Origin of the sequence: Calidifontibacillus oryziterrae, from assembly GCF_000331575.1 — a bacterium.
In the GTDB taxonomy this organism is placed as follows: Bacteria; Bacillota; Bacilli; order Bacillales; family Bacillaceae_J; genus Calidifontibacillus_A; species Calidifontibacillus_A oryziterrae.
Genome location: NZ_ANOK01000004.1, coordinates 1 through 57,671, shown reverse-complemented (window position 1 = coordinate 57,671; position 57,671 = coordinate 1). Strand labels below are relative to the sequence as shown.

General features: G+C 35.4%; 47 protein-coding genes, 1 pseudogene and 1 riboswitch (1 of these 49 running past the window's edge). Of the genes and pseudogenes, 10 read left to right on the top strand and 38 right to left on the bottom strand.

The window, feature by feature from the left end; all coding sequences use genetic code 11:
- From D612_RS17790 to D612_RS0103505, 15 genes are all read right to left on the bottom strand, one after another.
- Positions 1-3,915: the start of an Ig-like domain-containing protein gene (locus D612_RS17790; protein WP_017754116.1), read on the bottom strand. The gene continues 5,364 nt to the left of window position 1, outside the view; the window shows 3,915 of its 9,279 coding nt (coding positions 1-3,915); the start codon lies at positions 3,913-3,915; the stop codon falls past the left edge of the window.
- A gap of 398 nt (positions 3,916-4,313) precedes the next feature.
- Positions 4,314-5,819 carry a DNA/RNA helicase domain-containing protein gene (locus D612_RS0103580; RefSeq protein WP_017754115.1) on the bottom strand — a complete coding sequence of 502 codons (1,506 nt, stop codon included), beginning with the start codon at positions 5,817-5,819 and terminating at the stop codon, positions 4,314-4,316.
- A gap of 172 nt (positions 5,820-5,991) precedes the next feature.
- The gene (locus D612_RS0103575) at positions 5,992-6,555 is read right to left on the bottom strand and encodes a hypothetical protein (RefSeq protein WP_017754114.1); all 564 of its coding nucleotides are present in this window, start codon (positions 6,553-6,555) and stop codon (positions 5,992-5,994) included.
- A 33-nt stretch (positions 6,556-6,588) separates the two neighbouring features.
- The gene (locus D612_RS0103570; protein ID WP_017754113.1) at positions 6,589-7,908 is read right to left on the bottom strand and encodes a sensor histidine kinase; all 1,320 of its coding nucleotides are present in this window, start codon (positions 7,906-7,908) and stop codon (positions 6,589-6,591) included.
- On the bottom strand, positions 7,889-8,572 hold the full coding sequence (locus tag D612_RS0103565; protein ID WP_017754112.1) for a response regulator transcription factor: 684 nt from the start codon (positions 8,570-8,572) through the stop codon (positions 7,889-7,891). The genes D612_RS0103570 and D612_RS0103565 overlap by 20 nt, the downstream gene beginning before the upstream one ends.
- Positions 8,573-8,624: 52 nt before the next feature.
- Positions 8,625-9,170, bottom strand: a complete 546-nt coding sequence (locus D612_RS0103560) for a ferric reductase-like transmembrane domain-containing protein (RefSeq protein ID WP_017754111.1) — start codon at positions 9,168-9,170, stop codon at positions 8,625-8,627.
- Between the two features lies 1 nt (position 9,171).
- Positions 9,172-10,128, bottom strand: a complete 957-nt coding sequence (locus tag D612_RS0103555) for an FAD:protein FMN transferase (protein ID WP_034725864.1) — start codon at positions 10,126-10,128, stop codon at positions 9,172-9,174.
- A gap of 244 nt (positions 10,129-10,372) precedes the next feature.
- Positions 10,373-10,687, bottom strand: a complete 315-nt coding sequence (locus D612_RS0103550) for a hypothetical protein (protein WP_017754109.1) — start codon at positions 10,685-10,687, stop codon at positions 10,373-10,375.
- Entirely contained in the window at positions 10,684-11,538 is an 855-nt protein-coding gene (locus D612_RS18605) for a copper amine oxidase N-terminal domain-containing protein (protein ID WP_017754108.1), read from the bottom strand. Before D612_RS18605 ends, D612_RS0103550 begins: the two co-directional genes overlap by 4 nt.
- 1,074 nt (positions 11,539-12,612) lie before the next feature.
- Positions 12,613-14,508 carry a PrkA family serine protein kinase gene (locus tag D612_RS0103535; protein WP_017754107.1) on the bottom strand — a complete coding sequence of 632 codons (1,896 nt, stop codon included), beginning with the start codon at positions 14,506-14,508 and terminating at the stop codon, positions 12,613-12,615.
- A 505-nt stretch (positions 14,509-15,013) separates the two neighbouring features.
- Positions 15,014-15,487: a tRNA (uridine(34)/cytosine(34)/5-carboxymethylaminomethyluridine(34)-2'-O)-methyltransferase TrmL gene (trmL, locus tag D612_RS0103525; RefSeq protein ID WP_017754105.1), complete on the bottom strand. Its 474-nt coding sequence runs from the start codon at positions 15,485-15,487 to the stop codon at positions 15,014-15,016.
- A gap of 143 nt (positions 15,488-15,630) precedes the next feature.
- A complete protein-coding gene (locus D612_RS0103520) occupies positions 15,631-16,554 on the bottom strand; it encodes an amidase domain-containing protein (RefSeq protein WP_017754104.1) in 924 nt (307 codons plus the stop codon).
- Positions 16,555-16,948: 394 nt separating this feature from the next.
- Entirely contained in the window at positions 16,949-17,731 is a 783-nt protein-coding gene (locus tag D612_RS18935; protein ID WP_017754103.1) for a methylated-DNA--[protein]-cysteine S-methyltransferase, read from the bottom strand.
- 192 nt (positions 17,732-17,923) lie between these two features.
- A complete protein-coding gene (gene queG, locus D612_RS0103510) occupies positions 17,924-19,057 on the bottom strand; it encodes a tRNA epoxyqueuosine(34) reductase QueG (RefSeq protein ID WP_017754102.1) in 1,134 nt (377 codons plus the stop codon).
- A gap of 446 nt (positions 19,058-19,503) precedes the next feature.
- Entirely contained in the window at positions 19,504-19,863 is a 360-nt protein-coding gene (locus D612_RS0103505) for a rhodanese-like domain-containing protein (protein WP_017754101.1), read from the bottom strand.
- A 362-nt stretch (positions 19,864-20,225) separates the two neighbouring features.
- A riboswitch (cyclic di-GMP riboswitch) is annotated at positions 20,226-20,311 on the top strand.
- Between the two features lie 211 nt (positions 20,312-20,522).
- Here D612_RS0103505 and D612_RS0103500 point away from each other — a divergent pair.
- Positions 20,523-22,427 (top strand): FapA family protein, encoded by a 1,905-nt coding sequence (locus tag D612_RS0103500; RefSeq protein ID WP_017754100.1) that lies wholly within the window; start codon positions 20,523-20,525, stop codon positions 22,425-22,427.
- A gap of 127 nt (positions 22,428-22,554) precedes the next feature.
- Here D612_RS0103500 and D612_RS17775 read toward each other — a convergent pair whose 3' ends face one another.
- Complete coding sequence (locus D612_RS17775) at positions 22,555-24,231, bottom strand: Na/Pi cotransporter family protein (protein WP_017754099.1); 1,677 nt, start codon at positions 24,229-24,231, stop codon at positions 22,555-22,557.
- Positions 24,232-24,709: 478 nt separating this feature from the next.
- Between D612_RS17775 and D612_RS0103490 the strand changes: the two genes are divergently transcribed.
- Positions 24,710-25,090, top strand: coding sequence for a hypothetical protein (locus tag D612_RS0103490; protein WP_017754098.1), 381 nt, complete (start codon positions 24,710-24,712; stop codon positions 25,088-25,090).
- 81 nt (positions 25,091-25,171) lie between these two features.
- On the top strand, positions 25,172-25,774 hold the full coding sequence (locus D612_RS0103485; protein ID WP_017754097.1) for a polysaccharide deacetylase family protein: 603 nt from the start codon (positions 25,172-25,174) through the stop codon (positions 25,772-25,774).
- A gap of 101 nt (positions 25,775-25,875) precedes the next feature.
- Here D612_RS0103485 and D612_RS0103480 read toward each other — a convergent pair whose 3' ends face one another.
- The 11 genes and pseudogenes from D612_RS0103480 to D612_RS17765 form a co-directional block, all read right to left on the bottom strand.
- Entirely contained in the window at positions 25,876-26,529 is a 654-nt protein-coding gene (locus D612_RS0103480; protein ID WP_083888479.1) for an ABC transporter substrate-binding protein, read from the bottom strand.
- A gap of 4 nt (positions 26,530-26,533) precedes the next feature.
- Positions 26,534-27,019: pseudogene (locus D612_RS19210) on the bottom strand (amino acid ABC transporter permease); the annotation flags it as partial.
- A gap of 295 nt (positions 27,020-27,314) precedes the next feature.
- Positions 27,315-28,040, bottom strand: coding sequence for a Crp/Fnr family transcriptional regulator (locus tag D612_RS0103470; protein ID WP_017754094.1), 726 nt, complete (start codon positions 28,038-28,040; stop codon positions 27,315-27,317).
- Positions 28,041-28,133: 93 nt separating this feature from the next.
- Positions 28,134-30,026, bottom strand: coding sequence for a heavy metal translocating P-type ATPase (locus D612_RS0103465; RefSeq protein ID WP_017754093.1), 1,893 nt, complete (start codon positions 30,024-30,026; stop codon positions 28,134-28,136).
- Complete coding sequence (locus D612_RS0103460; RefSeq protein ID WP_017754092.1) at positions 30,023-30,244, bottom strand: heavy-metal-associated domain-containing protein; 222 nt, start codon at positions 30,242-30,244, stop codon at positions 30,023-30,025. The genes D612_RS0103465 and D612_RS0103460 overlap by 4 nt, the downstream gene beginning before the upstream one ends.
- Before the next feature lie 128 nt (positions 30,245-30,372).
- Complete coding sequence (locus tag D612_RS0103455) at positions 30,373-31,500, bottom strand: hypothetical protein (protein WP_017754091.1); 1,128 nt, start codon at positions 31,498-31,500, stop codon at positions 30,373-30,375.
- A 30-nt stretch (positions 31,501-31,530) separates the two neighbouring features.
- Positions 31,531-32,739 carry an SEC-C metal-binding domain-containing protein gene (locus D612_RS0103450; RefSeq protein ID WP_017754090.1) on the bottom strand — a complete coding sequence of 403 codons (1,209 nt, stop codon included), beginning with the start codon at positions 32,737-32,739 and terminating at the stop codon, positions 31,531-31,533.
- A 199-nt stretch (positions 32,740-32,938) separates the two neighbouring features.
- A complete protein-coding gene (locus D612_RS17770) occupies positions 32,939-33,061 on the bottom strand; it encodes a toxin-antitoxin system, addiction module toxin component MazF (protein WP_233274980.1) in 123 nt (40 codons plus the stop codon).
- Positions 33,062-33,191: 130 nt separating this feature from the next.
- A complete protein-coding gene (locus D612_RS0103440; RefSeq protein ID WP_017754088.1) occupies positions 33,192-34,961 on the bottom strand; it encodes an Ig-like domain-containing protein in 1,770 nt (589 codons plus the stop codon).
- A 69-nt stretch (positions 34,962-35,030) separates the two neighbouring features.
- A complete protein-coding gene (locus tag D612_RS0103435; protein WP_017754087.1) occupies positions 35,031-36,686 on the bottom strand; it encodes an S-layer homology domain-containing protein in 1,656 nt (551 codons plus the stop codon).
- Between the two features lie 266 nt (positions 36,687-36,952).
- Positions 36,953-37,339: a DUF6904 family protein gene (locus tag D612_RS17765; RefSeq protein WP_407637447.1), complete on the bottom strand. Its 387-nt coding sequence runs from the start codon at positions 37,337-37,339 to the stop codon at positions 36,953-36,955.
- A 207-nt stretch (positions 37,340-37,546) separates the two neighbouring features.
- Here D612_RS17765 and D612_RS19620 point away from each other — a divergent pair, with 207 nt between their 5' ends.
- Together D612_RS19620 and D612_RS0103420 are read left to right on the top strand one after the other, a co-directional pair.
- Entirely contained in the window at positions 37,547-37,735 is a 189-nt protein-coding gene (locus D612_RS19620) for a hypothetical protein (RefSeq protein WP_017754085.1), read from the top strand.
- Positions 37,728-38,273, top strand: coding sequence for an MltG/YceG/YrrL family protein (locus D612_RS0103420; protein ID WP_017754084.1), 546 nt, complete (start codon positions 37,728-37,730; stop codon positions 38,271-38,273). Before D612_RS19620 ends, D612_RS0103420 begins: the two co-directional genes overlap by 8 nt.
- Positions 38,274-38,821: 548 nt before the next feature.
- On the opposite strand, the gene pdxR is transcribed toward D612_RS0103420, so the two are convergent.
- On the bottom strand, positions 38,822-40,228 hold the full coding sequence (pdxR, locus tag D612_RS0103410; protein WP_017754082.1) for a MocR-like pyridoxine biosynthesis transcription factor PdxR: 1,407 nt from the start codon (positions 40,226-40,228) through the stop codon (positions 38,822-38,824).
- A 138-nt stretch (positions 40,229-40,366) separates the two neighbouring features.
- Between pdxR and D612_RS0103405 the strand changes: the two genes are divergently transcribed.
- Both D612_RS0103405 and D612_RS0103400 read left to right on the top strand, forming a co-directional pair.
- Entirely contained in the window at positions 40,367-40,777 is a 411-nt protein-coding gene (locus D612_RS0103405; RefSeq protein WP_017754081.1) for a DUF2000 domain-containing protein, read from the top strand.
- 21 nt (positions 40,778-40,798) lie between these two features.
- Positions 40,799-42,106 (top strand): APC family permease, encoded by a 1,308-nt coding sequence (locus tag D612_RS0103400; RefSeq protein ID WP_017754080.1) that lies wholly within the window; start codon positions 40,799-40,801, stop codon positions 42,104-42,106.
- Positions 42,107-42,195: 89 nt separating this feature from the next.
- Here D612_RS0103400 and D612_RS0103395 read toward each other — a convergent pair whose 3' ends face one another.
- Positions 42,196-42,546, bottom strand: coding sequence for a hypothetical protein (locus D612_RS0103395; RefSeq protein ID WP_017754079.1), 351 nt, complete (start codon positions 42,544-42,546; stop codon positions 42,196-42,198).
- Positions 42,547-43,080: 534 nt separating this feature from the next.
- Here D612_RS0103395 and D612_RS19360 point away from each other — a divergent pair.
- A complete protein-coding gene (locus tag D612_RS19360; protein ID WP_017754078.1) occupies positions 43,081-43,233 on the top strand; it encodes a hypothetical protein in 153 nt (50 codons plus the stop codon).
- Positions 43,234-43,249: 16 nt separating this feature from the next.
- Here the strand turns inward: D612_RS19360 and D612_RS0103385 are convergent, their stop codons facing one another.
- Positions 43,250-44,035 carry an adenine nucleotide alpha hydrolase family protein gene (locus D612_RS0103385; RefSeq protein WP_017754077.1) on the bottom strand — a complete coding sequence of 262 codons (786 nt, stop codon included), beginning with the start codon at positions 44,033-44,035 and terminating at the stop codon, positions 43,250-43,252.
- A 135-nt stretch (positions 44,036-44,170) separates the two neighbouring features.
- Between D612_RS0103385 and D612_RS0103380 the strand changes: the two genes are divergently transcribed.
- Positions 44,171-44,539 carry a helix-turn-helix domain-containing protein gene (locus D612_RS0103380; RefSeq protein WP_017754076.1) on the top strand — a complete coding sequence of 123 codons (369 nt, stop codon included), beginning with the start codon at positions 44,171-44,173 and terminating at the stop codon, positions 44,537-44,539.
- Between the two features lie 168 nt (positions 44,540-44,707).
- Here D612_RS0103380 and D612_RS19910 read toward each other — a convergent pair whose 3' ends face one another.
- The 8 genes from D612_RS19910 to D612_RS0103340 form a co-directional block, all read right to left on the bottom strand.
- A complete protein-coding gene (locus tag D612_RS19910; protein WP_017754075.1) occupies positions 44,708-46,231 on the bottom strand; it encodes a hypothetical protein in 1,524 nt (507 codons plus the stop codon).
- 13 nt (positions 46,232-46,244) lie between these two features.
- Positions 46,245-49,730, bottom strand: coding sequence for a hypothetical protein (locus D612_RS0103370; protein WP_017754074.1), 3,486 nt, complete (start codon positions 49,728-49,730; stop codon positions 46,245-46,247).
- Entirely contained in the window at positions 49,720-50,619 is a 900-nt protein-coding gene (locus D612_RS0103365) for a DUF4007 family protein (protein WP_017754073.1), read from the bottom strand. The genes D612_RS0103370 and D612_RS0103365 overlap by 11 nt, the downstream gene beginning before the upstream one ends.
- 195 nt (positions 50,620-50,814) lie before the next feature.
- Entirely contained in the window at positions 50,815-51,336 is a 522-nt protein-coding gene (locus D612_RS0103360) for a hypothetical protein (protein ID WP_017754072.1), read from the bottom strand.
- A 1-nt stretch (position 51,337) separates the two neighbouring features.
- Complete coding sequence (locus tag D612_RS0103355; protein ID WP_017754071.1) at positions 51,338-53,365, bottom strand: AAA family ATPase; 2,028 nt, start codon at positions 53,363-53,365, stop codon at positions 51,338-51,340.
- On the bottom strand, positions 53,340-53,507 hold the full coding sequence (locus tag D612_RS19355) for a hypothetical protein (protein ID WP_017754070.1): 168 nt from the start codon (positions 53,505-53,507) through the stop codon (positions 53,340-53,342). The genes D612_RS0103355 and D612_RS19355 overlap by 26 nt, the downstream gene beginning before the upstream one ends.
- On the bottom strand, positions 53,504-55,705 hold the full coding sequence (locus tag D612_RS0103345; protein WP_017754069.1) for a DEAD/DEAH box helicase family protein: 2,202 nt from the start codon (positions 55,703-55,705) through the stop codon (positions 53,504-53,506). Before D612_RS0103345 ends, D612_RS19355 begins: the two co-directional genes overlap by 4 nt.
- Before the next feature lie 135 nt (positions 55,706-55,840).
- Positions 55,841-56,071 (bottom strand): hypothetical protein, encoded by a 231-nt coding sequence (locus D612_RS0103340; protein WP_017754068.1) that lies wholly within the window; start codon positions 56,069-56,071, stop codon positions 55,841-55,843.
- Between the two features lie 755 nt (positions 56,072-56,826).
- Here D612_RS0103340 and D612_RS0103335 point away from each other — a divergent pair.
- Positions 56,827-57,570 (top strand): hypothetical protein, encoded by a 744-nt coding sequence (locus D612_RS0103335; protein WP_017754067.1) that lies wholly within the window; start codon positions 56,827-56,829, stop codon positions 57,568-57,570.
- The last annotated feature ends 101 nt before the right edge of the window (positions 57,571-57,671 follow it).

The following is a 57,671-nucleotide window of genomic DNA, read 5'->3' as shown; positions in this document are numbered from 1 at the left end:
TCGCTCAAGTTTGACAACATGATCGCTCAATGGATTTGAATCGATATCTCGGATGATGACATCAATTACAATTTCGCTTTTTCCATCTGCCTGACCAATTGCATCCAAGGGGGTAACGGTGCTTTTTTCTACATTTGTTGTTCCCCGTTTATCCGTTACATTCACTTTAAAGGATACTGTTTCACCATTGAAAGTAGCTGACACCTCTTGGTTTTGTGCTTCCTGCTTACCAAAGATCACCCAGCCTGACGTAGTTTTTGTTACTTCTAATGCAGGTGAAGCTGTGGAATAAGTTGCACTCGCTGTTACATCAACTTTTTGCCCATCAATGAATTCAGCTTGTAAGATGCCCTGCTCCAAAGATAATGGGATCGTATTTCCAACTTGAACAATCGGTGGTTCTTCTGCAATTACTTGTAATTTATCTAAAAAATGAACGAGCAATGGATAAGTAGTATCCTCTGTCATAGCCCAATGCTCATAGAATTCGCTCCATTTTCCATAAGTCTCTCGCTTTTTCATTTCACTTTCTGTTTTCATTTCAACATCGGCTATTGTGCCACTATTTTCCATAATAGTACCCATCGATCCTGAATTAATACCACTTATGGAATATAGTGAGATTGAATTGGATATCGTTGCACTCGCTTCGTTTTTATAGGCAATACCAGCTCTTACGGGTCCTAAATTCAATCGGTCTCCAACAACAAAGGTTTGATTCACAATCGAAGGTTTTGCTGAATCAGTTGGACTTGCATTCACACCAACAATTCCACCTGAATATAGAGCATCTATATTAGCTAGAACTCCACAATTTTCGATAGTACCTCCCTGGTTCATACCTGCAATTCCACCGGCAATGCCCACGTTTGTTATTTGGTTAATTGACACTTTCGAAAAACCATTTGAAATAGAACCAGCATTATAGCCCACAATTCCACCTAGGTACCTAAAGCCTTTGACTTTACCTGCAATATAAACGAATTGGATTGTGCCACCATTGTTCGAGCCAACTAATGCCCCAATATTTTCCAGGCCATTCACATTGACATTTTCAAGACGGATATTTTTAATCAAAGCACCTAGTCCGATCGAAGCAAAGAGGCCCTGATTATTTTTTTCTCCACCATTTATCGTTAAATCGGAAATCACATGCCCATTACCATTCAAACTGCCTGTAAAATCTTCAATAGGTACCCACTCAATTCCGGCTAAAGAAATATCGTTTCCTAATTGATAATGTTTGGCTTTATTTGCAGGATTTGTAAATGCAGCTTTAAATTGTTCTGCTGTTGTTAACATAATTGGATTGTCGATAGATTCTCCAGGTGGTACTTCATGTAAGCCAAATTCCACTTCGGCTTTTTGCTCTAGCTCAACTCCATCTGTTACATCCAATATCCTATAAGCAAATGAGTCTACTGTTGTACTTGTAATTATAAATTGAGCCACACCATTTTCATTTGTGATGCTTACTAGATTGTTATGTTCCGGTTTACCATCCGTCCGCTCCAGCTTCACTTCATGGTTTGGCAATAGTTTCGAATTGTTGTCACGGATGGTCACGTTTAATGTAATTTTTGCAACACCGTCCGCCTTCGCATAGCTAGACAGTGGTGATAGCGTTGACATACGTGCATCTGCTTTTCCGCGAATATCGACAATATTCACTTTAAATGTCGTCGACTTCCCATTAAAGGTAGCTGTAACTTCTTGCTCTATTGCTGTTTGACTCCCTGATAGTTCCCAACCCATATCAGTTTTTTTAATAGTTAAGAATGGAGAAATAGTTGAATAGCTAGCCATTGAAGTGATATCCACTTCTTTCCCATCCTGCAATATGCCTTTAACTAGATCGTTCTTCAATAATATATTTGAATCAACGTCTACTTCTAAAGGTGTCGCTAACGAGCTTTCAATCTTAACGATTTTGCTAAGATCAAACAACTTTGGATAAGCATCACCTTCAGTTAATAGCCAATAGTTATTAAAATCTGGCCAATCCGCATATGTTGATCGGCTTTTCATTTCCTCAGACGTTTTCATGCTTGCATTACTTGCAATCCCTTTATTGCTCGAAATGATCGACGGTGTCCATAAATCATATTCGGAATCGGAAACTACGTTGGAAATTGTCGCACCTTCATAATTTCTATAAGCGATTCCAGCAGCAGCTTTACCTGTTGCAAAGCTTTGGTCAATAACGCTTTCCGGATAATTTTCACCAACAAGACCACCTGGCTCCTTGCCTTTTACTATCGCATTGGCATAACTGTATCGGATTGTTCCTTTATTATTAAGACCAACAAGACCACCTGTCGGGGGTAGGGATGTCGATTCCACTGTTGTGCCTTCAACATAACTACCTATAATCGTACCTGCATTATGGGCAACAAGACCGCCAACTTGATTATTACCGTAAATTTTACCTCCTGTTACACGTGATGAGACGATTGTCCCACCACCGTTATAGCCGACAAGTGCTGCAACAGCTTGTTTACCTGTCACACTTGGGTTGTCAAGATGAATATCCTTTAAAAGTGCACCTTGTCCGAGATCACCAAATAGGGCTTGCTCAACACCGTAGCGATCATAAATCCTTAGATCGGAAATTTTAAATCCATTCCCATCTAGACTTCCAGTAAACAGGATACCTTTTTGAAAGTTTTGAATTGGTACCCAATCCTCACCAGCTAGCGATATATCCGCACCTAATTTAAAATGCTTAGACATATTTTCCACTTTACTAAATTGTTCGCGAAATTCCGTTGCTGTCATGATTACAATCGGATTCTCAAGTGTATCACCTCGCCCAGCACCATCGTTATTAAAAACAACCTTGATTGTTTGGTTTAACTTTATTTGTTCTGTTTCTGTCTTTCCTTCGTCAATAACAATGACTTCATACGTTGCAATATCCAGTTCTGTGCTTGTAATGTCAAAAATCGCCTTTCCATCCTGATCGGATGTTGTGACGAATTCTGTGTTAATTGTTCCACCATCTGTACGAAGAAGCTTCACAGTACTTCCAACCAGCGGACGCGAGCCAATATCTAACAGCCTTACAGTGATCGTTGCTTTATCTGTTCCGTCCGCCCGAGCATAATCTTCTAAAGGGCTAATCGTTGATTTCTGGGGATCAGTTACTGGCTCATAAAATGTAACTGTAGGTCTTTGTGAAAGTTCTACACGATTTGTTTCATCATAAACGCCATAGGTAACGGTTTCAACGACCGTGCCTTTTAATCGAAATAAGGCTTGCCCATTTGCATCCGTCGTCACCGTCTCGATACGAAGTGTATCCTCAGTAGTGAATTTTCCTTCTTCAATTTTGTACAAGCTAACATCATGGTTTGCTAGTGGAGTAGAATTAGAGTTTATAATTGTAGCCGTTACATCAGCCACGTCTTCACCATCTGCTCTGGCAAACCCTTCAAGCGGTACAACTGTTGACTTTGTTACATCAATTTTATTAGCAGAGGCATAAGAAACCGCAATGGTTGACTGTAATGGAAAATCCACCCCATTATAGGATACAATCGCTGTATAAGTTACAGTCCCTACACTTATAGCTGAAACCTTGGTATAATGTTCGACTTTCATAATCCCGTCAATATATGGTTGTGTCTGATCAAAATCAAAAGAATGATGAACACTACCATCACTACCTACTAGTCTGAACCCAATATTGTTATAATCTATACCCGTTAATGATAGACTGGCTGTTACTAGAACCTCACCACCAGCTGCTACTTCTCCATTTTGGTTAGTAGAGAGTTCAATTTGTTTTACATCCATTATCGGCAAATCCCAATCATCAAAGGCAGATATTGGCGCTGGAAACATAGAAGAACAAACAATGCTGAATAATAGCATTAAAATAAATAGAAGTTTCATTCCTTTCTTGCGATTCATTGTAGTAGCCCCTTTCAATTGCATATAATTAAATCTTTTAGACTATGTAAATTAAATTTTTTAAAAAATAGATAGTGTATATACCACACTATTTTCAAAGCCCATTTTGAATTTAATTATAATTTTGAAAAGTCATATTCCTCATGACAAAAGTCATGAAAAAGTCATAAAAAATACTCCCCTCAAGCGTAGTCAGATCTTTTAATAAATCTTTCTACCAGAGGAGAGCATATCATTATGGGTGGTTTTAATTGTAGAGTTCATCTTGTTTGTATCATTATCATTTTTTTGCATCATCGTCTTTTTTGCATCATTGTCTTTTTTGCATCATCGTCTTTTTTGCATCATCGTCTTTTTTGCATCATCGTCTTTTCAAATTATAGATGTTATTTAATATATTAGTTTAAAATCCTTAAAATATGATCTAAAACGTCAGGATTATTGTAAATTACAATTTGTAGCCTTTTCTTAGTACGACTAATGTTTTGATATAGCATTCTGCTAGGCTGATAGTATGCTTGATTTTCCAAATCTTTAGTCGAGAGCTTGTGATTTGGTTTGTAATAAAAAGATTCATCAATAACCGCTACAACATAATCAAGCTCTTGCCCCACGCCAGCATGAGAATTCCCCTTTGCCGTAATGATATGATCATTGTCGGGCTGTTCAATATACTGTGTCTCAGTGTAATCAATGATTTTCCAACCCTCTTGTTGTAAGGATTGTAAGTAACTTGTTGTCGCATCCTTCAAGGAAAAATATTGAATACTGATGCTTGAATAATTCTGAATTTTAGCGGGCTTTGAAAAATCAAATAACTTATTAATAAACTCGTGAATCTCTTTGTTGTGTCTAATGATCGTCGTTAATTCATATTGATAAGGATTTAATGTTTCCTCAATTAGCTTAGGTATATTATTTTCAATTTCAAACTCAGTAAGACATTGGTTGGGATCATAGGAAAAAATACACTTGATTTTGAGCTGCTGAAGTATTTTTGTTAATTTTAAAAATTTATTTTTATACATTCTTTGAACTTCATCAAATATGATTAGTTCATATTGAGTTATATCAATTTCTGAATGATCGTCGTATTCGCTAAAGGTACTGATCGCTTCAATCGACCATTGATAGTCAGCTTTTAACTTAACATGTCCATTATTTAATTTCCCACAATTAAAAATGAGTACCTTTTTCGATTGTCTCATATAGTCTTTTGCGATATCGTAAATTAATAGTGTTTTCCCTGTCCCAGAACCACCTTTAATCGCAATAAAAATGGATTTTTCCGTTGGTGTTAATAGATTGATTTCCCTTTTGAAAGTACTTTGTTGCGCGCTTAAAAAATACTTATCTTCAATAAAAGCATCAGTAGAGTTGAATGGCGAAACTAAATAATTCGTTGGCTCAAACAATTCATCGAGATCATCTATTTCCTTTATTGTTTGTTCGTTTAATTTTTCGATTAAAATCTCAAAATCTACTTCTTTGATTTCATTCGGACCGACAAGTGCATATAGTTTTTTGGTTGAGGAAATGTAAGTAAAACTGTAAACATCAATATCAAGAAATTTTAAATAGTGCTGATTTTGGACAAGCTGTTTGATAATTTTTTCCTCTGTACTGATCAGCTTTAACTCAATATTAATGATACTATTTTCACCGATTCTTAGGAGATCAAATTCTTTGCCGATTTGTTTAATCATAAATCCTACATAGTAATGGTTGAGAATATCAAATTGCTTCCCTCTATTCATAAATTCATCTACTAGCGCTTCAATATCTTCAAGCTCGCCTGTTCTAATTCTAGGATTAATGCCAAATTGTTCGATGTATTTGGCGAAATTTATATCATTTAAATCTTCCTTCGCACTTAATAAAGATAGTAGATTAATCGTTTTCAAAATCGTTACCCCTTTTCCCCTAATCAACAATAACCTGAAATAGTATATCTATCATTATTCATTATAATAAAAGGATGGTAATAATTGCATCAGAAAAACTAGAGGCTTTCTACACTAAATAGAAAAAAGCCCTAACGCATTAAGGCTTGATGCATTAGAAGCTTTCTAAGTTTTAAGAGCCAAAAATATGAATGGCAACCATTACAATGGCTCCTATTAATAAACCAATATGAATCGAACGAGTATTTTTCATACTTTTATTCTTAGCAAGTCTTACACCGAAGATAGCTGCTAGTGCCATTAAACTGAATGAGATAAGACCAAGCACTACTTCAGATTCAAATTCACCTTCATGTAAGAACAATAAAGTTCCATGAATTCCACTCAAAGCAAGTACTATGGCGCCAATCCATATGTGAAACTTACTGAGAAATTTCATAATTGTCCTTATTATACTTTTACCATTAGGAAATATTTGCATTAATTTTTTTGAACTTCTTCGCAACGGCATTAAAATGGCCGCTCCCCCCATTGCAATCACTGTTCCCCATCCTAATAGCTCTCCGCCTTCTTCCAAACCTTCATCTTTTTCATGCTTTTCATGTTTTTCATAATAATAGTTCTTTTTATGCTCATCATAATCATCTGCTATTATTGGCTCTGCTATAAGCAGTAATCCTGTTAACACAAACAACGTTAACATACTTACAGCAATAAAATTTGAAACTTTTTGCATGTATTCTTTCTCCTTTTTTATAAATGAAATGGGTTATTTAGGTATAGGAAGAAAAATTGAAAACGTACTTCCTTTGCCTTCTTCACTCGTAACAACGAGTTTTCCTTTATGAACTTTGACAATCCAATCTGCAATCGATAAGCCAATACCACTGCTTCCTTGATCCCTTGAACGTGCTTGGTCAACTCGATAAAACCGATCAAAAATTCGTTTTTGATGGTCAGCAGGTATTCCTACACCTGTGTCAGCGACGTCGATTCTTAGCTGATTGTTCGCCACCTGGGCTGAAACAGTAACAGTTCCATTTGGCACATTATATTTAATTGCATTATCTACTAATATAAATAGAAGTTGCGTAATTTTTTCCTCGTCCCCGTATGCATCCAGTTCTGTCGGAATCGTTACGGCTAATTGAATATTCTGTTTTTCTGATTCATATTGGAATTTTCGTTGTAGCTTCTCGAACACATTAGTTAAAGAAAACCATTGTTTTTTTATTTCTTGTTTATCGAGATCTGATCTTGCGAGAACTAGCAAATCGTTTACAAGGTGTGACATTCGCTTAACTTCATCTTTTAAATCATCAAAAACTGTTACTGAAAATGGTGATAGATTTTGGCGATCCTCCGCTTCGATTACCTCAAGTGAGGATTGCATAATACTAAGTGGTGTTCTTAATTCGTGTGAGGCATCAGCTGTAAATTCTTTTTGCTTTCTAAAAGCATTAGAAATCGGAACCATCGCTCTCCCGGCCATCCAATACCCAAGCACAGCAGAAGCAATGCTGAATATGATCGTCAAAATAATTAAAATAAATAAAAGTGTGCGAATAATCGCAGTTTCCTCAGAAATATTTGTTCCTGCATAGATCGTACCAAGATATTGACCGTGTTCATAAACAGATTTCCCCGATAAGAGAATATCCAATTTACCTTCATCTTCTATTTCAACCGTAAGTTTACGCACTTCGTTTTCTTCTGGATACCAATTCTTCAGCTTCTCTAAGAGATCACTCCGAACTTCAGGATGTGTCTCGTCCCCATCTATTATTGTTCCATCCCTAGAGATCACAAAGTAAAAGGTTTTTGCGTTCGGCTTATATTCAATTTCTTCTCTATCATGCCATTCCCTTCGTTCTTTGCTCTTTTTAAAATTCCATTCCAATAAATCTTTTCGATGATCTTCAAATTCTTCGTGTGCTAAAGCAATTGATCTATTTTCTTGTTCATTTCGTACGTTCGACACTAAAGAAAAATACGTTATCAAAATAAACGAAACAAGAAAAATAATTAATAAGCTCGTAAACAAAATTGCCAACCGCCATTGGGTAAGGTTAAATAATTTGTTTTTCAATTTTATAACCTACTCCCCGGATGTTCTGAATAAGATGATTCTTTTGCCCATCCTCAATTTTCTTACGCAATAACCGAACTAAAGCATCTAAATTATTACTATTAACCTCCGAATCAATTCCCCATATTCGATCAATTAGCAGATCTCTTGGCAACGTTTGATTTGGATTACGTAAAAATAACTCGAGTAACTGATATTCTTTAGGTGTTAATAGAATTTCAACTCCGTCTTTTTCAACTGTGTGCGTGACAACATTTAGTTTTATAGAGCCAGCTGTTAAAATTTCCTCTTGCACGAACGGTTTCGTAGTTCTCCTTGCCAAAGCTCGAATTCTCGCAAATAGCTCAGCAAATTCAAACGGTTTAACGATATAGTCATCAGCACCATAATCAAGCCCTTTTACACGATCTTCCAAACCATCCTTTGCTGTCACCATTAAAATTGCACCGTCATAGCCTAGTGCGCGCAATTCTTTACATACAGTAATACCATCTTTCTTCGGCATCATCCAATCCAAAATGATTAAATCATAATTGGTTATTTTCGTATAAGTAATGGCATCTTCACCATTTTGCACCCAATCTACTTGATGCTTTTGTTTTTTTAGCATATGGGCAACTAGATTCCCTAATCGTTTATCGTCTTCTACTAAAAGAATTAACATGTTTAACCAACACCTTATTTTTACTTTACTTCTATTATATAGAAATATTTGTTTATAGGCTTTCTACTTTGTTTGCTTTGTTTTTTGGAATAAGTAGCTTAACTATTAATAAAGCAAAGATAGCTGCTAATGAGCTTGTATATAAGATGATTGCCCAAACTTCTTTTGTGTCAGTTCCTAATAGGATGCCATGAATGCTGACAAGTATAAAGGCTGGCAACGCAAGCCGATGTACCTTTTTCCATACAGTTGCTCCAATTTTTTTCATTAAGTCCACCGATAAAAATAACAGAATAAATATATAGAGCGAGAGGGTTCCGATCCCATTTAAAATTTGGTGTTCATTAGTCATAAACGGAATAAATATTTCCACTAATGTATAAGGTTCATACTGATTAATGAACAATAACAACCCGTGAAAGAACCCAAATAATAAGCTGTACCAACCTGTTGACTGATGAACCAGTTGTAAGTATTTATTTACTTTTGAATGGCTAACTTTATTACTAAGCAATAGTCCGGCACATACTGATACAAACAGTAAAAAAAATGAAGTTAACCCCGCAGCCCTTATAAATTCCCAAATTGAAAATGCCATCTCACATCACCACCTTTGACACATAATTATTTAATGTTTTACTTATAGCAATCTGTCCATTTTGATTTATCACAACACAGGCTGCATGTGGAAAATGCTTGGCTAACCAAGGTACAGCGTCTTCAAAGGAATGCAGGCATAATACTTTAGCTAATACGTCTGCTTCTGTCGTACTCATTGAGAAGACTGTCGCTTGCACAATATCAGATTGAGATGATTTACCGTTTTTCCCATTTAAAATATGATGTATTCTATCTTCTCCCACAGTCCAGCTTCGATATAACGTATTCGATGTTGCTACACCACCATTACGTAGGGTGAATTGGATAATATCCATATCAAAAAATTCTGGATTTGGATGTGAAATACCAATCGTCTGCTCATGATCACCCCAAACAAATAGATCTCCACCGGCATTAACAATTCCATTTTGCAAACCCAGAGTCCGTACCTTCTCTGAGATTCTGTCCACGCTCCATCCTTTCGCAATACCACCAAGATCGATTTCATCGTCGCTTTCTTTAATGACCCCACATAATTCCGGTAACAAAATTATTGATTCGGTCACAGGCAATTCATATTGATACGATACTTTTTTTACATCCATACAATCCCTTATTTCCGTAAACGTTTTATTATAGCCAAGTGCTTTAATTGCCGAACCCAAAAAGGGGTTAAAGTAATAATCTGTTTTGTACATATAATTAACTGCCATTTGTAAAACATCATATAAAATTGGGTGAGTAAAAATGACTGTTTTTTTGGGAGATTGATTTAAATTGGAAAGCTCACTATTGTCGCGAAATCGTGAGCATATGTTTTCAAATTGATCAAACCATGCTTCCAATTCTGTTTCTATTCCCTTCAAATCAGTTAAGCTTGTGCCTGCAATTTCAACTTCTGTATCCATTGCTCTAAACATTGCTTTAAATTGAAAATAAATGCCGTTCACGGTCATGCTCCCTCATCGGATCGTTTTCTAATATTTTGCTTTCGAATTACCATGCTTTCGAGTTCCCTTGCTTTTCGAGTTATGATTCTTTCGAGTTCCCTTGATTTCAAGTTGCGGAATGGTTATTACATACATACAAAATTAGGATCGACTACTGCTGTACTCACCAATTATCGTACTTTTTATTAATGGTAGCCCTAGGAATATTGACTACTTTACTTACCAGTTATTGTATATATTGCTTGTAAACCTAGGATCGTCTAGTTCGTTGTTCAGCTCGTTCTAAATATGGATTCTCTAACCTCGGTGTAGCAATAATTACTTCATTGCGATAATCTACATCCCAATTCCCTTCTTCCCAATCAAGAGCCATTAGTTGTTGTTCTCGTAATTCTTTATTAGATGAGAATCCCTCTTGTAGTTTATAAATATTTTCAGTGTCAGTTTGAATATAGTCATCGTAAAATTCTGTTGCTTTCTCATTGGTATCAATTGATTGGAGAAAAAGTGTAAACGTTGATATCCCACCAATACCAATTAACCATTTTAACCATTTATTCTTCATAATTGCGGAATCCTTTCTAATGTAATTTGATTATTTTTGATATTTTCATTGATTTCATAGCCTAATCCGTTCGCAAGCACTGAAAGTGGAATATAATATTTTTCATTCTGATCCATTACAACTACTTGCATTGGCGTTTTTCTCATATTTTCATAAACAACTTTAGAATTATTTCGTACGATTAACTGCTTGTTTTCTTTATTAATCTCGATAATTTCAGACTTAGGATAAACGGTTACTTCAGCTTCTACTAGTTGTGCCACTTCTTCTATCGGTACCATTAATTGGCTACCTGTTGGAATGACATTTATTTTGACAGAATTCTGTTTATCAATGACTAATGATAGTACGGACGGTTCTGTTAACGGCATTGGCTCTATTTCATTTGGCTCCGTCGCTGATCTTGACCATTTAAACCAATATTCTTTTGAAACCGTTGTTGCAGGCTCGTCATGGTCATAGTCAAATTCATCATATTCGTCCTCGTCATCGTCATCGTAGTCGTTATCATAATCATCGTTGTCGTCGTCATCATGGTCATCGTTGTCGTCAGCATAATCATCGTCATCGTCAGCATGGTCATCGTAGTCGTTATCATAATCATCGTTGTCGTCATCATAATTAACACGATCATCGCGGTCGTTACCATAGTCATCGCCTTCATGATCGTCGTCATCATAAGGATGGTAATCATAATCATCGTAGAACTTGTCATTGCGGTAATCTTTAAACCAATACTGTTCATCAGACTCTTTCCTATGACGGACATCATCATCTGCATTAGCGATCATAGAAAAACTTACTACACTACAAGCAATAACTGTCAGTGCTATTACATGGTTTTTTTTCATTTCAATCCTCCTTACGATTATCATCCTAACCATATAAAATGAAAAAAAAATGAAAAATAGGAATTATTTGAGCGGAAGTCTAATGGTATGAAAAATTGTGATAGGATGCTTAGGAGTTGGACATATAAGTAAACGCAATCAATATATTTACATTTTTTTATAATATCTTGACAAAAATCGTTCCCAACCATTGAAGTTGAAAAAATTTAATTATCTAATCATTTTTACGAACATTCTAAGTGCTCTAAAGGGTTTATCGCTTTGGTTCTGAACAAAAGCGCAAGCGCCCTGATTAGCGACGTAAAAATAAGAGCGCATCGACTGAGATAAAGAAAACACGACGAGGGGCGAGTCGATGTTGACTTATCGCAAAAGGGATGAGCGAAGTTTACTAGTCGCTGGGCGCTGGAGCTGGGCGACTACTCGCTTTGCTATAGTATTTATCCACAGGATCAAATTTTATAATTTCCTAGAGAACCAAAAAGGGAAAAGAGAGGTGCAACACCTCTCTTTTCCCTTTTATACAGAACCCTACTAGGTGCTCAGGTTGCTCCCCAGCATTGCCCTATCCCCCTAGTAGGTAAGAGTACTATAGTAATAGTGTAGTCAAAATTATTAATAAATCATTTACACAAAATAATTTACATTCCCACAATTTACGTGCTTTAGACGCGGTATTACTGTGCTTTTACCGGCAATTACGTGCTTTAGACGCGGTATTGCTGTGCTTTTACCGGCAATTACGTGCTTTATCGGACAATAGATCGGTTATTTGTGCCGAAATGTCCAGATTTGGCGGGGTTACGGACATATAATCCGCTATTTATCTACATAAAGCTAATTATTTAATCAAATCTATGAAATAACGGATCCTGTGTCCGTATTTACGAAAAAACGAAGGATTTTATGAAAATAGCGGATCCTGTGTCCGTAAAAATCATCTTCAAAAAATTCAAAGTATCAACAGTACAATTTTACAAAAATTACATAAATAAGATTAGGTTTAGACGTTACCGAATAATGTAATTTGTTACAAAGGTACAACACGCGGATTAAACTTTGATTCTTATGTTATTACCTATTTAACAAGCTTCCAACATACCTTAGCAATTCATTTGCTGATGTAGAGTTATAGCCATATTCATCAATAAGCGTGGCAATGACTTCATTAATTTTCTTAAGTTGCTGCTCATCTGGCGTTTTTGTTGATGTTGTAATTTTGACGACGTCCTTCAAGTCGGCAAATAGCTTTTTCTGAATAGCTTCCCGCAGCCGTTCGTGGGAATTGTAATCAAAGCGCTTGCCTTTTCGAGCATAGGCTGAAATGCGGATCAAAATTTCCTCGCGGAATGCCTTTTTTGCATTTTCCGAGATTCCAATTTGCTCTTCAATAGAACGCATCAGCTTTTCATCTGGATTCATTTCTTCTCCAGTCAACGGATCACGGAGTTTGTTCTTATTGCAATACGCTTCTACATTATCTAAATAATTGTCCATAAGCGTCTTTGCTGATTCTTCATACGAATATACAAATGCCTTTTGGACTTCCTTCTTCGCAATATTATCATACTCCCGACGGGCAACAGAGATAAAATTCATATAACGCTCGCGATCCTCGTTGGAAATGGAAGCGTGCTGATTCAAGCCATCCTTCAACGACCGCAATACATCTAATGCATTAATCGAGGGTGTTTCCTTACGAATGATGGCTGATGAAATTCGGTTAATAACATAGCGTGGGTCAATCCCTTTCATTCCCTCGTCGCTATGTTCAGCTCTCATTTCTTCAACATCCACTTCATTAAACCCTTCAATAATCTCACCGTCATACAATCTCATTTTCTTTATGAAATCGATACCTGCTTTCTTTGACTCTTTTAAACGAGTCAAAATAGTAAACATAGCCGCCACCTTTAATGTGTGTGGTGCAATATGAACATGAGCCATATCACTTTCCCTAATCATCTTCTCATATATTCTCTCTTCTTCACTGTAGCTTAGATTGTATGGAACAGGCATCACAATGATCCTTGAGTGTAATGCTTCATTCTTTTTATTAGAAATAAAGGATCGATACTCCGCCTCATTTGTATGGGCTACAATCAACTCATCTGCACTAATTAGTGCAAATCGTCCTGCTTTAAAATTTCCCTCCTGTGTTAGCGAGAGCAAATGCCAAAGAAATTTTTCATCACACTTTAGCATCTCTTGAAACTCCATCATCCCCCGATTCGCTTTGTTTAATTCACCATCAAACCGGTAAGCACGTGGATCTGATTCTGACCCAAACTCGGCAATGGTTGAAAAGTCAATACTACCTGTTAAATCTGCAATATCCTGTGATTTAGGATCTGAAGGGCTAAATGTACCAATACCAACGCGCTTATTTTCAGAAAAGAATATTCTTTCAACCATCACATCCTCAATCCGGCCCCCGTATTCTTCCTGCAATCGCATCATATTTAGCGGTGATAAATTCCCTTCGATGCGGACACCATATTGTTTGTAAAATTCATCGCGTAAATGTGGCGGTACAAGATGGAGAGGATCTTCATGCATGGGGCAGGACTTTATTGCATAGATCGCGCCTTTTTCTGTGCGAGAATATGCTTCTAATCCTCTTTTTAATAATGTAACAAGAGTTGATTTCCCACCGCTAACAGGCCCCATTAATAACAAGATCCGTTTTCTAACATCAAGGCGTTTTGCTGATGGGTGAAAATATTCCTCAACTAACCTTTCAATCGCTTCATCTATACCGAACATATGACCGCTAAAAAAATTGTACTTCTTTTTACCATCTACCTCTTCTACACCTGCATCTTTAATCATATTATAAACTCTTGAATGTGCTGTTTGAGCTACATAAGGTCTCTCTTTAACAATTTCTAAATAGTCTGCGAAGGTACCCTCCCACGCTAGCCTCAGCTCTTCTTCACGATGTTCCTGGATCTTCCTCAATATATCCACATAAGTACCCCCCTCTAAGTTGAAAATCAAATTAGTGGTTTATATTCACTTTATGCAAACTTCCCTATTAACATGTCTTTGAATAGATAGCAATACATGAATCAGCAATGTATTATTTGTATAGACTATGCGTATGCCTAACGATTTGTTCAAATCCGATATAGCAAATAAATATTTTTTCTTATGATTTTCATTCACAGTCTGAATAAATTGGGCTATAATAGAAATATATTTCGGTAAATACGTATGCAAAGATATAAGGAGGATAAATAGTATGGGCTTCGTTTTAATCATGGTAGTTATTCTTTCATTTTTAACAGCTATTTTTACAGCTGGGTATAATGACAAGCCAAATGCAAACTAATAAAAGAAAAAAGCCTTTAGCTGAGATCGTGCTCTTAGCTAAAGGCCTTTTTGTTTATGTGAATTTACTGAACTAAACGCCAAACAAGGTGAAATCTTATGTTCAAGACTAAAACACTAGTTCTTCTTGAAGAATAAAACTTCAGGACAAACCTGGATAGTTTTGCTGTCTTAAAGCTTCATATATTAAAATAGCAGCAGTATTTGATAAGTTCAAGGCACGGACATTTTCAGTCATCGGCAAACGTAAACATGTTTCTGGATGTTTGGCAATCAAATCCTTTGGTAGTCCATTTGTTTCTCGCCCAAATATAAAGTAAATGTCCTCATCTTGATTACTAAAATCAAAGTCAGTATGTTTGTTTTCACCAAACTTCGTGATGAAATAATGTTTCCCTTCCTTATTCTGCTCAAAAAATATGTCTATTGAATCATAATTTCTAATATCTACAAATTCCCAATAATCCAACCCTGCTCGTTTTAACATCTTGTCATCAGTTGAAAATCCTAGTGGATGGATTAAATGCAACGGAGTATTTGTTGCAGCACAGGTTCTTGCAATATTTCCCGTATTAGCTGGAATTTCTGGCTGATATAGTACGACGTGTATTGCCATAAATGTTCACCTCAAAAAATTTTTACACTTACTATGATGATTAATAAAAAAGCAAATATTTATAATGAATACCTCAATGCTTTTTCAACCTTTATATTATAGCACTTCCACATTTGCATTTTAAATATTTGCATCAATATTTATTATGGTCGGTCCAAAATATGAAAAAATTTATATTTGATATTTGGAGTATAAGCAGAAGAATCTCTATAAGCCCAATACCGCATACGACTATTATACGTATGGGCATTCACTAATGGTTCGTTATTTGCATCCTTTGCTACTACGATAGTATTATGATTCCACCTACCATCACCTTCAAAATCATAGCAAATTACATCACCAAGCATTAATTCTTTCGCTGAGGAAACCTCAACGGCACGAATCCCTTGTTTTGCTCCACTTAAATACCAGCGAAACGCGTGGGCAACAGTCCAACTGTAACTCCATGAATTGCCGCTGTACCACCAACCCCTATTACGATTACCAAATCCCGTCATTGGGATTCCACCTTCATGTAAGCATTGCGAAATATAGTTTGTGCAATCATCTGTAAACTTTTTATATTTCGGATTATAACTATTCCACCATCTCTCCGCATATTGAACCGCTCGTCTCCGATCATAATGATACGTCTGACGGTTTTCACCGCTATCATTATAATCCTCAAGTTTAATATCAACATATTCATTAGTCTTTGCAGTAGTCTTCGGCAATAACATATCTTTCATGATGTGATTATTCATGATGTGATTATCGTTTATTATGAGCTGGCGTGGTTCAATTTGTTCTTCAAAAATGTATTTTTCATTTGATTGTTTTATTAAAAATTGTTGATGTAACGTATAATCAACAATCCGAAACCCTTCCACTAGCTTTTGACTTACAACTTGACCTTTTGCCGTCGCTTTTACAATTTCAGCGTTACGCATTTTTAATTGCTCCAGTTTTCCTTCAAGCTGTTGTTCATATTCCATCCTTTCCGTCTCACTACAACGTACTGAATTACCGACTATTTTATGGAGACGGACATTAATTAACTCTTTTAATTGCTCCAACCACGACATACTTGTCACTCCTTTTTCATACCATTCATTCGTTTTGTCGTGTGACGTTGCTAAACAATAGATAGAATTTCTAATAACAATTTATGCTTGTAAAAAAATAAAAGTGCCTACATCGTTAGTTGTAAGCACTTTAAACCTTTGGTGAACCTCACCCACTAAACGCATATGCTTTTTGGAAGGTGTTTCGCTTATTTTACATACGGTCTAAGTCCAGCTGGGAGCCAACTTTGTTGCCTCTAGTGCCGAATAAAGACTAAGATTCAATTTTAACATTTCCTCACGTGCCATCGCCCGTCGCTACATCAAATTTAATCTGAACCGCTCATGACTAAAGTCACGGGTGTTCTGGGCTAGGTCATAAAAATTAGCACTGGATTTAAACACAACCTTAATATTAAAACATCGGATTTAACGGGATGTTTTCTAGCGCCAATAGCTTTTCCTTTTTGTCTAGTCCGCCACTAAAACCGCCTAATCTACCATTACTTGTAATCACACGATGGCAAGGTATAACTATTGGTATTGGATTTCGTCCTATCGCCGAACCCACTGCCCTAGCCGCCTTTGGAGACGAAATCGCTTCAGAAATGTCTTTATATGACTTCGTTGACCCGTATTTTATTTTTAATAGCTCCTTCCACACCTTTTGCTGGAATGGTGTTCCATACAAATCTAGCTCCATCGTAAATCGTTCCCGCTCACCATTAAAATACTCAGTTAACTCATCTATGGCAAGCTGTAACATGTTATCGTGATAGGTGAGCTCGTGTATAGTACGACCGGACATTCCATCGCGATTCTTGAGCTCGTCTATTGTACGACCAGACATTCCATCGCGATTCTTGAGCTCGTCTATTGTACGACCGGACATTTCATCGCGATTCTTGATCTCGTCTATTGTACGACCAGACATTTCATCGCGATTCTTGAGCTCGTCTATTGTACGATCGGACATTTCATCGCGATTCTTGAGATCGTTTTTAGCATCAGAGTTTTGCATTTCATTCCGATTAATTATTTCATCTGTAGAAAAATGCTTATTTAACCAGCTTATCAAAGAAGGCTGAACATCTTGAAAACAACCAAATTCAATACTGCAAATCCCTTTATTAGTTGTAGCAATTGTTAGCGTACCAATCGGACTTTCCATTTCTGCATAACAGTATATAGGCTTCATTTTTACCAAAACCTTTTCAATATTTTTGGACTGCTGAAAAAAAACTTTGCTAAAATACCTATAATGTAAAATGAAGAATAAACAATCGTCCTTCTCATTAATTTTACATCACAAATTCATTTCAGTTTAGACTACATTTTAAGCACTTTTTGAATTTAAATACAAACAAATACTTTTGCTCACTTAACCAATTTAATCCTCTAACACTTTAAGAGATTTTTCAATTTCAACTAAAACTTCCTCAATTTGTTCATTTTGCTGAGCAATAGTCAGTATTGCTTTAGCTTCTTCTCCGCCAATTTTTCCTAATGCCCAAGCTGCAGTTCCTCTTATAACAGGGCGAGGATCTTCTTTTAGTACTTTCCCTAAGTCACGTATGGCAGTTTCATCCTTGTAATGGGCAAGTGCGACAATCGCATTCCGTTGTAGCGGCTTTTTCCCGCGCCATGACCCAGACATAGGTCCGAATTTTTCTTTAAATTCTTTATTGCCTATAAATAAAAGTGATTTTAACATTGGCTTTGCAATTTCAGAATCAGGCTCCATTTCATGATGGTGATGAAAATCCTTTCCTTTATTATATGGGCAAATGGTTTGGCACGTATCACATCCATATACTCGATTTCCAAGCTTTTCTCGATATTTATCCTCTAAAAATCCTTTTGTTTGTGTTAAAAAAGCAATACATTTTCTTGAATCCAATTGCCCAGGCTGAACTAATGCACTTGTAGGGCAAGCTTTCACACATTTATTACAAGTACCACATAAATCTTCAACAGGTTCATCGGGGGGAAAAGGAATGGTTGTTATCATTTCACCTAAATAAACATAAGAGCCAAATTCAGTCGTAATAATTGAACTATTTTTCCCGCTCCAACCAATACCAGCTCTTTCCGCAACAGCCCGATCAGAAAGCTCGCCTGTATCAACCATTGATTTAGTGCGTGCTTCTGGAACCTTTTCTGCTAGGAATTTTGCTAGTTTCTCTAAGCGATCACGCAATATATAATGGTAATCCAATCCCCAAGAAGCCCGGCTTATAAAGCCACGGCGTTCAGTCTTCGTACTTCGAGGAGCATCCTTCATTTTTGTTGGATAGGCCAGCGCGATCGAGATAATTGACTGTGCACCTAAAAGAAGCTGTCCAGGCTCTGTTCTTTTTTCTATATTTGACTCTTCAAATCCAGATTGATAATTCAATTGCTGCTGAACATATAACCTTCTTTTCAAATCAGTAAAAGGCTCTGCTGTTGTAAAGCCGATCTTATCAATCCCAATAATTTTGCTATACTCAATAAGCTGTTGCTTTAATTCGGCAAATGACACTCTTCTCCACTCCTCTCCTTTTATATTTGGAATGTTAGTACGAATATCTTGGATTTTGATATATTGATGTTTGGTATTTACTACTTTCTAGCCCTTATACTAATACTAAGGCTGCGGACATTTTGATGATTGACTCTTATTACTTTTTACCATAAAGATATCGGACATTTGATAGTAATTATCTATGGTTCATATTATAATTATCAATTAATTTTAACAATTTTGTTCCCATTAAAAAACGCAATGCCTCGTTTTACTATGAAACGAAACACTGCGTTGATAGCAGAAGTCATATTTTTTTAACTCGATGTTTCAAATTATAGCATCGAGCAATCGTTCAATCAATAGTTTTTTCACAAAAAATACAAACTTTTTTACTAGAAAAAATTAGGACAAATTACACAATATGCTAAATATTTTGTTATTCTTGTAAAAAGGGCAACTGGCTACCAAGCACTCATGCCGCCCCTTACATTTGTTACTTTTTCAAATCCTTTTTTCTTTAAAATTTTACATGCGCTATTACTTCTAGATCCACTTTGACAAATGACGACTACTTCCTTATCTTTCGATAGCTTTGATTCAGCTTGATTTCCTAATTGATGCAATGGAATATTTTTAAAGCCACGAATGTTATTTGCTTTATACTCCCCCGGTGTACGGACATCAATAAATTGTTTGTTTTTGTCCTTTAACTCATTTTTTAATTGTGCCGTAGTAATTTGCCTTACACCTTTTGCTGGTAAAAATTTCCGAACCAAGAAGATAATAATTAACCCCAAAATTATATAATTTAAATATTCCATGCTAATTCCTCCCATAACATTTAAGTATCAAAGATATACCTAATAAATAATCTACCATGAATATCGAAATTTTCTAACACTAATTTAATGATCTGCTCTTGCTTATAAAAAAACACTGACAACAATTAGAATATACCTATATGGGTATGTTGTCAACTAGGTATTGTCTCCTAGTACTGTCTCCTAGTATTGTCTCCTAGTACTGTCTCCTAGTACTGTCTCCTAGTACTTTAACTAGTATTGTCAACTAGTATTTGTAGTTACGTAATGATCAAGAATAATTTAAAAACCGATAAATAGGTGTGATGAATATCACAGATTATAAACTATATAAATAATAAAATTAAATAAAAAATGTCGTCTTACGATAATAGCAAACCTACCGAAAGGTAGGGACGCAAAGCCACGGGTCTAAAGGCTACTTACCAATGATAGCCGGGTTACCAAAAAGATGGTTATTCTATGACCTTAAAACCCCACCTTTTTGGTGGTTATTTTTGTTTTATTGAAAATGATTATCATTAGCAGGTGATTTAATAAAGCAAAAGAGATATAAACTGTATGAATTGGATACTAAGTTTATCCTTAAGTGAGTGCTATTTATCTATTTTTTGCTAGAGCCACTGTAAAAAAACACTAGTAAATGGATGTGATACAACATGGACAGAAATGATCTAAATAGAATAATAGACCAATTTCAAGATAATCACAAAGTAATGATTGGAGATTACTTAGAATCTGTACAAAAAGAATTAGCGATCAACAATAAATTTGAACAAACAACAACTGAATTGAATGAGGATGATGGATTTATTGAATCAAGAGGTGGCGAATTATTTATAAGGGATCCAAAAAATAATGGAAAACAGCCCGTCCTAATTCCCCATTCAAGTGTAAAAATTTTCGTTAATAATAGGGAAATAGTAAAAGAAACCGTAGTCCAGGAACGAGATAAAGTAGCTTGGCGACCTAAAGATAATTCTGAATTCCATATCACAATTAGTAAAGACAAACTGAAGGTTTTTTTACAATTACATCAGAGTATTATTATATCTTATCGAATAAAGGATAAAAAAAGAGCTCTTAAATTCATGTTTGAATTAGAACAGATCGAAAAAAAAATCGATATCGAAAGAGTAAGCTCTGATATTATGGATGAAATCTATAAAATGGGGATTAAATGTGATATTAATATAACGGCTATCCTAAATGAATTAAAATCCCCAACCTTTCAAGCAGTTATAGTTGCAGAAGGTATTCCAATTATTGAATCTCGAGATGGCTATATAAAAACTAATTTTCAAAATAACATTGAAGTACTATTTGAAGAGATTAAAGGAAAAGTCGACTTCAAAAATCGCATAAAAATTCCTACTGTTACTGCTGGAGACATAATTGCACAAGTTCATAAGCCTTTAGAAGGAAGAGATGGCTTTAATGTATTAGGGAAAATTTTAAAAAGCAGACCCCCGAAAAAAGTCGAGGTTCGTACGAAAAATAAAGTAGAGATTAAGGATGATGGGCGTGTGATTGCACTTCAGCCTGGACGCCCAACTCTCACAGGTAATTCGGTAAAATACTTTGATATATTGCAGGTACATGAAGTATTAGGTGATGTCGACATTAAAACAGGAAATATTATGTTTAATGGGGATGTTATTGTATACGGCCATGTAAAAGATAACATGCGAATAGATGCTATGGGAAACGTATATGTAAAAGGGAATGTATACCATTCTACAATTGTATCAGCACAAAATATATTTATCGATGGATCCGTTCTTTATAGTAATATTTTTGCCGGACAGCATGGTGTATTGTTAAATCAGCTATATAAAATTATGCAGGATTTACTATTTACATTTACTAGTTTTTCTAAAGTACTAGATCAAATAATGGTAAGAATCAATCAAGAAAATTTAGCAAATATTACGTTAGGAAAAATAATCAATACATTAATAGAACAAAAATTTAGTGAATTGATTCCAATGATAAAAAAACTGTCTGATCTTGTTAAAGAAGCGCGTAATATTAATATTGCCATTCCGGCATCTATTCAAATTCTTTATAATATGCTCAAGAACTTTGAAAATACTAATCAAATACATCAAATAAAAAATATAAATATCATTGAGAATATTATTTTCTCACTAAATGATAATATAAATCAGTCAGAAGCATCCATTCTTGACAATAGTGAAATACATTTTAAGGAAGCAGATGGTGCAGAAATTAAAGCAAATGGTTGTATTAAAATTCATGGAAGAGGTACCGTGAATACGAAGATTTTTTCTGGAGATAAAGTAATTTTTGCAAATAAAGATTCAGTTATACGTGGCGGTAAAATAGACGCGGTTAATACTATTAAAGCTAACGAGGTTGGAGCATTAACAGGGGCTATTCCTTATTTAAGTGCTGGAAAGCAAATTGAAATAAAAAAATTAAATCATGCAAAAATTGCAATTCAAAACATAAGTAAGGATATTTTTGATCCTCAAGAAAACATCGTCTATACCCTAGAACATGAAACTAACTCGATTATTTCCTATTCAACAAGCTCTTAATATATAGTAATATTTCGATTACAAGCTATCAGGATATTCAAATCCTTTCACCATGAATAATTAGAGACAATGCCAATTTAGCGGGAATTATTCACACTTTTGATTCCCGCTATTCCTCTTTTTCAGCTTAACGTTCACTCTCTGCAACAATTTCGCTCTCAAAGCATTTATCTAAATGATGCATACTTCTCCAGAGATGAAAGGCAACCCTATCAATCCAGTGGAGAGTATGAACCTTTTGTATCGTTGCATCTACATCGGATTGACGCAAAACAGTCTTCTCAATGATTTCCTTCCTACTTTTCCGACGCAAATCAGCGATAGCAAGTGAGTTTATTTTCACTTTATATACCAAATTCTCATTGCGATCATAGGATAGCTTATCCAATATATCTGCAAACAAATTACACATATCATCTGACAATGCTAGTATCATATCATCTTTATGTAAATGCTCTAAGTAGTCTGATTCCTCTAAAGCTTTTAATAAGCGCTCAAGATGGTCAATTGTATGAATCAAAGCTACTTGCTGATGGTACTCCAGTTCTGTTCTTGAAGAAGTATTGCTTCCAACTTGAGATAGAAAATTCCTTGTTTCATTAATTGCCGCATTCGCTTCAATGAATTGATTCTTTAAGACGGTTGATATAACCCTTTTATCAAATACCTCAATGCCTGCTCTAGAAATTGCCTTTGATACTCTTATTAACGTTCTGCGCACAGCCTCAATAGCGACTGCAGGCACAGTTGCTACACTTGAATCTAAATATTTTGTTAATTTATCACCTTTTTCAGGCACTATTCTTGTAATTATTTTTATGAAAAAAGATAAAAACGGCAACAAACCAATGATTCCCAAAATATAAATAAGTGTTGAAAAAACTGCTAATGAAATTGCTTGATCACTATAATTAACAAATCTCTCCAGCCACCCAATAAAACCCAAAATTAACGGGAATAGAAGGAGAGCAATAAAAGCAACGATAATATTAAACATAATATGGGTCATGGCCGTTCTTTTTGTTTGGACTGTTCCACCTATAGTAGCAAAATACGCTTTTACAGTTGTCCCAATATTTTGCCCAACCACTAACATTGCGGCATGTTCAAACGAAAGAGCATCTGCAGCTAGAGCCGTTAAAGTAATCACCATTGCTGTACTAGATGATTGCATGACAACGGTCATTACAAGCCCAATGATTATTAACAGTAAAAGTTGAAAAAAAGAATCACCTATGAACGATTGTAACGAAAAATTTTCAGCAATACCCGCCATTCCATCCTGTAATGTTCCTATACCTAAAAAAATCAAGCCAAAACCTGCTAATACCATTCCTTGGTAGGAATACTTACCATTTGTGAAAAATTTCAGCAACGCTCCAATCCCTATTAACGGTAAGGCAAACGAAGTAACACTTACCTTCAAACCGATCAAGGATACGAGCCAACCTGTACTTGTACTACCTAAATTCGCCCCAAGTATGACACCTATTGATTGTGTAAATGTAATTAACCCAGCGCTGACAAAACCGATAGTCATTAGTATCGTTGCACTTGAAGACTGAACAATCGCCGTCACTGTTGCACCAGAAATTACAGACCGCAGTACGCCGCCTGTTAATCTACTTAATCGATCTTTTAACGAATTTCCGGCTACTGCTTTCAATCCATCAGTCATTAAGACCATTCCAAGTAAAAAAAGCCCAATCCCACCCATTATAATAGAAACTGTTTCCAAGCGATCACCTATTTCTTCTATTGAACATCTCACGACTAATGTTGCGAGCATTCTTGCTAAAATCATAAATACTGAAGTTTACCTTTATTAAAAACTAGTAATATACAACATATTTTACCATATAGCTATGAAACCTCTACTTTTTCATAAAAAATCCCCCTATATTTTAGGGGGACAAAATTTGTAAATTTCTTTTCACTCATAGAAAATTTCTCCCTTCGAGCTCGTTATTTGCAGGTATGATTTATATAATATTTATTAAAACCTATTTAATATTAAGAGCTTCTCGATTGATAACAAGCCTTCGAGTATCCTCTATTACTCTTACCACTTCATCCTGATTACTATCAGTTACATTTTGTTTAAGCTTCTCTTTTAGTGACTCTAAATTTTGTTTGATTTGATTCTAGTGTTAGAAGGTATTGAAATGTAGAATCATGCTTTTAATTACACAGACACACAAGGGTTTTTAACATTTTCGGCGAATTATAAACATAGTAGTATCAAAAATGCTTCACTAAATTTTTTTTAGGAGGTCGTTTTTATGGATACGTACGCTCAACTTTTTACACGCTTTTATTTTGCTCAAAATGGCAGTCCGCTTTTTCATAATCCCCTCTCTCCTGATGACCAAGGTGAACTTGTATTTCCAATGAACAATGATATTATCCAAAATCCGTTTAATGTGAAAAGTCCTAATTACCTTTCTTGCATTTATCTTAAAAAAGATGGAAAGCAATATGGGTATGGAAAAGCAATTATTAATATGGATATTTTTTATAATGAGAATGAGAGAATTAACGGAAATTTCTCTAATTCAAAGCAAATTAGTGAGCAAGATTTCAGACAATTGCTAAAGCAAATAAACGAAGAACTAAGTAGAGTTTTGAAGGATGATAATGCTGAACCTCATTGGTATTCGTAAGATAATAAATATTAGTGAGATTACTTTCTTAAAGGAGAGAACATAGAAATGAATTGCCCATGAGTAGTTAACGATGACGTCGTGTACGATCTTAAGGATACAAGGTGGATAAAAAATATATACCAAGTTCGGCCAGCCGCTTTAGGTCAAGTTATTCTTACTTTTGATGACGGACCCGGCCGCCATTTAAACGATATATTAGATATTTTAAACGCAGAAAATATTCAAGCAATTTTCTTTTGGCAATCGAAACTTTTATACAAGGGTAGACCATGGAGGAGAGTTTTGAACGAAGGTCATCATATTGGCTCACATGCTTGTAATCATAAAAATTTGGTCAGATTAACGAAAGGTCAACAGTTTGGGCAAATCAAATATAGTATCGATAAGATTGAAAGCATTACCGGAACAAAAGTTCAACATTTCCGTCCTCCTTACGGACAATACAATGAGGATACGATGTCGATATTAGATGAGCTAAATCTGACTCCGATCATGTGGGAAATTACATCGTATGATTGGTCAAATAAACACACACCCGAAAAAATTGTTGAAAATGTTGTAGAACATGTAAAAGATGGTTCTATCATTCTATTACATGAATTAGAGCAAACTGCTAAGGCTTTGCCGCAAATTATTGAGGGTATTCGAGAGAAAGGCTTTGAATTTACAAACAAGCTGTAAAGAACATTAAAAACTCCCCTTAGGCAGGACGGATCCTTAAAATCCATTTGGCCTCTAGGGGAGTTTCTTTAGTGAGTTACCTTTCAACACTCTATTTCTTTTTAGTCGTAAATATTTTCACCAAAGTATTTCTCACTAATTTCTGCATACGTCCCGTCAGCAATGATTTCTGCTAAAGCAGCATTTACCTTCTCCAATAGCTCTGTCTGCTCTTTTTTAATTGCAATCCCCATTTGATCGATATACAATGGGTCCCCGACCGTCTTTATTGCTAAATCATTTTGATTGATCGCATACATCCCGACAAGTTGTTCCGTAATAACTGCATCAAGACGGCCTTTTACAAGCAAATCCTGAAGAGCTGTTACATCACTATCATAGGTTGTAACTTCTTCTGTATATTCTCTGGCAATATCCTCAAATGTACTAGCAACAACAACTCCAATTTTCTTGCCATGCAGGTCATTAACTGACTGAATTTCACCATTGTCCGCATGAACAAACACTTGTGCTCCAGATTTATAGTACGGGTCTGAGAAATTGACCTCTTTTAGACGTTCTTCGGTAATCGCCATACTCCCTAAAATCGCATCAAACTTATCTGCCTTTAAGGCTGCCAAAATGGTCTGCCAAGGATTCGTTACAGGCTTAGGCTCCATTCCCATTTTTTCAGCTAATGCATAGCCAATCTCAACATCAAAGCCCACAAGCTTGCCATTATCTTGATAATTAAACGGTGGATATAAACCACTCATTGCAAACAAGTGAGGAGTCTTTTAAGCCAATAATAAATTGGTTTCCTAATGGTGGAATTGCTCGTTTGAATGCTTGGGGTAAAATAATTCGTCTCATTGCCAATGATTTTGTCATACCAAGGGATTCAGCTGCTTCCATTTGGCCTTTATCAATGGATTGAATTGCCCCACGAAAAATCTCGGCTATATATGCACCACTATGTATGGCTAATGCGATTGCACCAGCCCAAAAGGCGGACAAAACTACAAAAGAGGTAATACCGAAATATAGCCACATAATTTGAACAATTAGCGGTGTTCCACGAATAAGTCCAATATATCCACTTGCCACCATTCTAAGGATACGAAAGCTTGAAATTTTCATTAAAGCAACGACTAAACCAAACACGCAGGCTATTAGTAGTGAAACAATTGTAATTTGTAATGTGACGACTACTGCACCCAAAAAGCCATTATATGTTTGGAAAAACGTCTCAATAAATTTGGACATCAATAACACCCTTTTCGAATTTAACTTTACTAACTTTTTGTACAAGATTTTCTGTACAATATACTAATACGTATGTAGTAAAGCGGGCTATTATTATAAAAATTGAAAATCCAGCTTCATTTGTGCAAATATTGAAAAAGCGGGAATTAGGCGAAAGTCCGTTTTGCAAAATAAAACAAGAGATCTCATTGGGTTATGAAATCTCTTGTTTTATATAATAATTTTTGTTAAACATCGGCAAAATTATGGAATCATAATATACTGCCAAAAATGTCCTGAATAACATATAACTTTTTTATACAAGCAGTAAGCCATCTAAATCAAGTACTTCTATTCTCTTTCGCGGCTTTTGTTTTATATAGCCTTGATCTTCAAACTCAGAAAGTTTACGACTAATTGTTTCAGGTGTAGTCCCCAAATATGAGGCTAAATCTTTCTTGCTCATTGGCAGAACGAATTCATTCCCTTGGGCTTCACGATCCATTTCTTCAGCTAGAAACATCGCTAGCCTTGTCTCAACCTTTTCCGTTACAACCCTTGTTGTTTGTCGTTCTGACTGCTCAAGTCTTGTAGAAAATTCCGTTAAAATTTTTAGCGAAATCGAAGGATATTTAAGTAAAAATTCATGCAGATCGGCTTGTTTAATCATGCATACTGTTGTATCAACCATCGCTTCGGCATAAGACTCATGTGTTGCCTTACTAAATAGTGCATATTCGCCGGTAAAATCCCCAGGAATTAAAATTCTTACAAGCTGTTCCTTCCCAGAATCTGATAGGCGATAAATTCTAATCTTCCCTTTACTTACTATATAAAGGGAGTCAGACTTGTCACCGGCACGATAAATGATTTCTCCTTTTTTATAAGAGACGGAGCGAGCGGTCGCCATAATCTCATCCATTTGAGTTTCTTCTAAGTGATTAAATATTGGTACTAACGAAACACAAGAATTGCGTGTTCCACTTGTATAATTACACTCGTGGTGATTACATTCATGAACGTGCATTTCTTTAGATGGCATATACTTGCACCTCACATTCACAGAAACTATTCTTTTATATCTATCCTACCATACATTTATTGAACACCATATCATCCAATGGGGACTTATTTTTTATTTAGACATGATCGGTTGTAGATCTTTTTCAGCTTTAATTGTCTTATGATTGAAACGAATTAAGCGCATCGCATTGAGAATTACAAGTAATACACTAGCTTCATGAATAAACATACCGGAAGCCAAATGAACGGATCCCATTAAAACCCCAACTAATAGTATAAACACAATTCCAACTGCAAAAAATGTATTTTGCTTAATGTTAAGAATAGTAGCTTTTGACAACGAGTAAGCATGGGAAAATTGCATAAGCTTATCAGCCATCAAAACGACATCCGCCGTTTCCATCGAAACATCAGTTCCACCTTTCCCCATTGCCAACCCAATATGTGCCGTTGCGATAGCAGGCGCATCATTAATCCCATCACCAGCCATCGCAACAACATTACCTTCTTCTTTTAATTTCTTAACATAGTCCACTTTATCTTCTGGTAAAAGCTCTGCGTAGTATACGTCTAATCCTAATTGATTCGCAACTAATCCTGCTGTATGTTTATTATCTCCTGTCAACATCACGATTTTTTTAATGCCATTTTTCCGCATCTCTGCTAAAGCCCTTGCTGCATCCTCGCGAATTTGATCAGCAATTGAAATGATGCCTGCAACTTTTTCTTCAATAGCCACAAAAACAGCTGTGTTCCCAGCCATTTCTCGTTCCAATGCGTACTTACCTACGTTGACTGGGACCTCAATCCCGTCTGCTTCTAACAAACTTCGATTTCCAACAACGACAGACCTTCCATCAATATAGGCTCGGATTCCATTTCCTTTTATGACCTCACCATTGTCAATTTTACTAAAAGTAAGGTTTCTTGCTTGTGCCTCTTTCACAATTGTTTGTCCTAAATGATGCTCAGAAATTGTTTCTGCCTGAGCTACGATTCTTAATAATTCGTTAGAATCTATATTCGTAAACACTTTAATATCAGTTACTTCAGGTTTCCCTTTTGTTAAAGTACCTGTTTTGTCGAAGACGAGAGTATCAACCTTTGAAAGCTTATCCATTACCTCCCCACCTTTTACAAGGACACCATGTTTGGCACCATTCCCAATTCCAGCAACAGTAGAAACGGGGGCACCAATAACTAATGCACCTGGACATGCCACGACTAAAAATGTGATCGCTAAGTGAAGATTTCTTGTCAATATATACACAATAATCGCAAGCACTACAACTGAAGGTGTGTAATAATTAGCAAAACGGTCAAGGAATTTCTCCGTTTTCGATTTAGTTTCCTGCGCTTCCTCGATTAGTTCAATAATTTTGGCAAAGGTGGTATCATCGCCAACTTTTTCAGCGACAATTTCGACATAGCCACTATCGACAATTGTTCCACTAAATACGATATCGTTGGTCGTTTTTGAAGCTAGAGTGCTTTCACCAGTCACAGCCGCTTCATTCAAGAACGCTTGCCCTGATATAATTTTACCGTCGACCGGAACCTTCCCTCCTGAACGAATTACGACTTGGTCCCCTTCTACCACTTCTTCAATTGGAACAACAACTTGATGATCATCGCGAATAACAGTAGCCTCCAGCGGTGCCATGTCAACTAATTGTTTAAGGGATGAACGTGTCTTTTCTAACGTACGAGACTCTAAATAGGCTCCAAATAAGAATAAGAACGTAACTACCGCGGATTCAACATATTCACCAATATACAAGGCCGCTATAACGGCAATCGAAACTAACAATTCAATGCTAAATGCTTTCATTCGCAGTGCTTGAATTGCTTTTATAAAAATAGGGATACTGGCAATCGCGGTAGCCGCAATTAGGGCACCGTCTTTCATATTACCGTACCCAATACTATCAGAAAGAAATCCAATACCAATCAAAACGGCAGCAATAAATGTAATATGGTTTTTATGTTTATTTATAAATTTCATGAGACTTTCGTAGATAATACTTCGTACCCTAGTTTTTTTATTGTTTCTTCAATTTGAGCTGCCGTTACCTGCTCCTCATTAAAATCGGTTTTTACCTTGCTAGAATTAAACAACACCTTCACTGATTCAATCCCGTCAACTTTAGTAAGCGTTGTCTCAATTTTTTTGATGCATGATGGACACGTTAATTCTTCTAATTGAAATACTGACTTTTTCATAAATGTACTCCTCCCTTGTTTTGATAGCTCTAGCTTACAACTTCTATCGGGATAAAAAATTGATTTACATCAAGTTTGAAGCGAGGTGGAGAAAATAAAAATAGGGAGTTTATTTAATAACGGGAAGGTTACTGAACTATTCGTTTTACGGCACCCTCATGTGGTAGCTGTTCTTGAGAGTTTATTAACTCCCAAATGCCGATAAAGTGTGATAGAATTGCTTTTTCATAAAGAGCAAGGTCCATATCATCTATGGATTGATATATTTTTCTAGCAAATTGTAGCCAATTTTCATCAATTGTTTCTTTTATAGAATCAATGGCTACCTGTTTCCGATATACAGCCAAGAAAGCAAATCGGTCTTTATTAGTCTTATTCTCCATATTGTTATAGCATTGTAAAACATCCTGAATATCCCTAATTCGCCTTGAAGAACCTGTTACGTGTTCCATTTGTTGAAATATTTCATTTTCCCTTTTTTCAAATATAGGCTGCATCTCCCTTTCCTCTTTAAATATTTTTTCCTTCAATTTAATTGTAAATAAGTCACTAATTTTAAATGTATGCTCCATTAATTCAATATACTCATGAATAATACTGCGAACTTTTACCCTATCAGATTGTTTAAATTTAAAATCATTAACCAACTCATTTAAAGCAAACAAAAAATTAGAATATAATGATGAATAATAAAAATTTCGTTGTTCAATTAAACGTTTCACAGCAGCAAATCCACTGGTCAAGGATGCAATAATTTGATTATATTGTTTGTAAGATTCAGGACCTGTTCCCCTGATGATGGTATACCCTTCTCCAAGCTTCCGCTTTGTCTCCACGAGATTTTTTCTTAAGTCTCGCTCATATAAATTCAAGTAAAGAATAGGAATTTGGAAATGATAAAAGAAAATAAATCTCTGAAAGAAAATTGAATCCTTAATTGGTAGCTTCTCAATATGTTGAAGAGCCATTTTAGCTAAATCAATGCCGGCCTCAAATTTCTTGCATTTAAATAATTCACGTATTTCATCCAAAATATATTCAAATATAAAATAATAGTCTTGTTTAGCATTTTGAAGTAGCACTCTAAATTGATCGACAGAAGCAACACAGTGTCTTGAATAATCAGCAATAATTTGAAAGGAGCCCTTTGTACGGGAATACTCTTTTAAAAAATCAACCTTATCTTTTTGGTATTTTTCAAGATAGTGTTCGTTAACCGGATCAAGCTTCTTTAAACCCTCATAGTTATCAATCATTAAATATAGTAAGCTGGAACGGTTAAAGGATTATCTCCCGCAACACTTTTTATATTTTTTCCCGCTTCCGCAAGGACACGGATCATTTCTACCGACTTTCGTATCATTTTTGTTGTCACTATAGTTGAATTTTGAGGTCGGCAACGGCTGTAAATGTTTTTTCTCTTCTTCAAATAACTCTGTTGAAGTATAACCTTTAAGAAACCATTCCCTAGTGTTATTCATCAGATATACAACTTTATCTAGTAAAGCTTGGGCAGTATCCATACTATCAAATTCAAATCGTTCTCCTAAATATTGAAATATATCATTAGGACTATCACCAATCTTAGTTGCATAAACACATTCTTCTGCAATAATGTCAGCATCCTCCCTGTCAATTTTATAATTCTGGGTAAGGAAGTTTACTAATTGCACATAGCTTTCATTTCGATCGACATATCCCGGTTCGCCTGCTGTAAGGAGCTGCTGTTTTGTAAAAGGATAGTAAGGTACACTTGCCCTCGCTAGGTGCTCCTGTATCACTATATTCGAATCAATTACACTACCATCAGAAAACCCATTGGCATCTAGTTGGATCTCCTCACGATAAATGTTGGCATCCAATATGACTCTAATGAATTCCCTGAAATTTATTTTTTCTTTTGTATACTTCTCAATCATTTGAACGAGTTGCGTTGCACTTAAAGTACCATAGTAATACAAAAGCCCCCTTGTAAGCTTAACCCAATTTGTATTTCTGTTAATTGCTTTCCTAATGGTAATATCATTCTTCAAGGTAATGATCTGTTCGACCAAATCATAAGGCACGGCAAGTATCCTCTTTTCTTCAAATGTCCCCGTGTAAATCAAACCTGTCCCACGAAAATATTCAATTTGTTCAGGATCTAACTCTGGCTCCTCGATATGACCTCCGTTATCAGCTATAGTCATCAGCAATTTAAACCGTTCAGAATCCCATAAAATATAAATGTTTTCAAGATACTCACGTATTTTCACTTGAAGCAATTCAACGAGGTCAGCCTTTTTTAAACTACTAGCGTTTCTAACATCTAATGCTTTCCTAATTGTATCCAAGTCAGATTTCTTATATCTGCTTAGTCCCTCATGTAATGTAAAAGGAACAATTATTTCGCTCCAATGCTTTTTATTCAGTTTTGCTACATGTTCAGTTATCAAATCCTGTAATTCTAAAAATGCCTGTTCCATCCCTTCTTCTAATTCCTTATTTCCACTCATTCCATACACCTACTCTCAAAATTTTAATAGTTTCAAGCTTTATAACAATTCCTGTATTATTTCACGTCCAAGCACTATACATTGATTTTATCACTTCTGTGCTTGTAAAAAAATATTTCCTATAAAGCTCAGTTCTTTATTGAATTGCTATACAAATACTTTTTAGTAAAAAAAATAACCCTTTTCGGCAAGAGAAGGATTACGTCAGGTATGTTTCTATTTTCGCTGGACATTCATATATTATTTCATCTATTTCTTGAATTTGTTCATCTTCTGGATCATACTTCTTTAATACTTTAAGATTACGAGCTGTCCAATCCAATGATCTCACTTTATCAGTTAAAACTACTCCTGTCATGGGGTAAGAGCTTAGGAGTTGCTCCTAAACTCTTTCTCTATTTCTTTTTACGTATCATATTTTTTGTTTCCAACTAATTCCGGGTCTAAGACTGCTAGGATGTTGCTGGTTTCTGTTGATTCACAGTCACTGATAGCCTAGCTTTCAAATCATTCGGATTTGTTATCCATATTACTAGATCGATTGTACCAATAAATTCGTAAGTCCCTGCTTGATTTGGGTCATATTCGGGTGTCCCACCGTCCCAGCTGACATTAAGCGTTTCGGTTGTCTGATCACTTAAACTAACCTCTATTTGTTCTGGGAATGGAATATTTTTTAGAGTTGTGCCATATTCTACGATAATCGTATCGGGAGAAGTCACAGCTTCCATTATTGATTGTTGGGCTTTTACATATACTTTCTGCTGGACTTTTAATTCGCCCGGATTTGTAATTCCCTCTACTAGGTCAATTGTTCCTGTGAATTCATAAGTTCCTGCTTGATTTGGGTCATATTCTGGTGTCCCGCTATCCCAGCTGACATTAAGCATTTCGGTTGTGTCATTACTAAGTGTTACCTCTACTTGTGCTGGCAGTGGAATCATTTCTTTGCTTGTTCCCGTAAGAACGTAAACGGCTTCAAATGGATTGATGAACTGAATTACTTTTTCATCACCATCGTTGTTATGATCGTCCCCGCTATCATCCCCACCCGAATTCGAATCATTATCATTCGAGCTTCCGCCTCCATATGATGGTGGAATTAGTGGTGGTGGTACAATAATTCCGCCGGTACCGGTGCCGGCGCCGGCCTCTGCTGCCGCAATTGGTGCATTCTCCAAGAGTCGCTGGATCTGTTCAGGATATATTCCAGCACGTTGGGCATTTTCAAAAACATTTTGTCTAGTTTCTTCAACTTGATCTGATAGTTGTTGCACTTGCTGGTTCAGGGCGTCTATATTTCTCTGCTGTTGTTCAAAGATTCGATTCATCATCTGTTCTTGTGCTGTGCCCTGAACTGCAGCCATATATTGCTGGCTTAAATCTACCAAAAGCGTATTGATCTGAGAAAGTTGCAAGGCTCCCTGAAGATAGGCAGAGTTATTCGTATTTTGATAACCTGTTAAATAAGACTGACTTTGTTGCTGAAGCTCCTGCATTCTGTCCAACACGTCAACAGCAATATTCGCCAAAACAGATGGGTCTTCACGACCAATGATAATATTCATATCAATAGGAACCGGTGGTGGTGGTGGCGGTGGCGTAAAATTCATTTGCATATAAGATGGTACTTGGATGCTATTTCCCATCGGAACTAACTGTTCTTGCTGCCCCAGATTTCGCAAAATGTTTTGCTGAGCTCCTACAGCACCTTCCATCACTATACCTGTTGTCTCACCAGAGATAGGATCCACACTAACTAAGAATAAGGTTCCCCTTGCTTCCATCACTGTCGTTGGGGTCTCTATTTCATATATGTCATCTGCATTTTTAAGGCCATTTACTTTATTCCAAAGAGTACCAGATTTTAATTTTATAGAGATTTTCCCACCAGAAGTATTGGTTGAATCTGCAATTATAATGGTAAATTTGGTATTTGAACCTATGGCTATTTTACTACCTGTAGTAAACACCAAGTTTGCAGAGTCTTCCTTCCCTGTCCGCACTGAATCTCCTTGGACAAGAGGCATTCCGTTCGTTCCTTTGATTTCCTTAAGTCCGCCCCCTTTTTTGACATATACCTCACCTATGACATTTTCAAGTGTAACAAAGGTGGTAGTAGAAGCCCTAGCTCTCTCTTGCTGGACGGAAAAAGCATTAAACTGCGGAATAAAATTAACAAGCAAGATAACAATCAAAGCCGAGGCCAATTTTTTCATCATTCTATACACCCCTTCCCATTCAACTATTATTTCTAACCTACTTCTTCATTCGGAAACGATATAATCTCTCTACTTGTTAGGTATATACTGGCGTATCAAAGAATTCCCTTGATCGATAATGAGTATGCTGCTATCTTCCCAGAGCAAAACGTCAGTAGGTGTATTAAATTGAGCCAACGAAGCGCGACCGTCTACCCTACCAGGTACCATAGCACCAGCTAAGGTACTGACCTTTCCTTCTGGCGAAATTACTCGGATACAATGATTCAGCGAATCGGCGACATATACTGTTTTATCCTTACCCACAGCTAGTCCTACAGGAAAGTTAAACCGGGATGCTTCCCCATATCCATCTTGATAGCCACCTTCGACATATGAGGTCCAATCAATTAAATCATTTTCTGAACCAGCTAAGGTCGTTACCACACCTTCAGGGCTTACTTTACGAATACGTTGGTTCCCGGTATCTGCCACGTACAAATAGCCCTCATCATCGATAGCCAATCCTTGTGGTTCATTAAATTTTGCTGCATCTCCCTTGCCATCAGCAAAAGTACCGACAGGCTCTCCATTTTCTACTTTATATCCACCACCAGCAAGCACGGTCCATTTACCTTGCGCATCAATTTTTAAGATGCGGTGATTTAAAGTCTCAGCAACATAAATCTCTCCATTTGCTCCTAAAGCAATACCGATTGGGTTATTTAAGCCTTTAACAAAGGTTTTTACATTTCCCTTCCAATCTACAGTACGAATTGCCCCATTTTCAGAGTCTGCGACATAGAAAGTACCATGCCCATCATGAGCTATGCCTTTGGGAGCAGCAAACATCGCTCCAGTAGCCGTGCCATCCTTATAACCACCGATAGGCATTCCATACTCGTCCTGACCTGTGCTTTTTCCAGCAAGAGTCGAGACTACTTTATAGCTACCAATGACCTCTAGCTTATGATTCTGAGTATCAGAAAACACAATCGAGTGTCCTTCCCCCTTTACTCCGAAAGATGGAACTCCAAAAGGATCTAGTACCGCATAGGTCAATACCTGCGCTCCTTTTACGATGGACTCGTCCTGAATTTGCTGTTTATTCATCTCCCCAACAGCTAAAGCAAATACTAATCTTGCTCTTGTAGCTGGTTGATCCGGTTCTACCTTTCCTTCTTTCAAATCTAAAATACCTGCATCTACTGCTGCTACCACTTGTTTGTATGCCCAATGATTTTTCGGTAAGTCTACTATGTTCCTCTCAATTAACTGTCCGGGCTTCCTATCAAAATATCGAAAAAAGAGGGTTGCGAGTTCTGCTCTAGATATGTTTTGGCCAGGTTTGAAGGTTTTATCATGATAGCCGCTTACATATTTTTCTTCAGCTAATGCTTGGATATAGGAGTATGCAAAGTGATCTTGAGGCACATCAATAAATGAAGGATTCTGTGAAGTTAGTGGTTCCATATTTTTTTGCTTTACGAGCATAATAGCAAGCTCTGCTCTCGTCGCGGGTTCTTCTGGCCTAAATGTACCATCCGGATAGCCACTTATAATATTTCTGTCTATAAGGTATTTCGCATAAGGCCACGCCTGATTCTGCTTGTCAAAATCACTAAATTCTACTTCTTCTGCTCTACCGAGGTTACTTAGTGCTAGTAACATCAAAAGAAAAAAAGCAATTATTCCTAAAATTTTCACAATGCGGAAATTGCTTTTTACAGTAACTTTGTATCTCATTATTTACCATCCTTCCATAAGAGGAAATTGTAGTATTATTCCGTTTATGTTGTTAAAGTTTCAAAGCGTAAGCCCACAAATCTATCTCCAACTATTCCAAAACAAGATGATATATTTTTTTAAAAACATCTATTGAAAGTATTCAATAAATATCCTTCAAATCCTCTGAAAAGAGTGAATTTTTTGTAAAATTTTGTAGTATACAAAAAAGTCCCTCGTTACTTTGACCGAAGGACAAGAAATTATATCTCTTAAAATACTTATTATTACCACTCTATCTCATATGGATAATCAATTGCTAATTGTAAATCCTCGACCCTGCAGTTGCGCCTTCTAGCTTCTTCCTTAAGATCAGCTTCCAGCTCTCGATACTCCTTATTACACTCAGCAATTCGCTTTGCAAAAGTTGTAATGTTTTTTAGACGTTTTTCGTTACTCATATTAATGAATTTATCATTTAAAATATCAATGTATTGAGTTATATACCTATAAGTAGACACATAGCTGCCATTCATCACATTTAGTAGTCTTGCATAAGCTGCATCAGATACTGTTTTTTTAATACATTCTGCTACTGCTGCTTGCAGCATTCTTACCTGAGAAACAGTTTTATCCCAGCTCACTTGCGTCAAGCTTCGCTTCATACGTGTCATGCTATTAATAGAAGATCCTTTAAAGCCATAATCTTTAATCAAATTCTCTGTACTTCTATTTTGCAAAAAATAACGGATTTTAAGTTTGATAATAAAATATTTAAAAGATGTTAAGATAATACTGCGAAAAGTGTCGTATTTTAGCGAAATTTTTACGAACATATGATACTATAATATATTGAATACGATGAAGGAGGACCAGACACCATGACACTTTTAATTACATTATTGTTCCTAGCGAGTATTAGTTTATTTATTTACTCTTTTTTTGCAAAAGATTATCAATCTGAGATTACGAGTCAAGTTTCTAATGTGAATATTAACCTTATGAACGAAATTATAGAATTAAAAGACAGAGTAAAGAACTTGGAGAAAGGAAGTAAAATTCGTGGATAAACATACAGCACGCGGGATAGCAATCGGTTTATTTATTTCAGCTATACTTTTAATCGTTTTCAAGCCTATTTTTGCATTTGATTCTTCTAATACCGTCTCTAAGGATACTCTTCTAGATCAAGATACTATAACTTCGTTCCTAGAAGAGAATAACTTAGTCGTCATTTCTAAAGAAGAACTAGCAAATATAGATCAAAATGAGCCAAACACGCCACAGGAAAACGGTAAGGCTGAGAATGAACCTACTCTAATAGTATCGGACAATGACAAGGAACTCGATCAACAAATTTCAAAGGATAAACAAGAAAAAGAAGAAAATAAACCCGAAGATAAACTATTTACTATTACAAAAGGTATGGTAAGTAGTGAGGTAGCTTATCAATTGAAGAAAAGCGGCCTTATTAAACACCAAGGTGATTTTATTAAAACGCTTGAATCAAAGAATGGGGCAAAATATATACAAGTTGGCGAATATAAATTAAACTCATCTATGAACAATGATGAAATAATAAGCGTTATAACAAGAAATCGCGTTTAATAATAATTGGATGTATTTGTTATGCTACAAATGATCCACAATCGCAATTGAAAAGAAAGCCACTCTATATGAAAATAATCCTAGCTTAGGTTGAATGAAACTCTCTAGCCGAATCGACCTCGGTAAGAACTTTCGTGCCCCAAATGACACAATATTTATTTTAAATCCAAAAGAAATCTATGAAGTTGATATTTAATAATACCCTAGGGAAGCTAGTTACAGAATACGTGCTTCCCTTTTTTATTGGCATTTTTTCCGTAAAATTATGGAAAAATGACACCGACAATTTTGATCGATTTTGTAGTGTCAGTAACAACAAACAAAAACAGACCTCCACTAAATTAGTGATGATCTGAACTTTAAACTTATTAAACTTTCTTCTTTTTTAGGCACCTACACCTTCCCGCTTATTAATCAATTGATAAATCTTTTGCAAATAAATAGGATATAGGGCTATTACTAGCAGTTTGCTTATACGCTTCTTCTTCATGCATCTTATGAACTATTTCATCAATGTTCAAATTCCCAACCTTTTGAATAAATACTTCTTATTTAGCAATTTCCTTTAAAATCTCACCGAATCGAGAAATTCCTTCTCTAATCTTTTTTTCACTTAAATTTCCATAACCGAATATCAATTTACTTACATGCTTGCCTTTTTGGATCGAATGATGCTCTACAGGATATACTTGTATTCCATTCTGAAAAAGCAATTCTATTAATTCCTCTGTAAACTCAAACTCTTGAAATTCTACAATGAGATGTAAACCAGTGGAATCACCTGAAATTTCAATAGTTTGTCCAAACACACGAAGTAATGCTTCTCTCAATACTTCTCTTCTTTTCATATAAACTTTTCTCATTTTACGTATATGCCGTTCCAATAGGCCATCCTCAATAAATCGAGCAAGAAGCATTTGATTCAATGATGGAGTATGAAGATCTTGAAACCATTTTAGATTTTTACAACGTTCAATAAGAGCCTGCGGAAGTACCACATAGCCCAATCGTAAGGATGGGGAAAGATTTTTACTAAATGTCCCAACATATATAACTCTTTCAGAATCCAAGCCTTGCAGGGAGCTGATCGGTTCCCCATCATAACGAAATTCACTGTCATAGTCATCTTCGACAATGTAACATTGGTTTACTCTTGCAAATTGGATGAGTTGAATTCTACGTTGAATAGGCAAAATACTTCCTAATGGAAACTGATGGGATGGAGTAACAAAAATAAACTTCGGTTTTATCTCATTAGAAAGTAATTCTGCTCTTATCCCATGTTCATCAACAGGGATTGGGATTATAGTTGCTCCAGTCGATGTAAAAATAGTTTGAATTTCATTTGTAATAGGGTCTTCGATTACCACCTTATCACCTTGAGAAAGCAATAGTTTTGTAATCAAAGAAAAGGCTTGAGTTGCTCCAGATGTAATGACAATTTGGTCAGCGTGGCATTTGACCCCTCTTGTTCTTCTTAGATATTGTGAAAGAACCTTTCTTAATTCCAATCGCCCTTCAGGGTGATCATATCCAAATGTAGAATCAGGAGCTTCTATACATACCTCTTTGGCTAATCTTCCCCAATCCTTTTTTGGAAACATATCTAAGGCAGGTATCCCCGACCGAAAATCAATCACAGCCTTTTCTATCCTATCCTCTTCGGTTTTTTTCTGGTTTACCCTTTGTTCTTCCTGTCTTTGTTCTAAAAACGCCCCTTCTGCTACAAAAGTACCTGAACCTTGCCGTCCAACAATATATCCTTCCGCTAAGAGTTGTTCAAACGCCTCAATCACAACATTTCGTGAAATTCCTAATTGGGAAGCACATTCACGAGTAGCTGGTAGCTTTTCTCCAGCTTTTAGCTCTCCATTTAATATTAATTTCCGTATGTATTCATAAACTTGTCTTTTCAAAGGAATATCAAGTGTGCGATCAATAGGAATCCATAGCACTCATTTCTCCTCCTTCATAATTGGTACTCAAAAAGTTTCTCTGAATTGGCACTTATTTTAACCATTTTATCATGATACCGTAAAGTAGTACGAAAATTTAAAAACTATAAAGCGAATTATAGGAGGTTTATATCAATCATGGATGAAAAATGTGTCATGGTGATTGATTCAGAAGTGCCACTTGGGTTAATCGCCAATACTTCAGCAGTATTAGCATTGACTTTAGGGGAAAAAATGGAAGGAATCATCGGTTCTGTTGTGGTTGATGGTGATGGGCAAACTCATGAAGGGATTACAACCATCCCTATCCCCATTTTAAAGGGGTCAGGAACAGTAATTAAAGAACTGCGGGATACGATCGGTTCTCATTATCCTGACTTATTTCTTGTCGATTTTTCCAATGTGGCTCAAATGACCAAGAACTATGATGACTATCGGGATAAAATTTCCACTTTTACAAAAGACCATTTACAATACCTTGGAATTGCGATTTACGGAAATAAGAAACAGGTAAACAAATTGACAGGCAGCCTCCCACTTTTACGTTAATAATTTAAAGGAGATACCGGAATGCAATTACAAAGGACATTAGGTTGGAAAGAAGCAACATCTCTTGGGATAGGTGCAATGGTGGGGGCTGGTATTTTTGTTCTTAGTGGTGTCGCAACAAGTAAAGCTGGTCCAGCAGTCATTATATCCTTTATCTTAGCATCTCTTTTATCAATTCTGTTAGGGTTGTGTTATGCAGAATTAGCATCACGATATCCAAAAGCAGGAGGTTCCTACGAATACGTTCGTGAAACAATGGGGAATTTTATTGGTACAGTGATTGGATGGGCATACTGGGGTGCATGGTTGGCCGCAAGTAGTTTCGTTTCACAAGGTTTTGGTCATTATTTAAACGTTCTGACTGGTGCTCATCCAAAGTTAAGTGCTGTGCTTCTACTCATTAGTTTAGGATTCTTAAATATTGTCGGGATAAAATTCAGCGGTAAACTACAAGTCGGTATTGTAGGTACAGTTATTGCCGTACTTATTTGGTATTTTTTATTAGGTTTAAAAAATGTAGATTTATCTTTTTATCAACCCTTTTCTCCAAATGGTTTTTCAGGAATTTTAGAAGCAACATTAGTAGGATTTCTCTCGATTGTCGGTTGGGATGCCATTGTTGCTTCAGGGGAGGAAATACGAAATCCGAAAAAGACAATACCCTTAGCAATAATTACTTCTATTATGGTCGTCTTATTTCTTTATTTAGGGCTGTTATTTATTTCTATAGGGGTTATTCCTTGGCAGGAATTCGGGGCTTCTGAAGTACCTGTAGCTTTAGCCAGTCAACAATTTTTAGGAAAATTTGGTCCAGTCTTTATTAGTTTAGTTATTGTTTTGGCGTTACCAGCTACATGCAATGCATTTATCATTACGATTTCAAGAACAGCCTTTGCGATGGGAAGAAATGGCTTATTTCCTAAGAGGATAGCTTACATACACCCTCGTTTTCAAACACCTATTTGGGCGATTACGCTTGGAGTAAGCATTCAAATTTCCTTTACGTTAATAAGTTCCATAAACATTGCGGTAACGGCTACTGGGTTTTTATATCTATTAACTTTCATCTTTACCATGATTGCCCTTTTCATCTCAAGAAGTAAAGCCACTACGAAAGACAGAGAGGCACAATTCTACGTACCCCTTTATCCTGTTATTCCGATATTAGCATTCGCTATATGTTTGGGATTATTAATACCCGTTGGAAAGTCTGGTTTTTTGACAGGGTTCCTATGGATATTCTTCGGAATAGGTGTCTATTTAATAAGATTAAGAACTATTAAAACTACTAAAAAAGCAAATCTAACAACTCATACATGCGATTCTTAGGCAGGTTACGTGCAACCTGCTTCTTTTCGATTTTGAATCACTTTTTTGCACAATATGACAATTATTAAAGGTTCGCTCTAATTCATTGTTCAAATCTGTAAATGTGACATGTAAATTGGAATCCATTCGCGTACAGTAGATTCACCACCTTTAAAGCCGTATTCTTTCACCAAGCGTCTGTGGATTTGAGCATCACTATGACGCTGTTTTACTGGAGCTGTTTCATCGTCCGTTAGCCACCGGACAATGGTATTTTTAACAGGGTCGATGACCGGATGGGCAACCGGCTTTGATCGTTGATATGTTGGAATTTCATCCTGTTCTAAAGCTTTTCGAACGGTTTGCCTTGATAGTCTAAGGTCTTTTGATAATTGCCGAATAGATCGACCTTCTTTAAAGTGCAATTTTCTGATAAGCTCAATATTAGCCATCTTTAACATCCTTTTTCCTCCCAAATCATGAAGTTCTCGACAAACTCAATGATAAGGGATTTGGTGTTAAGGGTGGTCAACATTTTGGTTAGCGAATTGCGCTAAAGTGGTCAACTTTTATTTTAGCTTTTACAAAAACCATTCCTTTTATACAAACCTATATAAATTTTCTGGCTCTATAATTTTGGTGCTGGTTTTACTCACCAACGCCAAAAATTATAGAGCCCAAAAAAACACCCACAAACAATGATGTATCAACATTTGTGAGCGTTCTATCGTTTCTTAATTTAACTCGTTTTTTCTTAAAGATACCGGTGGTCGGGGTCGAAATAGCGTAGAAGCCATTGATTTAATAAGGTTCTACGCTATTTATGTGTAAAATTTGTGTAAATGAACTGTAAACATGGTTTCGGTAATTACAATATTGGTAATTGCGGAGTCTGTAATAATCCATTAATTCTTCAATACGATTATGAAGAAACTATCACATTGGATCAGGACGACTATACAGTACATTACGTGTGTAAATAGGTTAAAAATACATTGGATAAAGGTAACGAGGATGAAGTTGTGCGTATGGAACAAGAAGATCATGACTGGTTAATCCTATATACAATTCAACCTGATCCCGAAAAACTGAATTTGGCTAAAGCATATAAAAGGATGGACGGTTTTATATGCTCATCCTTTTTCTAAATGTTCATAATAATTATTAATTGATTATATTATCAAAGTCAACCATACAACCGCATCCACCAACATCAGTCATATCAACTGGTTTCTGTGCTTCAATATCTTCTCTTAGTTGGCGAAGTGTGTAAGGAAAAGTTACTTTGTTCTTAGTTTTTTTCATAATAGCTACATTGCTACCAAGGAACTGACGTAATTCCTCTTCTATAACTTCATAATATGCAAATCTTTCTGGTAACTTTTCTAACAAGTTTGCAAAGTGTCCTTGTCCAGCCCGACAACAGAATCCACCGCAATTATTGTGAGCGAATCCCAATTTATAAAGTCTTGGTATTTCTATGCCCAAGATTTCAAGTTCACTAAGTAATTCATCCTTTGTTACATATGGCTCTTCACACATCGGGAATCTTACTGTGTATGGCTTCCAATTTTCAGTTGGTGCTTTTATTCGGTGTTCTTCTGTCCAATCTATTCCTAAATATAAAATACATTCATCAGGATTAAACCTTTTTGTAATCCATTTCTTGGCCGTGTCCTGTTTTAATTTATGAGAGCATGGAGCAACTCTACTATTTCCTAAATATCGAACATCTTTGAAAACCTCAAATGGGTTGCGGCCATCAGCTACTCTTACGAACTCCACCCCTAAATCAGAAACAGTTTCTTCTATGAATCTATATAAATCTTCATCCTCAATAAGAGTATCCGTAAATAATAAAATTACATCTTCTTTTCCATACTTCTCTATTACTCTTTTTGCAGTTGCCCAACTACCAATACCGCCACTATAAAATATGATATGTTTCATATATTCACCTTTTCACCTAAAAATAATTCGTTAAATGTATATATTCATCTCAATTATATAATAATGATGGTTGATTGTAAAAAGATAAATCATTAATATAAAGAGAAGAATATATTACAATATGAGGGATAATTCATGAATAACTTAGCTATAGGTAGGTTAGTAAAACAGTTGAGAAAAGAAAAAAAAATCACAGTAAGTGAGTTTGCAAAAAAAATAGAAATTTCGCAACCATCTCTTTCCAGAATAGAGAATGGTATCCAAGAATTATCTTTCTCATTACTAGCTAATATATGTTATGAATTGAATATGACCATGAGTGAGTTTTTCTTTAGATTAGAAAGGAATAATAATTTACATGATTTAGAAGTTGGATTTTACGGTGATAATGTGGAAAATATAAATCAAGAATTGGATAGAAAGCTGATAGATATGTTATCTACCTTCTCAATCGAACAAAAAAAAGGACTATTTAAACTTTTGTTCCCGTATATTAAAGATTAACCCTGGCAAAATTATTCATGCTTTTATAATATTTCCATTAGTAAAATAAACAGAGGTTAGTACAAAAGGATTATATTACAGTTGTTTAAACTAAACATCAAAAGCACCTACTAGCCGTTAATTGCTAAGAGGTGCCTTTGTATATTAATTATTTGATTATCCGGTATGCTATGAGAAAGAACATACACAAGGAATAGTCTCATCTGGAGTAAACAGATACTTTTCAACACCGTCTCTTTCCATTTCTTCACGGAATTGTTTCAAAGTATACGCTCCGCCATTTTTCTTCAATATGGATACATTTTTTTCAAAGTGTTTTCGGAAGCGTTCTTCCATTTCCTCTTGCTCTTTGTACTGGTCAGGCCAGATGGAATATAAAGTTGCGTAGTGTTGGAATCCACCTCGCACACATCTACCACCACAATTCGCATGTGAGAATCCATTTATCCCCTTCTTCACTAGCTTTTTAGCAATTGGGTCGTTTTCCTTTTCAGCTTTTTCAACAGCCGCAGTATACATACGAGGTAATTTAATGCCCCATTCGAATTGAATTATTCCTTTTGCATCTAGATCAGCTCTAAGTGTTTCGACGAGTGGAAATCTTGATTCAATTGGCTCGATTGGAAAATGCTCGTAGAACGATCTTATCCCTGCGGCTTTTCTAATATTTGCATCAGGGCTATCCTCCCGAACTAAACTTGATTTGCGTCTAACATGACTATCATCTCTTCGGTGCTTTTCGTGTGGAGCAATACCAAAATATAGGACAGGCTCTAATTTTTCATTATCACGAAGTTCTTCAAGAAAGATAAGTGTCTGTCGCACCTTTAATTCTTCAGAACATTTTGCAAGCCTAGAATTCCCTAAGAATTTATAATCATAGAAGACCTCTTCTGGAGTTCTTCCATCCAAGATTTCTGTTATTTCTAATCCAATGTATTCAGCGACCTCATCCATAAATCGTAAGTTATCTTCATCTTCCCACAAAGTATTTGTAAAAAATAACTTACAATTCTCTTTGCCAAAAGCTTGTACCATATAATAGGCCACATAGGCACTTCCGGCGCCACCGGAAAACATTGCAATGTAGACACGTTTTCTCTCTGAGCGAGGTAATTCAATACGCCACTCATTTTGAATAATATCTTTTACATCTAAATCTTTATTCTTTGCCTCCACAAGCGGATAATGTGTTTCTATTGCCTTGGATGGCGCAACCTCAAAAAATAACTGTAAATCGGAAACATTCCCAAAGTCTTTTTCAATACTTTCTAAGCATATTTTCTTGTTTCTATACATTTCTTCAGGTACCGAACCGAAATACAAAATAGGCTCAAGTTTTTCATTCTCTCTTACTTCTTCAAGATAAGCGAGTAGCTGTTTAAGTTTGACCTCAACCTCATATCTCAAAGCTGAATTTGATTCATCCTCATTAGAAAATTCGATATTAATAGAGTCATTTTCAGCATCATTTATTTCTATTAAAGGTAAACCGATATATTCCGCTACATCTTTCATGAAGCGAGAATTTGCTTCATATACTGGACCTTCAGCACTTTTACTAAAGGTATCAATAAATATTAATCTAGTATTCTCTTTTCCATACTTTTTAACCGTTTCGCAAGCAACATATGCACTTGCAACACCGCCTGCTAGAACGGCTATATGGACACTTTGACGTTCATCCTCCATAACTATCTCCCACCTAATCAACGTACTTTTCTAATAATAGATAAATCATGTATTCCAACTCACCTTTTGGAATATTGCGTCCTGCATTCCTAATAATCCTATCAATGTTTGAATAAACTGTATTTGTTTTTACCGAGAAGTCCACCTTAGAAATGACTTTTGTCTTTTCGCCTACTCCAATTTTAATATAAGCAGCTTCTTCTTTTGGACCCTTGTTTCCTTCATTCTCTTCAACTTCTTTGAAATCAATTACAGCTTTGTAGTTTTGTTTAAATTCACGTTTAAACTTTTCTACTGTCTTATCTGACCAATCTTCTATCAATACCCCTGCAAAAGACTCTAAGAAGTTATCAATCCATTTCTCGTTGTCATTAACTGAAAGAATTGATTTAACGAGTTCATTTGTTTTCTTTAGATACTCATGTTTATTATTTGCCCACACAAGTAATTCTTCCAGATTGGAAGTTCCAGTAGTCTCTAAGATTTCTTGGCCGATCTCTGATTTCACTTCATTTATGAAGCATTCAGCATATTCTTTTACACGCAATAATTCAATGAACTTTTCATTGTTAAATAAATCGTATAACTCTGAAATAGCTTCTTGAGGCTTTACCTCGGTTTTTCGTATAATATCCCGAACTAGTGAAAACTCTTTATTAACTAATGTTGAAATTTGAGTAAAACGTGGTAAAGATCTTAACCATTTGATGAGAGTCCCACAAATTTGAATTAACCGAGAATTATTAACTCCTTCTAGCCGTTCCTCAATATGATTCGAGAAATAATTCTCAATATTATTGAAGAACATAATAAATTTCTCATCTATTTGTTCATAGACATACTGGTAGTTTTCTGCGCCTTCCTCTTCAAGTATTTCATATAGCTTATCCCCACTCAGACCCGGTACAAAAATCTCATTTCTGTACAACAAAAATTCATTCCACCGGTCCCGTAACATTGCTACAAGTAAAATTGGTATTACAGGAGTTCTAATACCAAAAGGTTTACCTGTAAATACGTCTACTACATCTGCAAAATTACCTCTTGGCTTTTCATCGAGCAACTTTATGAGTTTCTCGCGAAGCTTACTATACGGGGCATATTCAATATCTTTATAATCGAAGTTGTTTACATTTTTATCAAAGTTAGCATTATTTTTAAATATAGAAGCATAGATGGCATATGCAGGTCCACTACCCTCAATACCAAACCTTTCCTCAGTAGGATTCTTAATAATCGCATCAATAAGAGTTTTTGCTCCGACTTTCTGCTGAGAAGAAGCATTCATACGATTGAAAGAATCATTTATGATTTGTGGTGTTTCACTGTAAAGACTATTACATTTATCTGTCAACAACTCAGACAACTGGATTTCGCTAAGGACTTGCTTACGATTTTTATTTGTAACCCAAATCATTTCTTCTGCAAAGTCAGAGAGAGTAACTAAGTATTTTTTAATGACATGATTTGCCTCTTTTAACAGTAAAATTAACTCTTCCTTAATTCCCTTGTCTTCTGATAGTAATTCTTTATCAGTCATTAGACTCTCAATAATGTTACTATCATACAACTCATTCAGTATAGAAGATAATGGTTTAGGGTGTATTGCAAATATATCCTTCTCAGAACTTGGAAGCTTGGTAATTTCCGACTCTAATTCATTTGAGGCCATTTCTTCTGGGATAACATAATAAATATTTAAATCAGAGCCTGTGTTATGTCTTTTTAACAAGTTGAACTGAACCAAATCCGATTCTAGTATCAATTCAACTTTTGCAAATCTGGTCATATCCTTCTCATCATTATACCGCTCTGCAAAATAGTATTTTTTTGAAAGGTTATTTTGAAGACCTTTCATAATATCTGATTTAGTTGCTATATACTCTGATTTCTTTATTGCTATTTTATCTTGTAAATCAATGGTACTACCAGAGTGGATCTCCCATAATTCACCTAAAATGTTAAACCTAATTACCTTCTGTTTTGAAAGGATTTCTAATATTGGTTGTAAGAACTCTTCTTCCATTTGCATTGCAAATAGAAGGAATTCTGTTGAAAGCTTTTGCTCCTTTTGTAACCCACATAAATTCCATGTAGAAATGAATTTTATTAGATTCATAGCAATCTTTTTATCTACAAGTTTATCAGGTATCCTTGCTATTGCTTTTTTATAAAGAAGAAGATGCTCAGCAACACTAGTATCAAGATCACTCTCTGTTGCATCAGAGAAGAAATAATCAAAAAGTTGGTAAGCAAAATAATAATTATCCGTTTTCGAAATATGATTTATTAATCCCCCGGTTTCTTCACTCTCTAAGAAAGTAAACAAAGTTCTTTCATTTTGTCCAAAAACACTTGAAAGCTCTGGCAAGACATAAAGTGCCACCGGATGAAGAGGGTACATTGACCTTGCAATTACACTTTCTCGCTCACTAGGATTTAGACTGGGAAAAAGTGGGTATTTCTTTAAATTATGAATTGCTTGCGCAAAATTTTCTTCAGATACAGATGGTTTTTCTAATAAATTTTCTGTTAATATTACCTCTGCTATCTTTAAAAACGTTGCTTGGTCACTAACTATGTTATATTGTCTAAATCTCTTTTCAATTCTTTGAAATTCTTTTGCAACATCTTCGTGCATTACGGTGAAATACTGTCTTAAACTTTTATGGGTAATTAACATAAATTGCAATGATTTAGTTCGATTCGTTAACTCAGCTAGGTCTTGAATATCTTGCATAGTTTCATTCAGACTAGAACGATTAATACCTTGTAGGAATCTACCAAACTCATCATGTACGATAATAAGCCCCAAATTGTTTTTATCCAATACCTCTAATATGTGTTCCATTTGGGTTAGGAATGCTTCGTTATAACCCGCTTCAAATGCAGCTCCAGACGTAAGTGATGGAAACACAGTATAAAAGAATTTGATTTCTTCTTCGTTTTGGCTTCTTATATCCTCTATCCAACTATCAATACTTTTCTCAGCATCTTTTAATAAAGAAATAAAGTTGGAAAAAGTTTCAGGATAGTCTGTCCTCCATTTATCAACAGCCTCTATAATTTTTTTACTAACACCCGGAAGGACAACATCTAGCCCTTCCTTTTTTAGTGATTTAATAATATTTGATAGAATAGCTTGTCTAAATCTACCCTCATTACCTGTTAATAATACAGGAAGATACTTCTTTTCTACCTCACTAGCTTTACGAATTTGATCAGCAATATAATCATCGAAATGTTTAAATTTGTTAATCAACTTTTCGATATCATGTGAAGAAGCACTTTTGGAAACGATTGTACTAATAACTGTGGCAATAAGTGACTTTCCAGTACCATAAGGGCCTACAATAATGTGTGATCTATTGCTATCTTTAACAAAACCATCCAGTAAGCCTTTTAATACCTCAGCATGTGACTGAGTTGGAATATACCTCAGAATAAATTCATCCTTACCAACATCAAATCTTATGTTTACACTAGTTTTAAATGACATTTGCAACTTCCACCTTATCTAACTCAATATTCAACTCATAACAAAGATATTCAAGTGGGTTTATTTTCGGCACTTTTACATTGTCTAAGTTATTTGTACGTACGTATTCAAGCGCAAACTTCCTATGGGTTGTTAACTTATTCAGAGCCTCAATTATTTTATTTTTTGAAAAGTTGAATACCTTACCCCATAACAATTCTTCATTGAGGATTTCCTCAAGACTGATTAGCTCCAAATCAAGTTCTTGAGAATACGTTAGTAAAACATAGTACAAAGGTATCAATCCTATTTCCTCAATATTTGGAGAAATCTTCTTTATGTTTTCATTTTTTTCTTCTGAAGCCTCTTCTCTAATGAGATTTAGCTTAGTAAACGGAGAAAAAATAAAATCTTCTGGATCATTTTCATTTGCATTTTTTGTATATAACTGCACTAAAACATCTATATCCCTATCTAAAGAATTATCTGAAACAGCTTTTGCCTCATGATTTTTAACCCAAGTTCTAAATGATTTTTTCAATTCCGGTCTTTGAGTAACAGTTTCCTTATAAATGTTAAAATACCAATAGAAAACAGTTGCTAAATCATTATTGTTTCGAACTAAATGGTAATGTAGAATGGATACTGTTTCAGTCTTTTGCAGTAATCGATCATATTCATAAATTAGTTTTCCGAAATCAGTTAAGATATGGGTTTTTTCTGCAGTTTCTTGCATTAAATCCATAGCTGATAACCAAAACCGTAATGATCTAACCATGTTTTTTCCAAGACCAATCTTTTCAAAACCATCTTTATCATAGAAAAAACGAGGATCATCATTTATTGCTTTCATTCCCTTACTTAGCCATTTATCTCTTAAATAAAAACTCTCATGCCTTCCGTATGCCATTAATTAAACATCCTTTCTAAACGCCCTTCTGGATGACTATCTCCAGAACAATTATATATCAAAAGTCTTTTTTAGTTAAGTAAAAGTTCTTGAATTTAGAGAACGAATGTTCTAACTGAACTTCTGGTGACCGTCTCCAGAAATAAAAAAATAGTACTTTGGTTTATCCAAAGTACTATTTCAAGGATTTAATTGTTATCTAGCTAATTCATGGATCAAATCAAATAAACCTTCATAATTATTATCATCCGATGCAAACTCTTCAATTAACTCGTTAGCAAGTATGACAACATCTTTCTTTTCATTTTTTGCTTCTTTTAATTTATCGTGTAAAATCTCTATCCCTTTTAAGGCATAACTAATCACATAATCTTTGTTAATTTTTTTAATAGGTTCTTCAGAAAAGTTTCTAAGCGCTCTGTTAATGCGCCCATGTTCTTCTTCTAAATCAATATTTGGGTTTGCAAGAATCAAGGTCCGTTCAATAATGTTTGTTTTCTCAAATTCTCTTGACAATTTATCACTGAAAATTGTCTTATCCTGACTTCTATCGCCCTTTTCTTTTGCACGTTCTCCTGATAAAAAACCTATTATAGCTGCTGAAAAAAATACATCGTAAGCTGTTGAAAAAACTCCATCTGTTCCACCATTTTCAAACAAAAGGTCATTCGTTAATTCCGCATGATCACCAAAATATCTGAAATCACCCTCAAACATCCTAAACACCTACCACTTTTTCATTTGGCGTAATCTTTGTTCTAAATTGGTTTTCATTACCAGAGGCATCTTTTACCAACTCAATGGTATACTCTTTGCCAATAACGCCCATATCGTCAAAGATAGACTTTGCGGTCTCATAGTTATCATCTTTTACTAGAATAATTACTTGTTCAGCGTATTCAGGAAGCACTTTTGAAACCTTTTCAATATAATCTGTGTCCATCACAGAGTATGGTGCATCAATAACGAGAGGATATGGTTCGTTACTGAAGCCTAACTCATCTTGCAGCTTCTTTTCTCTTACCATTTTTGTTATCCCACAAACAAATGCAAATGCAGCAACCGTAGAAAGGCCTTGACCTTTGGAATTATCTTTGATAAATTGTCCATTGCTCTCTGTATAAAGTTCAAAATCAAACTTCTCAGTTATTTTTAGTTTTCCTTTGCCTCTGTTTATATTTTTATAAACTTTTTGAACTTCGTCTTGAAGTTCTTTACGCACTTTTTCCTTTTCAAGATTATAGTATTCTTTAAGATTATTTAGAATATCTCTAGTAATCTCCCTATAATTAATGATTTTTTTATTTTGCTCATTGGTATTTGATAAAGCATCCAATTTGTTCTGAAGGTCAGATTGATTTTGTAATTGGAACTTTTTCTCTGTTACTAGCTCGGTAAGTCGATTACTTAACTCTGCTGTAGCTTGTTTAAGTGTTTGATATTCTTCTTCCGCTTTTCTAATCTCTTCTTCAGAAGAAGCCTGTATTCCCCTGCTAATAACATCAAGCTGTACCTCTTTGTCATGAATTTCTGAGTCTACTTCAAGATATTCAGCAAACATCTCTTCAATCTCTTGTTTGGATTCCTCATTTAATTTTGCTATACTTCTAATAGCATCAAGATAACGTTTTGTAGTAGTACCAATAGACTCAGGTGGATAAAATTTCTTGTTGTCTCTTAATACATTGAATGTGTGGTCGTTTTCTTGAAATTTTGTTCCACAGATACATTCTTGTTTTTCAAGGATATAATCAATTGTGGAGGAAGTAACATCCGGTGCAGCTTCCTCTATATCAGTAGAATTAGCAACAAAGGTAATTGTCTTATCAAACAATTTTTGCAATAAGAGATAGGAAAATGAGCCTGAGAATTTTCGAAGCAATTGCTTTTTTATTTTTTCTTTCCGCTCTACAAGTAAATTGACCTCATTCTCCAATCCCTTTCTTTGTAACTGTTTTTCCTGAATATGTTTATTCTGTTCTAAGTACTCAGAGACCTTAACTAATTGAGTCTCAGTTTCAGCTTGTAAATCTGTAGTTTCTTTAATCTGGTTTTCAAGATCATTGATGGTTTCATTAATTTCATTTATCTTTGCTTTTGTTTCATCAATTTCAGTATCATTACCAGTATCTATTTTTTTATTGAGTGAATTTAATACCCCGCCTGTATTATTCCATCCGCCCAAATGCGACACTGCTTCTTCTAGGACATCGAGACCTAAAATAGTTTGTATGTCCTTTTCTAGCTCCTGCTTATGGGTGTTATTATTGGTCCCCATATGCAACATTCGTTCGCCGTCGAAAATAAAGAAACGCGAGAGTGAACGAGGTAGTATCTCGTTAATATCCTTATTACTTACATCCTGAATTACATTATTTGAATTGTAAGTCATAATGGTTTGGGTTGACTCTTTTGCAATAAACTGGGTATTGTGTTTTATGAATTCCTGCTCTCTTCGGATAATATAAAGTTGCCCTTTATGAATAATTTCTAAAGTAACTGACACTTGGCGGGTCTCACCAACAGCCATCGAGAACTTAACATCTTTATTTAGTATCTCATTTGGCTCATTAAGGGTGGTATAGCCGTACAAGCACCAGATAATACTCTGAGCAAGGGTTGTTTTCCCTCCATTATTTTTAGCTAAACAAAGGGTCAAATTTTTAATGTCATCGGTAGAAAACTCGATAAATTGCTCCCCAAAGTATACCCTAAAATTCTCAAGCTTTAACTTTTGAATTTTCATACAAGTCAACCTCCTTTATGATTAATTCTTCGATTTGATTAATCATTTCATCCCTTGTGAGTGGAAATCCATTGTGTATGTTTTTCTTTTCAAGTTCCAGAACTAACTTGACAATGCTCTTTTTTAGTTCATCCTTTGTCATTCAGTCTCTTCCTCCACTTCATATGTTTCACGTAGCTCTGTTATTATTTTTTCAACTTCTTCTTTATTAGAACAAGTCTCGTAAAAGTCTAAAATCCTCTCCAACTCATCTCTGACAAGTGTTTTTCCAATTTTATAATCACTTTCTGACAATCCATTAGCATAATCAACAAAGAACGGAAGAGAAACAAAATCATAAATTACTGCTTTTTCTTTTTTATATCCCCATTTTTCAAATTTGCGCAATACCCGACCACGCCTTTGGATATATTGTTTCTCATCTTTCGAGCTAGCAAGTATATAAGCTCTTTCTATTGAAGGAATATTTACACCTTCGTCTAGACACTTTATTGCAACAACAGTACCAATCGTCCCATTTGAAAATTGATTTTTTATCATTTGTCTTTGATGGATATCTTCCTCGGCTGTAAATCGAGTAGCTATAATTCCATTATTTACAAGCATACTAACAACCAAATCTACCTGCCTATATTCATCGTGTTCAGCTTCAATTATTTCAGGCATTTCCTCTAAGGAAACTCTAGCAGCTCCACAATAAATTAGGTTGTTACTTGTATTTTTCATATCTAGTATAAAGGTATTTAGCTTAGTAATTTTGTCAGCTGATTTTGCTATCAACAACGATCTCTCGTTAGCAGCAAGCTTCCCAGCAGTATTTAGAGATGCATTTCCTCTTTTATCTGTGGTGGTACCTTTTGCTATTTTAAACGTTAGTTCCCTATACTTTTCAAACTCATCCTCAGTTAGAAAAGTTAAAACAGGATGATACTCATACTCTACAAGACATTTTTTTTCAAAAATCGCCTCTTTGATCCCGATATGATATACAACATCGCCAAAGTACTCTCTTATCTGGTTGGTGCCTTCCTCATCATATTTCCGCTTAAATGTTGCTGATAAAGCCAGTCTATACCTGTAACTATCCAAAAGCCCTTTTAAACCCGCTTCTGAACCAATGTTATGAGCTTCATCTACGATAAATAACACTTCTCCTTTCAGTTTAGATAATACATCTCGTGTCTCTTCCTTACTGTAAGTAGCATTTGTTGTAATGAAGCAACAAAACTTATCCTTTTTATTTAGGTTGAATAAAGAAACCTGATTTCTTAGTGTTGTTTTCCAAGACCTTTGTCTTGATTTTGAATGCCCTATTATTGGAGAAATGTTAAACCGTTCTAAATCCTCAACCCATTGCTCAACTAAATGTTGATAAGGACACACGATGATTACAAAAAGTTTTTTTGTTTCCTTATATAATTCAACAACAGAATTTAAAGCAGTTATTGTTTTACCAGTACCGGTTGCCATTGAATATATGCCATAATATCCATTATTTTTCCAATTGATATGAGCCTCCCATTGGTAATCCCTAATATTAATTTCTTCGGGAACATAAGGGACGTTAGAGGACGTTGGTTTTATTACCTCACGCTGTTGCAAACTTTGTAACCTCCTTTCTAAAATTTTTCTAGGCATAACGACTAAACTCTCTTCAGGCACAATTTTCTCTTTTTTATACTTTAGTATTTCTTCCTTAATACCCTCTGGAAGATTACTAATATAGAGATCTTCGTCGATATTTCCCCACATCTTCTTAAACCGCTTTTCTTTTGTTCCTATTTTGCGTTTATCTGTCTCAGCAAGCCATGAGTAATTTAACTCAAACGATTCATGGTTTCTTAACAGCCCGCTATAAGTATCATTGTTAGATCCCACCATTGAAATTTTGTTACCTTCAATATCAGTTAGTACTCCCCATTTTTCATGAAACAAGCCCTTGTTCTTCAAATCTTTGAATAAGGCTATTTTAATATCTAAACGCTCGGAAGCAATCAAGTGGGCTATGTAATTCGCTCTTTCGACTTCTTCATAAGTAACGGGTGGCTGTATAGCATTCTGTAGCTTTTCTTCTATTAACCTACGTAATTCGTACCCGTCTTCAATTTTTTCAATATCTTCTACCGTTAAATCTGGAGAGGTAATGACTCGCATCCTACCATTGTTTCTAATTAGAGCCGACATTCCCTTAGATATTTCGTAAAGGAAATCACCTCTAAAATATCCAACAGCCCTGTCGAATTGGACAGTATTACTTAGTACCGGTAGATAAAACTCTTTCAATAAATCCATTTTGTGACTTATATATTCATCGTGGTAACTTAAAGATTTATAACTCAAAAGACCATCTCCTATTACCCTCACTTTTTGGATCGGCAATTGTTTAAGTTAGCAAAAAAACGCACTAACTTCCTTTTATTGTAATACAATTTAACCATTAAAAAAACAAAACATTCAGTTCAAAAGTAAGCATTTTTATTCTTTATCATTGACTTTTAATAATTCCTTACGTTTCGACTCGTAATCCTCTTCTGTTGCGTTCTTCCATTGGGCATCAAGTAACATTTCTGCCCACTCTTGGATACCAATATCCGTTTTCTTATGAAGCATATTTAACATAAACTTTAATTGATTCGTACAATAAAGACCATCGAAATAATCAGTGTAAATAGCTTCTAATTTCTTCATAATAGTTTCCCTGTCCATTTTTCATTACCTCTTTCGATTCTACTCATTTACTTTAATGATTTATCCACTTTTTTCACTGTCAAATTATATTCTTTTCCAGTTTAAATCCTTTTTAACAATATAGAGTTCTAAAAATGACCAAGTTAATTTAAGCAATAAATAGTATACTATTCACTGTTGTAAACAGAAGATCAACAAACAAATAGTATGATATAAAGTTAGCAAATTTTTTTCGTTTAACCATTCAAACACCTGAAAAACATTCTGCTAGATTGGTTATCTTCAGTTGTCGAATATAATTTGTTACCTCTATTGGATGAATACTGGTTTTACGAACCATCTAAAAATGAATATTGGACAAATAAGCTTCGTGGTGCCTTAAATGATTAAAATTAAGAACAATTACCATATTTTAACCGATGTCCCTCTAGCCGTATTTGCAATTTAAGTTAAACTACAAGATTGTATAAAAATCATCAATTTTTCACCGCTACCCATTAAAAACAACTCTGTTTGAACATACTTATAGCTTCAAAATATCATGTTTTATTTTGTTCAGACAGTGTGTACTTAGTTTGAACATTTGATAAAACTTATCTTTTGGACTATAAACTTGTAGAAATTAAAAAATAGGTCATTTTGGTTCTAACCTTGAAGTATGACAACTATAATAACAGTGTAGGGAATTTACTCAAGTGGATTCGCTCCTCGATAACCTAATATAGAATCGTTGCTACCCTATCCTAACCTAATTAAAAACTGGAGGGATTGTTATGTTCTTTAGTAAAAGTAAAGTAGCAAGTCGACTATCTATCTCGCTTACAGCAGTAAAGTATTTAATTAATCACGGATATCTTCAAACAATAACAAATTCACAGGGGAAAGAAGTAATCACTCAAGCCTCTCTCATCAAAGAATTAGCAAGAAGGCATCAAGTTTTCAGTGATGCACTTGAAGCCGTCAATTGTCCAACTGAATGTGCATGCGGGTGCAGAGCAAAGGTAAAAGCAGGAAGTCGCTATATAACAGGGCATGATGCAGTAATTAGTGGCATATTAAAATTCATAGTTGAAACAGGCCATCCATTAGACCGTAGATCCGCCCTAAATCTAGCAAAAACACTTCGAATCTCACTTTACGAATTGTTTGGTGTAGTAGAGCTAGAACCAGAACCAATTGCTAACGAAGAGGCAGACCTAAGTATTGAAGTTACCCTAATCAACCTTCAGCAAGGTTTTCTTAAATTTATACAAGGAAAAATGACAGACGATGAAGTTCAAATGGCGTTCCATAAAGCAGTTGAAAGGTCTGCAAGCGAAGGGGATCATTTTATACTTCATAATGTAGGGGATTTAACGCGCAAGGGCTCAACTGGACTAAGAATTGAGCAACTAGAGAGATCACTATCTGCAGCCAAGTCAATGCTTGGTAAATATGTCGCAGATGAGATAGAGCAAGTCATTGGGGAAAGACCGGATGTCGTTTTCAGAACTGAAACCTATCAAGATACATTTTAAGGAATGCCATGGCACTCCTTTTTTACTTCCTTCAATTTAGGGGTAGCGTCAGGAAAAACGGTTATCTTAACTAGTCATAATGGATGACTTTACAGTATTCA

What these genes read in the sequence shown, in the direction of transcription:
- D612_RS0103575 (WP_017754114.1), bottom strand. Translation starts at nt 6,555, where the DNA reads ATGCAAAAAGTTTCAAATTTTATTGCTGTAAGTATGTTAACGTTGTTT.
- D612_RS0103565 (WP_017754112.1), bottom strand. Translation starts at nt 8,572, where the DNA reads ATGTTAATTCTTTTAGTAGAAGACGATAAACGATTAGGGAATCTAGTT.
- D612_RS0103560 (WP_017754111.1), bottom strand. Translation starts at nt 9,170, where the DNA reads ATGGCATTTTCAATTTGGGAATTTATAAGGGCTGCGGGGTTAACTTCA.
- D612_RS0103555 (WP_034725864.1), bottom strand. Translation starts at nt 10,128, where the DNA reads ATGACCGTGAACGGCATTTATTTTCAATTTAAAGCAATGTTTAGAGCA.
- D612_RS0103550 (WP_017754109.1), bottom strand. Translation starts at nt 10,687, where the DNA reads ATGAAGAATAAATGGTTAAAATGGTTAATTGGTATTGGTGGGATATCA.
- D612_RS18605 (WP_017754108.1), bottom strand. Translation starts at nt 11,538, where the DNA reads ATGAAAAAAAACCATGTAATAGCACTGACAGTTATTGCTTGTAGTGTA.
- trmL (WP_017754105.1), bottom strand. Translation starts at nt 15,487, where the DNA reads ATGGCAATACACGTCGTACTATATCAGCCAGAAATTCCAGCTAATACG.
- D612_RS0103520 (WP_017754104.1), bottom strand. Translation starts at nt 16,554, where the DNA reads ATGTCGTGGTTGGAGCAATTAAAAGAGTTAATTAATGTCCGTCTCCAT.
- D612_RS18935 (WP_017754103.1), bottom strand. Translation starts at nt 17,731, where the DNA reads ATGAAGCCTATATACTGTTATGCAGAAATGGAAAGTCCGATTGGTACG.
- D612_RS0103505 (WP_017754101.1), bottom strand. Translation starts at nt 19,863, where the DNA reads ATGGAATATTTAAATTATATAATTTTGGGGTTAATTATTATCTTCTTG.
- D612_RS0103500 (WP_017754100.1), top strand. Translation starts at nt 20,523, where the DNA reads ATGGACAGAAATGATCTAAATAGAATAATAGACCAATTTCAAGATAAT.
- D612_RS17775 (WP_017754099.1), bottom strand. Translation starts at nt 24,231, where the DNA reads ATGATTTTAGCAAGAATGCTCGCAACATTAGTCGTGAGATGTTCAATA.
- D612_RS0103490 (WP_017754098.1), top strand. Translation starts at nt 24,710, where the DNA reads ATGGATACGTACGCTCAACTTTTTACACGCTTTTATTTTGCTCAAAAT.
- D612_RS0103480 (WP_083888479.1), bottom strand. Translation starts at nt 26,529, where the DNA reads ATGAGTGGTTTATATCCACCGTTTAATTATCAAGATAATGGCAAGCTT.
- D612_RS0103470 (WP_017754094.1), bottom strand. Translation starts at nt 28,040, where the DNA reads ATGCCATCTAAAGAAATGCACGTTCATGAATGTAATCACCACGAGTGT.
- D612_RS0103465 (WP_017754093.1), bottom strand. Translation starts at nt 30,026, where the DNA reads ATGAAATTTATAAATAAACATAAAAACCATATTACATTTATTGCTGCC.
- D612_RS0103460 (WP_017754092.1), bottom strand. Translation starts at nt 30,244, where the DNA reads ATGAAAAAGTCAGTATTTCAATTAGAAGAATTAACGTGTCCATCATGC.
- D612_RS0103455 (WP_017754091.1), bottom strand. Translation starts at nt 31,500, where the DNA reads ATGATTGATAACTATGAGGGTTTAAAGAAGCTTGATCCGGTTAACGAA.
- D612_RS0103450 (WP_017754090.1), bottom strand. Translation starts at nt 32,739, where the DNA reads ATGAGTGGAAATAAGGAATTAGAAGAAGGGATGGAACAGGCATTTTTA.
- D612_RS0103440 (WP_017754088.1), bottom strand. Translation starts at nt 34,961, where the DNA reads ATGATGAAAAAATTGGCCTCGGCTTTGATTGTTATCTTGCTTGTTAAT.
- D612_RS0103435 (WP_017754087.1), bottom strand. Translation starts at nt 36,686, where the DNA reads ATGAGATACAAAGTTACTGTAAAAAGCAATTTCCGCATTGTGAAAATT.
- D612_RS17765 (WP_407637447.1), bottom strand. Translation starts at nt 37,339, where the DNA reads ATGACACGTATGAAGCGAAGCTTGACGCAAGTGAGCTGGGATAAAACT.
- D612_RS19620 (WP_017754085.1), top strand. Translation starts at nt 37,547, where the DNA reads ATGACACTTTTAATTACATTATTGTTCCTAGCGAGTATTAGTTTATTT.
- D612_RS0103405 (WP_017754081.1), top strand. Translation starts at nt 40,367, where the DNA reads ATGGATGAAAAATGTGTCATGGTGATTGATTCAGAAGTGCCACTTGGG.
- D612_RS0103400 (WP_017754080.1), top strand. Translation starts at nt 40,799, where the DNA reads ATGCAATTACAAAGGACATTAGGTTGGAAAGAAGCAACATCTCTTGGG.
- D612_RS0103395 (WP_017754079.1), bottom strand. Translation starts at nt 42,546, where the DNA reads ATGTTAAAGATGGCTAATATTGAGCTTATCAGAAAATTGCACTTTAAA.
- D612_RS0103385 (WP_017754077.1), bottom strand. Translation starts at nt 44,035, where the DNA reads ATGAAACATATCATATTTTATAGTGGCGGTATTGGTAGTTGGGCAACT.
- D612_RS0103380 (WP_017754076.1), top strand. Translation starts at nt 44,171, where the DNA reads ATGAATAACTTAGCTATAGGTAGGTTAGTAAAACAGTTGAGAAAAGAA.
- D612_RS19910 (WP_017754075.1), bottom strand. Translation starts at nt 46,231, where the DNA reads ATGGAGGATGAACGTCAAAGTGTCCATATAGCCGTTCTAGCAGGCGGT.
- D612_RS0103370 (WP_017754074.1), bottom strand. Translation starts at nt 49,730, where the DNA reads ATGTCATTTAAAACTAGTGTAAACATAAGATTTGATGTTGGTAAGGAT.
- D612_RS0103365 (WP_017754073.1), bottom strand. Translation starts at nt 50,619, where the DNA reads ATGGCATACGGAAGGCATGAGAGTTTTTATTTAAGAGATAAATGGCTA.
- D612_RS0103360 (WP_017754072.1), bottom strand. Translation starts at nt 51,336, where the DNA reads ATGTTTGAGGGTGATTTCAGATATTTTGGTGATCATGCGGAATTAACG.
- D612_RS0103355 (WP_017754071.1), bottom strand. Translation starts at nt 53,365, where the DNA reads ATGAAAATTCAAAAGTTAAAGCTTGAGAATTTTAGGGTATACTTTGGG.
- D612_RS19355 (WP_017754070.1), bottom strand. Translation starts at nt 53,507, where the DNA reads ATGACAAAGGATGAACTAAAAAAGAGCATTGTCAAGTTAGTTCTGGAA.
- D612_RS0103340 (WP_017754068.1), bottom strand. Translation starts at nt 56,071, where the DNA reads ATGGACAGGGAAACTATTATGAAGAAATTAGAAGCTATTTACACTGAT.
- D612_RS0103335 (WP_017754067.1), top strand. Translation starts at nt 56,827, where the DNA reads ATGTTCTTTAGTAAAAGTAAAGTAGCAAGTCGACTATCTATCTCGCTT.